We start from the raw sequence: 57,671 nt of genomic DNA, 5'->3' as shown, positions 1-57,671 counted from the left end.
ATAATACGGAGGTTTCCTCAAAATTATTTTTATTAAATATTTTTATTTTAAATTCTGAATAAAAATATTTTTTTAATGTAATAAAATTTAGAACGAACAGCAAAACAAAATTTGCACCAAATGCAATAACTACAGCATCAAGCCCAAAAAATTTTGCTGCAATTACTAAAGCTATTGACGATAAAATTCCAGCAATTGCGTTATTGATTGACAATTCTTTAAATTTTTCTATCCCTGCTAATATTCCATTTTGAATTCCATTCAAAGAGGAAAAAAATAATATAAAAGAACTTATCCTTATCTCAGTAAATAATTTTGGAGCATTAATTTGTGTGGCTATTTCTTTAGCATAAATAAAAACTAAAACTGATACCAATACACTAATAAGTATTGCAAAGAGGTTTGATACTCCTACTATTTTTTCTACTTTTCTTTTGTCTGATAATCGATATTGAGATATATACTTTGTGGCAGTCATCCCTAATTCTAGACCTGCAAACATGGCAAACATTAATATTGTGGATTTTATTATTCCAAACTGACCATATTCTTCCTTACCAAGAAATCTTGTCATTAATATCGTTGCAATTAATAAAATAAATTTAGAAATTACATTTCCTAATAAAATCCAAAAACTTTGACTAAAAATTTTTTTATTAATATCAGAAGATAATAAATGATTTATCTTATGTCTAATATTCATTTTATGCCTTATAATGATTGAATAAAAGTTACGATTCTTTCGCATGCTTTTCCATCACCATAAGGATTATGAAGAGCACTCATTGAATTATATCTTTCGTTATCATTCAACAAATTATTTGCTTCATTCACTATTTTTTCTTTATCTGTACCTACTAATATCACCGTACCAGCTTCTACTGCTTCAGGTCGTTCTGTTGAATCTCGCATAACTAAAACAGGTTTTCCTAAACTTGGTGCTTCTTCTTGTACTCCCCCAGAATCTGTAATGATTAAATAAGACTGAGTCATCAGCCATACAAATGCAGGATAAGCTAATGGATCAATAAGTTTTATATTATCTATTCCAGATAAAATATCTCGTACGGGCTTCTGAACATGTGGATTCAGATGTACTGGATAAATTATTTGAACATCAGTATGTGAAAGTGCGATATCTTTTAAAGCTTCACAAATATTAATAAAACCTTGACCATGATTTTCTCTACGATGACCCGTAACAAGGATAATTTTTTTTGATGAATCGATGATTTTTTTTAGATTACTAATTTCTGTGTTATCAATATTTTTCACGATCTCAGAACTACTCAATAAAGCATCAATTACTGTATTTCCTGTAACCAAAATATCATCGTTAGCAATATTTTCATTTAATAAATTCTCTTTTGATTGAATAGTAGGAGCAAAATGATAATCCGCGATACGACCTGTAACTTGTCTATTGATCTCTTCTGGAAATGGAGATCTTTTATTGTGAGTTCTCAATCCTGCTTCTACATGACAAATTTTAGCACCAGAATAGAACCCAGCAATACTTGCAGACATTGTTGTTGAAGTATCACCATGCACATATATATAATCAGGTTTAAAATCTTCTAATACTGGTTTTAATTGTGTAATAATATCTGCTGTCAAACTATACAGATTTTGATTGGGCTTCATTAAGTCTAAATCAAAATCAGGTACTATTTCAAAAAATTCTAAAACCTGGTCTAACATTTCACGATGTTGTGCCGTTACACAAACTTTAGTTTCAAATACTGAATTATTTTTTTGAAATTCTTTAACCAAAGGAGCCATTTTAATTGCTTCTGGTCGAGTTCCAAATATTATAAGATTTCTTTTTTTATCCATTTTATATTATTGACAAACTTTCATTAAATACTCTCCATAACCACTTTTAATCAATGGTTTGGCAATTTCTATTAATTGCTCTTTCTTAATGTAGCCCATGCGGTATGCTACTTCTTCAATTGCTCCGATTTTCATTCCTTGACGTTCTTCAATAACTTGTACAAACTGTCCAGCTTGCATCAACGAATTGATTGTACCTGTATCTAACCAAGCAGTACCTCTATCGAAAACTCCAACTTTTAACGTTCCTTTTTTTAGATATTCGGCATTAATGTCTGTAATTTCAAGTTCTCCTCGAGATGAAGGTTTGATATTTTTCGCTATTTCCACCACCTTATTGTCATAAAAATATAAACCAGGTACTGCAAAATTTGATTTTGGTTCTTTCGGTTTTTCTTCAATGGAAACTACATTATTGTCTTTGTCAAACTCCACAACTCCATAACGCTCTGGATCACTTACTTGATAGGCGAAAACTACTCCTCCATCAGGATTTGACGAATCTTGTAATAATTGAGACATTCCACTTGCATAGAAGATATTATCTCCTAAAATTAATGCTACCTTATCATCACCAATAAATTCTTCTCCTAAAATAAAAGCTTGCGCAAGACCATCTGGACTTGGTTGTTCTTTATAAGAAAATTTACATCCAATTTGAGAACCATCCCCTAATAATTTCTCAAAATGAGGTAAATCATGTGGGGTTGAAATAATTAATATTTCATTAATACCTGCTAACATTAGTGTAGAAAGGGGATAATAAATCATGGGTTTATCATACACTGGCATTAATTGTTTACTTACTGCTAACGTCAATGGATGAATTCTTGTACCTGATCCTCCTGCCAAAATAATTCCTTTCATAATATCGTTTTAAACACTAATTATTTATTTCTAAAAGTCTCAAAAGATTGTGCTTCTAGATCTTTATCCGAAATAATCATTTTATCAGCTGGAATACCCCAATCAATCCCTATTTCTTGATCTAATGGATGTACACCATCCTCAGATGCTTTATTATAACCGTTGTCACATTTATAAAAGAAGGTTGCTTTATCAGAAATCACAGAAAATCCGTGTAAAAAACCTCTGGGGATAAATAATTGTCTTTTATTATCTGCTGATAATTCTACTGCAACCGATTGACCATAAGTTTCTGAACCTGGACGTACATCTACAGCAACATCAATAACAGCTCCTTCTACTACACGTACCAATTTTGCTTGTGCATGTTCTCCTGCTTGCATATGTAAACCTCTCACAACTCCATAAGAAGAATTGGATTGATTATCTTGCACAAATGTAGGTTTGTAACCTAAAATTTCCTGCATTTTATCTTCATGATACGCTTCAAAAAAATATCCTCTCGAATCTTCAAAAACAGTAGGTTCAAGTATAAAACATCCTTTCAGTTTAGTTTCTGTTGCCTTCATTTAATTGTAAATATTGTTCAAAAAGTTAATATTGTTCATAAGGTTTATACTTTGATCAAAATAAGATTTTGGTTAATCACTTCAATGATTTTATTAATTTTGAGAGCATGGTTTTAATAAAATTTAACTTCTGTTGAAACACTAATAAATCTTTTATAAATCCTAATCGGAAAGCCATTTCTAATTGTGTTTCTAACTCACTTGCTGAACCCAAAGATATATAAAGAAAACGAATAAATTCAACTTGACTTTGGCGACCTGCTCCTTCTGCGATATTTGAAGGAATTGAAACAGCAGCACGCTTTATTTGACTTGTTAATCCATACATTTCCTCCTTGGGAAAAGATTTTACAGTTTCATAAATCAAAACAACCAAATTCATAGACTCTTGCCAAACTTTCAATTCTTTATGACTAGCCATATTACGTTTATTATCCTTATTAACTTTATCTAACCTTATTAACTTTATCTAACCTTATTAACCGTTAATTATATTGATTTTTGTAATAATTTTGATAATCCCCAGAGGTTACATTCTCTAGCCATTCTTTGTTTTCTAAAAACCAATCAATTGTTTTTGATAAACCTTGTTCGAATGTAACAGAAGGTTTCCATCCCAATTCTTGGTTAATTTTTGTGGCATCAATGGCATAACGCAAATCGTGTCCTGGACGATCTTTCACAAATGTGATTAATTGTTCTGAAGTTCCTGCTTCACGACCCAATTTTTCATCCATTTGTCTGCATAATTCTTTTACCAAATCAATGTTTTTCCATTCATTGAAACCGCCTACATTATAAGAACCTCCATTCTTTCCTTCATGAAAAACTAAGTCAATTGCCTTAGCGTGATCGATTACAAATAACCAATCGCGGGTGTATTTTCCATCTCCATAAATTGGAAGTGGGTTATTATTCAAAATATTGTGAATACATAACGGAATCAATTTCTCAGGAAAATGATTGGGACCATAATTATTCGAACAGTTGGTTAAAACTATTGGTAAACCGTATGTATCGTGATAGGCTCTTACAAAATGATCTGAAGATGCTTTTGACGCCGAATAGGGTGAATGCGGATCGTAAGAAGTGTGTTCTGTAAAAAATCCTTCATCGCCCAAAGCTCCAAATACCTCATCTGTGGAAACATGATGAAAACGTTTCCCTTCAAAATGGTCTTTCCAGATTGTTTTCGCTGCATTTAATAAGTTCACAGTTCCAATCACATTGGTCATTACAAATTCTAACGGATTTGTAATGGAGCGGTCAACATGAGATTCTGCTGCTAAATGAATAACACCATCGGGTTGGTGCTTTTCAAAAACATCAAAGATTTGTCTAGCGTCTGTAATATCTGCCTTTACAAATTCGTAATTTGAATAATGCTCAATATCTTTTAAGTTCTCCAAATTTCCTGCATACGTCAACGCATCAAGGTTGATGATTTTTGTATCGGGATACTTTAGTACAAATTCTCGAACCACGTGTGAGCCTATAAATCCGGCACCTCCAGTAATTATTATGGTTTTCATCTTCTATCTATTTTTATAGTCTTTTATCAACATTAGCTTTAGGTAAACTCCCTTTCACGTCGTAGATAATACCATTTTTCTTTAGGCTACCAGTAAAGTTAAAATCCAGGAATTCTTTATGTGCCACCGTTAGGATAATAGCGTCGAATTTCTGAGATTCCTCGGCAAGTTCGGAATGACAAAATATCCCATACTCCTTTTCTACTTCCGCAGGATTCGCCCATGGATCGTAAGTAATAACCTCTGTCCCATACTCTTGCAAATTGGTGATTACATCAATCGCTTTAGAATTTCTAATATCCGGACAATTTTCTTTAAAGGTAATACCTAAATTTAAAATTTTAGCGCCTTTGATATTAATATCTTTCTTGATCATTAATTTTATAACCTCAGAAGCTATAAACGCACCCATAGAATCATTTAGTCTTCTACCTGCCAAAATAATTTCGGGGTGATATCCATGCTCTTTAGCCTTTTGAGCCAAGTAATAAGGATCTACACCAATACAATGCCCACCCACCAAACCGGGTTTGAAAGGTAAAAAATTCCATTTTGTACCTGCTGCCTTTAATACATCATGGGTATCAATATTCATTAATGAGAATATTTTTGCTAATTCATTGACGAAGGCAATATTAATGTCTCGTTGCGAATTCTCTATTACCTTTGCGGCTTCTGCTACCTTGATGGTAGGAGCCAAATGAGTACCTGCTACTATTATACTATTGTATAAATTGTCTACAATCTTACCCACTTCCGGTGTAGAACCTGAGGTTATTTTAAGAATTTTTTCTACTGTATGTTCTTTATCTCCTGGGTTAATACGTTCTGGTGAATATCCCACATAAAAGTCCACATTAAAGGTAAGCCCTGAAATTTTCTCCAAAACAGGTACACATTCTTCTTCTGTCACTCCTGGATATACAGTAGACTCGTAGATAACGATATCGTTCTTTTTTAGAACCTTACCTACCGTCTCACTTGATTTGTACAAAGGAGTAAGATCTGGATGATTATGCTTATCCACTGGCGTAGGAACAGTAACAATATAGATGTTTGCCGCATCCAATTCTTCTAATTGATCCGTACAAAACAACCCACTCTTATTATAACCGAATGGATTTTCATTGAGTAGAACAGATTTTAGCAATTCTGTAGTAATCTCTTGAGTAGCATCTTTGCCTACAATCAGTTCTTCTATTCTTTTCTTATTGATATCAAAACCTACTACTGGATATTGTGTTGCAAAAAGTCTTGCAAGCGGTAAACCTACATATCCAAGACCAATAATTGCTATTTTGTAATTTGTGTTCATCAGAAAATCAGCTATGAGGGAGCTGTTTTATTTTTTAAATAGTTTTTGGAAGAAAGATTTTTTGGTATCAGCAGCATATCCATAACCATAACTTCCATATCCACTATGCATTTTGCTGACATCATTAAGTACTAAACCAACGTTCTTAATCTTTTTATCCTTTATCTGCTTATTGATAAATTGTACCAATTCTTTTTCTGTATAACCAGATCTTGTTACATATACCGTAACATCTGCTACATCAGCAATCAGGAATGAATCTGTTACCAACATTAGTGGTGCAGTATCTAGTATAATATAGTCGTAATGAGGCTTTAAACTCTCTACCAGTTCCTGATATCTACCATTAGCTAAAAGTTCAGTCGGATTGGGAGTAATTGCTCCAGAATAAATGACATCACAATACGGATTAAAAGTGGTTTGATATGTTATTTCTTCTGCAGTCATTGTATTATCATACATAAACTCTGACAAACCTATAAGACCTTTGCGCTTCTCGTTATACCTTTGTAACTGTGGATTTCTAATATCCGATCCGATAATGATTACTTTCTTTCTAGGAGTTGCAAGGGTAAGCGCCAAGTTAACAGAAGTAAATGTTTTTCCTTCTCCCTTTACGGATGAAGTAACAAAAACTACATTGCCTTTTTTATTTTTAGGCAGCATAAAATTAATGTTGGTAATTAAAATTCTAAATGCTTCTGCCAATGGAGAAAGATCATTTAATTCAACTAGCTCTGCACCTCCTTTTTCTAATGATGGCAATTCTCCCACCACGGTTGCTCCTTGAGAAAGTTTCTCCAGGTCTGTTTTAGATTGAATTTTATTATTAAATAATTCAATCAAATAAATTATAAGAAAAGGAATTAAAAAACCAACTACCAAAGCTGCTAGATAAATAATCTGCTTTTTTGGTGATACCGGATTAGTATCCGTTAATGCATCATCTACTATTCTAGCTTTTGGTGCTGCAATAGCTAAAGAAATAGCTGCCTCCTCTCTTTTTTGTAACAGTAAAAGATAAAGTTGTTCTTTAATATTTTGTTGTCTCTCAATACTTCTGAACATTTTCTCTTGAACAGGTATTTTTGAAATCCTGCCAGACAATCTATTTTGTTCAGCATCAATAGCATTTTTATTTATTTCTAATGCGGACCTACTTTTTTGTAAACTCTGCATAACAGCGCTTCTCATACTATTGATCTGCCTAGTTGCATCTATAACTAGTGGATTGGCGTTGGTAGAGTTCTCTAATAGACGGTCTCTCTCTGCTACCAATTGGTTGTAAGCAGCTATATCTGAAGTAAGATTAGAATCAGACAGTCCAACATTTAAAGGCAAAACTTGGTTGCTTCCCTTTTTGTTTAAATACCCAATCAGACTTCCTACAAGTTCAAGTTGAGATGCATTCTCCAACTGCTTTTGTCTGGTTGCCATTGATGTTTCCAATGATAACTCGGCTTCAGTTTGAATATCTGCAATATTATTTCGAACTTTAAAATCTTCTTTCTGGCTCTCTACTTGTCCTAGTTCTTTAGCAATTAAATTAATACGATCATCTATGAAAGTAGCCGTTTTTTGAGACTCAGAGTTTTTATCTAATACTGCTTCTCTATTATAATTTACAGCAAGCCTATTTAAGATAGTCTCCGCCTTATCAGAATTGGGATAAGTCATTTCCAACTTGAGTACAGTTGCTTCCTTCTGAACTAAATTTATATTGAGCTTATCTAAATAAAAACGGGCTCTATCCATACCCGACATAAACTGGAGTTTATACTCTAACTCTCCATTAATTTTACCTGAAAAGTTAGGGTTTTTTTGAAACATTACTACTCCAAAGGGCATCGTAAATGCCTTATTGAAATACGCTGTAATATCGCCTGTAAAACTTTCTGAAGATATAATAATTTTATCTCCATTTATCCTTGCAATCACTTGCTTATCAGGATAATTCGCTTTTTTATTTTCACTAAGTATTCTAACAACAAATGGTGAAGTATCTTTGAATAATTCTTTATCCTTTAAATTTCCTTTTGCATATATATTCGTTTCTAGTCCAAGTTCTCTTACTACTGAGAGCATAAGCTTTTTGGATTTGAAAATTTCTATTTCATTATCTACAGAATTTGTTCCCATACCACCAATTCCTCCTAGCTCAGAAATTACTGACATTTCTGGCTGCGATGAAGCAGATTTTTTTACTTCTTTTATTAATAAAGTTGATTCTGTGCTATAGGTAGGAACAGAATATCGTAAAAAGAACCATGCCAATATGGTTGTAATAATTACACCAATCACAAACCAATACCATTTGTACAAATAGGGTTTAATGAGTTCTCTAATATTTAGAGATTCTTCTTGAATCTCTTCTTGATTATAATTGCTATCCACTATAAATTTGGTTATGGTGTACTATTAATTTTTTGTTAACGCTAATACTCCAATGACTAATGAAGCAATTACGGATGCTACAGAGATATACAATCCAGTATTAGGATCTACTCTAGCCCCTTTTTCTCTATTGGCATTCGGTTGTACATACACCATATCATTTTGTTTAAGATAATAATATGGAGAATTGATGAAATTGGCGCTCGTAAGATCTACTCTTTCCTTGGTAATTTGTCCATCACTATTTCTTACCACCAAAACATTAGTTCTAATTCCAAAAGCGGTAAGATCACCAGCTAATCCTAATGCACTAAGTAAAGTTGTATTACCATCAGGAATTACGTATGTACCCGGTTTCGCAACTTCCCCTAAAACAGATACTTTAAAATTAGTTAACTTTGTATCAATCACCGGACTTTTTACGTATTCAGAAACAAGACTTATTAATTTTGTATTTAATGTTTCAATTGTTTCATTCTTCACACTTACTTTTCCAATTTGTGGGAAAGTGATATTCCAGTCAGTGTCCACGATATACATGGGTCCAGAAACTGGTACTTGTTGTTGTAAATTATTGGAACTCGGAACTGTATATTGTGTTATGGTATTACCGGAAGAATAGACCTGATTGAAAGGCTTTACTACATCCATATCCTTTGCAGATACGGAAATAATCAAATTATCACCAGGTTGCAATGTGCTTCTACTATTTTTAATTGAATTATCAAGAACTATGTTCTCAATATCAGTCATATAATTTAACTGTTGCTTTGGTGCACAAGATAAGGTAGATAGTGCAATAGCACTGTATATAAAGTATTTTTTCTTAATCATTTTAATAAATTTTTAACAAAACTAGTTTATTAATTATAATTATTTATATTTTTAGTGAGTATTATGCTTGTTAACAAAAAACAAACCAATATTTCAAAAACGAAATATATTAAATATTAATAGGTTCTATATTTCATTTTTAGCATTTGTATTTTCATTATCTAGAGCTTCAAACTCTGAATTATTGCTTTTAAATTCTGGGACAATGGTCTTAAGAATTCTAACCACTTGAACTTTGTCGCGTCTAACTGCAGATTTTATTATTTTTTTGCAAAGTAATTCTACTTCTGCAAAGTCTATAGTTGGATCTTTTGAGATCATTATCTTTTCATGGTGAGTTGGTACTGTGGTTGCATCATCACTCAATAGCTCTTCATATAATTTCTCACCTGGCCTTAATCCAATAAATTTGATCTTGATATCCTCATCGGGTTTAAAACCTGATAATTTAATCATTCGCCTTGCTAGATCCAAAATCTTTACAGGCTCTCCCATATCAAATACATATATTTCACCTCCCGCACCCATTGTACCCGCTTGCAATACCAGCTCACAAGCTTCAGGGATCGTCATAAAGTAACGTATTATATCTGGATGAGTAATAGTTACAGGACCTCCTTTCTCAATTTGCTTTCTAAAGTGGGGAATCACAGATCCGTTAGAGCCCAATACATTTCCAAAACGCGTCGTTATAAATTTAGTCTTATTTCCTTCTAGTTTTTGCAACGATTGTACGAATAATTCAGCAACTCTTTTGGATGCACCCATTACATTGGTAGGGTTTACCGCCTTATCGGTAGAAACCATTACAAAACGGTTCACGTTATATTTTTTTGCAAGTGTTGCTAGATTTCTTGTACCCAAAATATTCACAAAGATGGCTTCATGAGGATTTTCTTCAATCAGGGGTACATGCTTGTAGGCAGCTGCGTGATAGACCATAGAAAACTCATAGCTTTCAAAAATTTTTTCTAGTCGGTAACTATTTGAGATGTCTGCTAATACAAATTTGAATTTTTGATCTGGAAATCTTTCTAGCAATTCTAACTCTAGCTCATAAAGTGGGGATTCTGCTTGGTCCAATACAACAATTAATGAAGGGCTGAACTGAGCTACCTGCCTTACAATTTCACTGCCAATAGAACCTGCACCACCCGTAACCAAAATATTTTTTTCCGAATGTCTTTTGATAACATCCAAATTTTCTATCTTAATAGGTCGACGATTTAGCAAATCCTCAATTTGTAATTGTCTAATTCCTCCTACAAGATCAGCGTCTCTCATTTTTGAAACTGTAGGCGCTTTTAATACTTTCAATCCATTGTCTAGTGCTAAAGTCATCCACTCTTCCACCTCTTGTTTGGACATGATTTCTTTAATAATCAATACAGCATCTATTTTTTCTAAAAGGTTGATGTGGGCAAACAAACGATCGCTGTTATAAATATTTCTACCCAATAATGTTGCTTTATTAGAATCTGATCGCTTTGTAATAAAACATTCTAGCATATAAGGATAGTTTGGGTTGTGCATAATGGCTCTTGCCAAGGAGACCGATGCATCACCTACTCCTACTACCGCTACTCTAATTTTTTTGGCTCCTCCCTTTAGGTCTAAAAGAAGATTAAAAAACTGCTTGGTAATCATCCTGAAAAAAAACATGGACGATACAGAGATTAAGAAAAATAAAAATAAACTAGGGTAAAGGTACAATGGTCTTTGTAAAAATGATTCTATGCCATAATTACAGATCAATGCAACTATTAGTGTTGAGCCCGAAGATAAGATAATTTTGAAAAAATCGAAAAATGTCGAATGTCGAATAATACCTGCATAGGTCTTGAAGACAAACATAAACACGATATTAATTACAATTAGCAGAACACTTCCTTGTATACCAAAATCCGGAAAATTAGATCTTACATGTAGTTTCTCTATGAATAGATTTGAGAATAAAATAGAAGCTACGATAATCAATAAGTCTAATATGATGACCGCCCATCTAGGAATATATCTCAGCTCAGTGATTTTCACAATATTATCTCCACCGTAAAGCGTAGCAAAAGCGTCATTCAGCTTTTTCATTCAACATTTGTTATTTGTATTATGCCACAAATATACTCATATTATTGAAATATTCTATATCTTTCATACAAATCCAATGCAACGTCATTTTGTATTTATATTCAAAATATTTAATTTTAAAAAATATTTAAAAACACATTCCTGATGAAATATAGTGAAGTTTTTTAGATACTTTTTTACTCGTACAAGATCAAATCAAAAGCAATTTGTATCCAATGAATTAAGAATTAAATAAAATAATTTTCACACAATAGTAAAAAATCATCTCGTTAAAGTCCACTAAATAATAGGTAAAAATATTTCTTTTTAGAATTGGAAACATAATCTTATTATTACAAATATAATCACTTCCTTAAAATTAATTATGTACCATACATTTCTACTGAATTACATTTGAAACATCATCATATGAAAAACCTTTACCTAATAGATGTTTTATTGTATTTGCCTTTTTTTGATAGTCTTTTAGTCCTACTAATTTTTCATAATAATTGTCATATAATTTCTTAAGGGTTTTGTAATAATCATCATTATCAATTTCGTCCATGCACTTGGAAATTAGCTTTTCGCTGATGTTTTTTTGCTTTAGATTGAGCTTAATTTTTATCTTACCCCAATTTTTCATATAAAACTTTCCTCGAATATAACTTCTCGTGAAACGCTCTTCATTAAGGAAATTTTCTCGCAGAAGAAAAAGCATAATTTCTTCTTTAGCTTCTGGGATAAGAACAAATTCTCTCATTTTTTGCTCTACCTCAGCATGACAACGATCTTGGTATACACAATAGTTCACTACTTTTTGTCTGATTTCTTCGTAGGTGTAAAGCTTTTTTTCGCGCTGCATTTTGATTATTTTATTTGTGAAAAGTTCTTTAAATAAAAAGAAGCGCAAATACAATTTGCGCTCCTTCCTAGTATGTATTAAATTTTAGTAATTGAAGAGCGCTTTGCCTTCCATCAATTCATTTACTTTCTTTCTTACAGAAGAAATTACTTCTTCATTTTTAATATTGTCTACTACTTCAGCGATCAACTCAGCAATAGTTTCCATATCATTTTCTTTAAGACCTCTTGTTGTAATCGCTGCAGTTCCTAATCTGATACCAGAAGTAGTAAATGGAGATTTATCATCAAAAGGAACCATATTCTTATTACAAGTAATATCAGCTTTCACAAGGGCTTTTTCAGTTTCTTTACCGTTCACCCCTTTGTTTCTAAGATCTACCAACATCAGGTGGTTATCTGTACCACCACTTACGATATCGAATCCTTTACTCATCATTGCAGAAGCTAATGCTTGTGCATTTGCTCTTACTTGTTTTGCGTAGATTTCAAATTTAATGTCCAAAGCTTCTCCAAAAGCAATTGCTTTCCCACCAATAACGTGCTCTAGTGGTCCACCCTGAATTCCTGGGAAAACAGCGCTATCTAGCACTTGGCTCATTAATTTGGTTTCCCCTTTTGGAGTTTTATGACCGTACGTATTTTCAAAATCTTTACCCATCATAATCATTCCACCTCTTGGACCTCTTAATGTTTTATGAGTGGTAGTAGTTACTACATGACAGTGCTCGAATGGAGAGTTTAATAATCCTTTCGCTACTAAACCTGCAGGGTGTGCAATATCAGCCCAAAGTGTAGCTCCTACCTCATCTGCAATTTCTCTAAATTTTGTATAATCCAAATCTCTAGAATATGCAGAGAAACCTGCAATAAGCATTTTTGGTTTTTCTCTAAGTGCAGTCTCTCTCATTTGGTCATAATCTATCAATCCAGTTTCTCTTTGTACACCGTAAGAAACAACATTATAGTGCATACCAGAAAAATTAACAGCAGAACCATGAGTAAGATGTCCTCCCATAGAAAGATCCATCCCCATAATTTTGTCTCCTGGTTTTAGCACGGCTAAATAAATGGCAGCATTAGCTTGAGAACCAGAGTGTGGCTGTACGTTTACATAATCTACCCCAAACAATTCTTTCGCTCTATCGATAGCCAAAGTTTCCACTTCATCTACTACTTCACAACCTCCGTAATATCTTTTACCAGGGTATCCTTCTGCATACTTGTTCGTCAGCACACTACCCATAGCTTTCATTACGTTTTCAGAAACAAAGTTTTCTGAAGCAATTAATTCTAATCCATGAGATTGCCTTTGTCTTTCTTTTTCAATTAGGTCGAAAATGATGTCCATTTATTTTTAGTTTTTGAAATTTTCCTTCCAAATATACGTAAATTGACCACAAAAGACTTCATTTAACTATAATTTTTGAATTTTATCTTTCTTAAATTAATTTGAATTAAAGCAAATTTATCATCCTAATAGAAGGCTACCTTCTCTTTATTCTCTGAAAATTAGCAAGCTGAATAAAATAATTTTTTAGCAACATCCACCATCAGGCGTGCAAGAATTTTGCTTTTTTATAACTGCAAGTTTTATATTCTTCTTCTCTGCTGGAATTCCGCAAGCGTCTTCAGCGAGACAAGCCGTAGTTTTATTTTTTAGAATAAAATGTTTTCCATTAAACTCCAAGTCGTATTTGCCAATAGTTGTATCTTGGTACTCCACTTCAATGTCATGATCTTCTATTCCCAATTTTTCTTCTGATAGTTTAATAATCTGCAACAATTTATGGGGCTTTAATCTATGTTCGAAGTCATTGGCATTCCACAATTGAAAGTTGACTATTTTTTCGGATCTAATGACGCCACCACAGTCTATAAAGTTTTTGGTAACGCTTCCTACTTCAGTTACATGAAAGTGTTCTGGAACCCACTTTCCGTTTTCCAATTGAAATTGTACATTTTCTAAGGTGGGTAAAATGTTTTTAATCTCTGATAATTTCATTTTAATAATTTTTAAAATTTATAACGTAATATTACGATAGAATTTTATACAAAAAAAGCTTAACAACAGCTTTTACTTTTTAACTTTTCAGGAATTTCGGAGAAGTAATTATTTAAGATTGAAAATGCTTTTTCATCGATACAGTAACAAATTGTATTGCCTTCTATACTTCCTTTTATGAGTCCTGCATTTTTCAACTCCCTCAAATGCTGAGAAACGGTAGGCTGAGCCAATGGCAATTCGTTAACAATATCTCCACAAATGCAAGTGTTTACTTTTAATAAATATTCTATAATCGCTATTCTCGCTGGATGTCCCAATGCCTTGGCAATAGTGGCTATTTCATTTTGTTTTTCTGTGAAAAATTCTGCTTTGGAGCTTCCCATAATAACTTTAATTCTATATCGCAATATTACGATTTAATTCGCAATCTAAATTTATTTTTAGTTTATATTTTTTAAATTTAAAACAAAAAATAGCTTGAAAATAATTTCAGGCTATTATATTCAATAAAACTAATGGGTTTATTTTTTCGCTTTTTCTTTTAGTTCTTCTTTATCTTTATCCGAAGGATTCCAAACTTTTACTTCTGCATTTTTATCAATACCAGATAGGATCTGTACATTGATACCATCGCTAGCGCCCAATTTTACAAATACTTTCTTGAACTTTCCGTCTTTCTGTTTTACCTCCACAAAGGACACATCTTTTCCACTTCTTTTTTCATACTGCACCAAAGATTCATCCAGAAGTAAAGCATTTTTTTGAGAACTCATTACAATTTCTCCGTTTGCGGAGAAACCTGCACGGATATATTCGTTATTAGGATTGAATACATCGCCTTCTACTGGAAACTTTATCGTCCCATTGTTGTCTTTTCCCTTTGGAGCAATCATCGTTAGTCTCCCCGGGAAAGATTTGTTTTGGAGTGCACCAATTACAATGCTCATATCCATTCCTTGTTTTAGTTTCCCAGCTTGTGCTTCATCTATTTCACCTTGGAAGATAAGAGAACTAAGATCTGCAATGGAGCAAATGGTAGTTCCTGCATTGAAAGAGTTAGCTTCTATCACCTGACTTCCTACTTTTACCGGAACTTCTAATACGGTACCAGATGCTTTAGAACGTATCTGCGTAGTTGCCAGCCCTTGCAACTCTGGTGTAGCTCCTGTTTTTACAATTAGCAATCTTTTTTGGGCAGTCTGCAATTGCTGATTGGCGTTCCTTAAGTTTTGCTGCTGAGAGAAGAGTTGCTGTTGAGAATTTAGATATTCTTGCTTTGATATGACACCTTGTTTGAAGAGTTTTTCTTGCATGGCATATTGCTTTTGCATATTATCCACATTCATCTTGGCATTGCTTATTTGCAGAGATGCATTTTGCACTTCCTGTTGGGCGTTATTTACCTCAGCGATATTGGGTATAATTTTCACCGTAGCAATCAGTTGCCCTGCAACTACCTTATCACCTTCATCTACTAATATTTTTTCTATTATCCCCGCAATATTGGGTTTTATTTCAATTTCTTCTTTTGGAACAATCTTTCCAGTTGCCATCACTTTATCATCCATATTTTGTACGGTAGGTTTTCTTGTAAGAAAAGCCTCACTCTCTTTGGAGTTGGATGTTACGAGATATCGTATTCCTGAAAATAATGCGGCAAACAATAAAAGCCCCAACACAATATAGATGGCTTTTTTCCAGGTAAACTTCTTTTTCATATGTATTGTTTATTATATATAAATTAAAAAATAATTATAGAGCATCTCGTTCTTATTATTCGCTCCTAAGAGCCTCAATGGGTCTTATTTTCACAGCTCTCTGCGCAGGTATCATCCCAATGATTAAGCCTAATATCACCATTACAGACATTGCAGCAAATACATTACCGTAGTTAACCGTTGGATTGTAGAATGGAAACTGATCTTGATTTTGGGTTAAAGCATTGAAAATCATTAAGACAAAAATTCCGAGAATAAATCCGAGAATACCAGAACTCAGCGTAATAACAACACTTTCTAGCAAAATTTGGTTTCTCACTTCAGACGGTTTTGCACCGAGGGCACGTCTTATTCCTATTTCTTTGGTTCGTTCTTTTACAGTGATCAATAGAATATTGGAGATCGCGATAACCCCAGCCAAGATGGTAAGAGTACCTACAATAATAGTTAAAAGTTGCATCCCTGTAAGGAAACCTGTAAGCTTTTTGAATTCTTTACCCAAGTTGAAACTACCGAATGCACTGGAATCTTCTGGTGAAACATGATTTTTGGATTTCAATTCAGTTTTTACAAGTTCCTCTACATCGCTTACGTCTACATTGGGCTTGCTTACAATAGCAAACATATCTATTTGGTCTCCAGCATTGTACATTTTGGTGTAGGTAGAAAGTGGAATGAAAGCTGTACGATCATTCTCGAAACCCCCTCCTTTTCTTACTCTGAAAACGCCGATTACATTGAAGAATATTCCTTTTATATTGATAGATTGCCCTAGAGGATTTTCTTTCTTTTTAGAATTGAAAAAATTATCATAAATCTCTTCACCAATTACAACCACGTTTTTATTACCCGAAACATCAGCATCATTAATATAACGCCCGAATATCAATTTTTTTTCTGAAATTTTATTACCAATAGGAAAATCGCCTGTCAGAGAATAAGTTGCATTTTTACCATTTTTGGACATCGTTTCTCCGGGAGTGCCTGTAAAACTACCACGAGAATTTTGGGGAGATATATAATCGATCTGTGATATTTTTCTTTTTAATAGTTCAACATCTGATAATTTTAGGTTCACAGATCGTCCTTTTGGAAAGCCATCGTAAGGGATGGAAGTATTTTGTGCCCAAAGAAAAATTGAGTTGGTTGCAAAACCAGAAAATAGCTTGTCAAAACCATTTTCCATCCCTTTTGCCGATCCTAGTAAAACTACATAAAGAAACATACCCCAACCTACTCCTATCATTGTTAGAAAAGTACGGAGCTTATTATTTTTCAGGGAATAATAAATCTCTTGCCAAGTATCTTTTTTAAATAAAATATTCACGTTTGGATTGACTTAAGGGTTGATTATAATAATATTTTTTTGATTTTTATTCGAAAAACACCTACATTATTCTGTTCTCAATGCTTCAATCGGTCGTATTTTTGATGCTCTATAAGCAGGTACAAATCCCGCAATGAGTCCAGAAAAAATCAATGCTACAAAAGCCATCAAAATAGTGCCCCATCCAACGTTTGGATTTTTTATGAAATATTCTTCCAAACTATCTCCAATAAGATTCAGTGCAAAAACTCCTAATCCCACTCCTACAAATCCAGATATAACAGTAATCACAACACTTTCCTGTACAATGAGTGCTACAATACTAGCCGGTTTAGCTCCAATGGCTTTTCTAACTCCAATTTCTTTGGTACGTTCTTTCACAATGTACACCATGATATTACTGATGCCGATAATACCCGCCAGCAAAGTACCGAGCCCAATAAAGGTAACAATCCCGGTGAGTACTGCAATAAACATGAAGGTGTCATTCATATTCTTGGCGTTATTTCTCACGCGTACGGCATTCTCATCATCAGGAGATACATTTTTTTTGGCTTTTAGTTTTTTTTGCAGATCCTCCCCATATTTTATTGCGTCTGCGGGTTTCATATTTTCGTCATACGCTATAAAAACCGTACTTATGGTGTCAGAACCTTTCTTCATCTGCTGAAGTGTGCTAATAGGAATGGTTATCACTCGTTCGTCCCAATCTCCACCATCATCAGAAAAAACACCAATGATCTTGAACATGGTCCCATTAATATCCAAGTCCTTACCTACAGGGCTACCATTTTTCACCAAGTCTCTTTGTACCATTCTTCCAATAACGGCCACGTTTTGTTTTCTATCTAGATCTCCTGGGGAAATATATCTCCCATCTAGCATTTTCCTGTTTTCTATAAATTGTTCTTCACTATTAGAACCGTTTATCTGATAATTGCCACTTTCTTTACCATACTTCACCAGCAAATTGGCTTGATATCTTGGTGCAGCCTGACCTACTTTTTCTTGGTCGGTATTGACCAAAAAATCATAGTCGTCATTATTCATCGTTACAGTTCTATCAGATTGTAAGCCATTGTAGGCAACTGTAGTTTTACCTGTAAAAATAGTAATTAAGTTTTGTGCATCTCTAGCAAACCCATCAGTAAATGCATTTTGAAGACCTTTACCAATCCCGAAGAGGACAATGAATATAAATAATCCCAATGCTACCGTAAAGCCAGATAAAACCGTACGCAATATATTACTGCGAATAGAACTGAATATTTCTTCCCAACGATCTAGATCAAACATAGGATAAAAACTTTAAAAAAATCAAAAATGAGTAAAAGACGATTCATAATTTAATAATAAATAAAAAATTACAAAACAATCTGTTTGATGTAAGAATCACTTTCTATCACACCATCTCTTAGCACCACATTACGCTTGGTCTGCGCTGCAACATCGTTTTCGTGAGTAACTACGATAATAGTTTTACCTTCCTTATTGATGTCTTGCAACAGTTTCATAATATCATGCGTAGTTTTGGAATCTAGCGCTCCTGTAGGTTCATCCGCTAAGATTACCTTAGGATCTGTTATTAGTGCTCTAGCAATAGCTACTCTTTGTTTTTGTCCACCAGAAAGCTCATTGGGCATATGATCTGCCCATTGTGCAAGACCCACTTTCTCTAGATATTCTAGCGCTTTTCTGTTTCTCTCTTTTCTTGGAACATTTTGATAATACAAAGGCAAAGCAACATTATCCAAAGCAGTTTTATATCCGATCAAATTAAATGATTGAAAAACAAATCCCAAAAATTTCGAACGATACTCTGCGGCTTTCACTTCATTCAGATGTTCTATTGGGATACCATCTAGTTCGTAGACCCCAGAATCTTTCTCATCCAAAATCCCTATAATATTCAGCAAGGTAGATTTCCCAGAGCCCGAACTTCCCATAATGGAAACAAATTCGCCCTCGGAGATGGTAAGATCAATCCCTTTAAGAACGTGAAGCTTACTCTTTCCTGTATCGTATGATTTATTTAAATTTTGAATAACTAACATGAAGTGATTGATGTTTTTATGATTAATAAGTAGAATAATATTTCAATTTGTTACAAGATATAAAAAATCTTAACAAAGTGCTCTGTTTAGTCACTAAGCAATTAAAATACAGCGTAATACATATTTATGTTTAATTAAAATTACTTATCAATACACAAATTTGCAAGATAAGTATCTATAAACCAATAGCAGAGCCACTTGTCTGTAAATGTGGAAAACTTTTGAGGTTAGAAGTCAAGCAATTACTGATTTACCCTTTCAATATCAGTCTTAGTTTTTTAACTTTGTGCTCTGCGCGTTACAGGAGATGGATGATTATAAGGTATTGGGAAACTATAACACCAAGCCCAATCTACAAGGTAGTTTTTTCCACTCATGAGAATAGTACACAATGATCAATTTTATAATTTTTTTTTAAGACATTACAATTTAATATGGGAATTTTTGATAAGAGAATAAGCTACAAACCGTTTGAATATCCAGAGATTATTCAGTTCGTAGAGGCTATCAACAAATCATTTTGGGTACACTCTGAGGTAGACTTTACGGCGGACGTTCAAGATTTTCAGTCTCAGCTAGAACCTCACGAAAAAAATGCGGTGAAGAACGCTCTTCTTGCTATTGCACAGATAGAAGTTTCTGTAAAAACGTTTTGGGGAAACTTATACAATCACATGCCAAAACCTGAGCTTAATGGTTTGGGATCTACCTTTGCAGAGTGCGAATTTCGTCATTCTGAAGCGTATTCTCGTTTGCTAGAAGTTTTAGGCTATAATGAAGAATTTTCTAGTGTAGTAGAAATTCCGGCTATAAAAAAGAGAATAGATTTTTTATCTAATGTTCTGAAACACGCCAATTCTACCACTCAGAAAGAATATGTTTCTTCTCTTCTACTTTTCAGTATTTTGATAGAGAACGTTTCTTTATTCTCCCAATTTGCTATTATTTTATCTTTTACAAGATTTAAAGGATACATGAAAAATGTATCTAATATTATTGCATGGACTTCTATTGATGAACAAATACACGCTAATGCAGGGATTTACCTTATCAATAAAATTCGTGAAGAGCAACCCGATTTGCTTACAGATTCTGACATTGAAGATATCTATACATTGGTAGACCAATCTATCGAATTGGAAGGTGAAATCATCGATTGGATTTTCGAAATGGGAGAATTTAGTTTCTTTACCAAAGAAGATCTTTTAAACTTTATGAAATACCGTGTAGACGATAGTTTGAAGAAAATAAACATGGATACTCGTTACAATATTACAGCAGAACAATATCGCCCAATGGTTTGGTTTGAGGAAGAGGTATTCGCTAACTCTATGGACGATTTCTTCGCAAAAAGACCTGTAGATTATACAAAACACGATAAGAGTATTACAGCAAACGATTTGTTTTAACCTCATTTATATTAAATTAATCAATACTAAAAATCTCAGCTTTCAATTTGGAAGCTGAGGTTTTTATTTTAAACGAAATTTTAAAATTTAAACCAAAAAAAAAGAGCTCCGAAGAAGTCTTTGTATATTGAGATTTATATTTTAATCGACAGAATGAACAATTGTTCCCACTGGAAATAGCTTTCTAAACACAAAACCAATGAAAGGTCCTGCCAACACTACTTGTAAAGGAAATGCCAATGCAAAATTCTTTGGTATCGCTTGAATCCACAACATAAAGAAATCACTCGTAAACCCATTAAAAATGGCTGTACCGAAGAAAGACATCAAGATCACCATCCCAGAAACAAATAGAAATGCAGTGATAAGGATTTTTTTCATCAAGGGATCATTCTCTTTTAGTACTTTATAAGAAATCCCCATCGCAATATTGGCCACGATAAACCACTCGCAAAGGAAAGCGACACAGAACATTAGTGGAAAAGCGAGCCAAGCATTTTTTAAACTTTCTACAGAGAAGCCCTCTGCAATTACCACATAATAAGTAGTCATTATAATCGCCATAAAAGTGACCATCAAAAAGGTATACACTAATTTTTCCTTTTTATTAATCGGCATTTTATTCATTAATCTAATTTTTTTTATTGTTTTTATTTGAATTAAATTTCCATCCAAAACTCAAACGAGCTCAAACTCATTTTTTTTTGAAGTACAATGGGGGAAAACATTGGTAAGAAGTAGTTTCATAAAGCTGTATGCTATAAAACAGAAAAACTCCACCTTATAAAAAAGTGAAGTTTTTGCGATCCGGACGGGACTCGAACCCGCGACCTCCGCCGTGACAGGGCGGCATTCTAACCAGCTGAACTACCGGATCTTTTACAATAACTCAGAAAGCTCTTCGTTTATTGTGGTGCAAAATTACACTTTTATTTCTTAATAGCAAGTATTTCTATAAAAAAAGTGCTCTCTGTTACAGAAAGCACTCATTATCAGGGTGATTATTTTATAAGTGCGCGCTTAATTTCTCAGCGATTACTTCTTTAGGAGAAACTCCTACTAATTTATCTACTACTTCACCATTCTTAAAAATAAGAACTGTAGGGATGTTTCTAATACCATATTTCATAGAAACTTCTTGATTATTATCTACATCTACTTTTCCTACAACAGCTTTCCCTTCAAAATCTGTCGCTACATCTTCGATGATTGGTCCTAATGTTCTACAAGGGCCACACCATACTGCCCAAAAATCTACTAAAACTGGTTTATCCGAATTCAAAACCATTTCTTGAAAAGAGCTATCTGTTATTTCTAATGCCATATTATTATTTTTAAATTATTACAATTATATTCTAAAGCAAAATTACAAAATTTATGTAATATGCCTATCTATGTTCTACATTACTATTTTCTATCATTGCACTATGGGAAATCTCTATCAAAGCTTTCACGAAAGCATCAATCTCCGCCTTGGTTGTTAGGTGACTGAAAGACACTCTCAGAGGCGTACAATTTTCCATTTCTTCCTCAGATAATAGCATCATCATTACCATAGAGGGCTTGGATGCTCCTGAAGAACATGCGCTCCCTTGAGAGATGGCAATACCTTTCATATCTAGCTGCAAACCAATTAATGGGTTTTTGAATGGCAACAAAATACTTACAACAGTGTACAAACTATTTTCTATCTCCGCACTTCTACCATTGAATTTTACCCCAGGAATTGCTGCCGAAACTTGATCAATAGTATATTGCTTGATATCTTGCATATAGGAAGTATATTCATCCATATGAGTTATAGCAAGCTCCAATGCTTTTCCAAGACCTGCAATACCACTCACGTTTTCGGTACCCGCTCTCAAACTTCTTTCTTGCGGGCCTCCGGTGATAATTCCTTTCAACCCAGAAGATTTTCTTATGAAGGCAAAACCGACTCCTTTTGGACCGTGAAATTTGTGAGCACTGCATGATGCGAAATCCAGAGTAATCTCTGAAAAATCTAATGGCATATGAGACATTGTTTGCACTGTATCCGAATGGAAAAGAGCATTATACTGCTTGCATAGTTCTGCCATTTTTTTTAGATCTACTAGATTACCAATTTCGTTATTGGCATGCATCAAACTTACCAATGTTTTTTTATCAGAAGATTTCAATAATTCTTCCAATTTAGACAATTCAATATCTCCTTTTTCATTCGGGCGAATATAGTTTACCTCCACACCTTTTCTATTCTTCATCTCTAGAATACTCTCAGAAACACATTTGTGTTCTAAGGGCGAGCTGATAATGCGTTCTAATCCAAGATGTTCTACAGAAGATTTTATGATCATATTATTAGATTCTGTACCACAAGAAGTAAAGATAATCTCTGCTGGTGTTACATGTAGATAATCTGCAATCTGCCTTCTTACATTTTCTATGATAATTTTTGCATCCTGTCCAAAACTATGTGTAGAAGAAGGATTCCCAAAAGTAATTTTCATGGTATCTACCATTGCATCTATAACTTCTGCAGAAAGTGGCGTTGTAGCAGCGTTATCTAAATATATTTTATCCATTTTTATTTTGAATATTGTAATTCTACAGTGTTAAATTTTAAATTTGAGGGTACAGCAATAATGCTCCAAGGGTTTGATGTCATTTGAATTTCCATTCCACCAGATTGATATTCAGGAACTTCAATAAACAAAGTATTTTCTTTTACGTAAATATTTTTTATCTCACTAATTCTATGATCACCAGAATTGAAATTTCCCAAATTGTATAAAATTACTTTTTTATCTATAGGAAACGCTGGATATTTTTCCACAGCTTCTTCGCCTTCAGCCTTTAGTTCAGAATCATTTTTTTCAAAAATTTTAGCATATTCCTGCACATTATTAATGATCTTAAATTCTACTTTTCCCGTTCCACCTTGCGATTCTGAAACCAAAATTTCTCCTTTTTGTTGCCCATTTGTAGTCTTTTGAGATACAGAATTTGTACAACTCAAAATAATGGCAAAACATAAAACTAATAGTTTATTCATAATAATAATTTAAGATGATTCAAAATTAGTGAAAAAATTGATAATGTCCCTCATTCGCCCAATTCAACATTACTCTATCACCTGAAGTATCTCCAAAAGCTATCGTTTTATCAAATTTATAATTTTTAATTTCTTTTTTTATGCGCAGTAATTTTTCTTCTCCGTTACAGTTTTTACCCACGAAATTACCAGTAAAAATTCCATTATCAAATTCGGCTTCCGTGGCAATAAGTTCCATCTTAAGCGCATCTGCAAAGGGTTTTGTCCAAATATCCAAAGAGGCAGTTACTATGAAACTTTGGGTATTTTCGCGATCCATATTTTTGATGAAATCTAATGCATTCTCACGAACCACTTTCGGATAATATTCTTCAAAAAATAATTGAGATTTGGTTTCGATTTTAGATTGTAATTGTCCTTTCAAGATTGATCCAATGAAACTTTTTTTTACTTTTTCTGCGTCTGCTAATTTCAGTTTAAGCAAAATAAACAAAGGAATATGCCTGGCGAACTGAATTCTAAATTTAGATGGATTATAGAATTTCAAATACAAAAACATGGTGTCTTTGTAGGTAAGTGTGCCATCAAAATCAAAACAATACAACTTTTTCATTCTATTCACAATTTCAATTTTTTAAAGATAAATTCCGGTATATTTCTAATGATCATCATAATAATTCCCCAAATAGGAAGTACATAGACCACATTTTTCTTCTTTGTATAAGCTTTATAGATGCAAGCTGCAGCTTGTTTTGGCGTTGCCGTAAGTTTCGGATTTAGAGGTAAACCTTCAGTCATTCTTGTCGCCATAAAACCTGGTTTAACGGTCATGACGTGAACTTTCTTAGGAAACAAATAATTTCTAAGCCCACTAAGATACGCTGTAAAAGCGGCTTTAGAACTTCCATAGATAAAATTACTTTGTCTTCCTCTATCGCCTGCAACAGAAGAAAGTGCAATGATAGTTCCTGATCTTCTATTTTCAAATTTATGCGCGAAATAATTGATCACAGGTACCAATTTGGCAAAATTGATATCGATGATTCTTTCGGTATTTTTATTATCATACAAACCTTCTTCTGTGCCATCGCCAAGATAACCTGTAGCACAAAATAAAAGTGGAGATTTGATTTGATCAAAATCAAAATAATTAATTTCGTTCGTAAGATCTAGCTCTATAATTTCAGATTGTTGCAAATATTTCACATCAATATGCTGTGCAAACCTCTTTGTAGTCTCTTTATTTGAAGTAAAAAGATATATTTTCTCAAATTTTTCACCTTCTTGTAATGCTTTTTCTACAAAAGCTTGAGCTACTTCAGAAGTACTTCCTAAAACTATCATTTTCTACTTATTATTTTTGATTCTTTTGTGCTGTAAAGACACAAATTTCGAGCTATTCACATTTTTCAAATAATTGGTAAGCGAAGATTTACTCATACTATCTTTGGTAAGGTAAATTCTACCTCCGAATTCTTCCACTATTTGATCTAATTGGTCTACTAATTTTTTTAATTTTTTATTGACTTTAAAATCCAGAGCCAAGGTATATCCTTCAGTCGGGAAAGAGTTGTAAGCTTCTGGATTATTTTTACCAAAAAGTTTAAGAACCGCCAAGAAAGATCCATTACCGCTATTGGCAATAGTGTCCAAAATTTTGCGCATTCCTTCCTTACCTTTTTCTTTTGGGATGACCATTTGGTATTGAATAAAACCAGATTTTCCGTAGATTTTATTCCAATCGCTGATGGCATCCAATGGGTAGAAAAACGTTTCGTAATCTATTAAAGAATTTACCTCCTTTTTAGACTGCTTTTTATAATATAAATAATTAAAAATCTTTACTGTAAGATTATTCAATGCAAAATTCGGAAAATAAAAAGGAACTGTGGGCTGAAATTTCTTCTTTAATGTAAGCGGATCTTTAGCTTTTTCACCAAACAATTCATGTCTAAAAGCGTGCTCGCCACGCATTAAAATGCTTCTCCCAATATCTTTTCCTTTTTGTAGACAATCTATCCAAGCTACTGTATAAGTCCAACTCTCGCTTTCATCGAATAGTTGAAAAATCTCATCCAAACTATCCGCTTTTATACTTTCTTGTCTAATATAAGATGTTTCTATATTTTTAAGTTTAAATTTAGCTGAAAGGATAATTCCTGTAAGTCCCATTCCACCAATGGTAGCCCAAAATTTATCAGAATTATCATTTCGAGAACACAAGATTACATCTCCGTTCTCAACCATTAATTTAAATTCTAAAATATATTCCGAAAAACATCCTTCCGCATGGTGGTTTTTACCATGTACATCAGATGCGATAGCGCCTCCTACAGAAACATATTTGGTTCCTGGCGTTACATAAAGAAAATATCCTTGTGGTACAGATACCTCCAAAACCTCAGATAACAACATACCAGATTCGCACTCTATTATGCCATTAAGGCGATCAAAACTTATAAATTTGTCTAATTTTTTGGTAGAAAATATACTGTCGCCCAAAGATGCATCTCCATAGCAACGTCCGTTACCTCTAGCAATAACCTCATTATGATTGATTACGAAATCTTTAATACTTTTTAAAGTATCTTCAGATCGCATTTCTTTTTCTACGATAGGGTAATTTCCCCAATTCGTAACCTTTTGGATAAAATTTGGTTTCATTTTTTAAAGTAGATTAAAATTAGGAATGCAGCAACCCAAAGCACAAGGATTACTTGTATATATCGATCTCTATAGACAATTTTTGTAGGTGATTCTGTTCTGTTGTAAACTAATGTTTGCTGTAGATATCTTAAAAATGCAAAAACTACGAAAACCACTGTAAAGAAAACTCCTTTGTGCAGTTTTGCTTGTATTTCTGGTGACAAGGTAAACATAATATAACAAACAATAGCCAATGTTACAGAGATGGATAGTGCGATATCAGCAAATTGTACATTATATCCATCTAAAGCTTTTCTAGTTTTACCAGAAACTTGAGCATTTATAAGCTCTCCACGTCTTTTTCCTATTGCTAATACTAAAGCCAAAACAAAGGTAAGCAAGGTTGCCCACTGCGAAATATAGATACCTGTGATGTATCCACCAGCTTGTACACGAAGTACAAATCCTGTAGCAATAATGAAAATATCAATAATGGGAACGTGCTTTAGCTTAAAGGTGTACGCTATATTCATCAAGAAATAAAAGCCAATAATCGCTGCAAATTTCCAAAGATCTTGATTAAAAATATATTGAGCGACAAATATTAAAGCAATATCAATTGCTAATAAAGCAGACAGTATAATAAGCGCATTGGGCTTTGAAATGGCTCCACTAGCCAGTGGACGTTTACGTTTTTCTGGGTGTTTTCTATCGGCTTCAATATCATTATAATCGTTCAAGATATACACTACACTTGCTATAAGGGAAAATATAACAAAAGCAAATATACTTTTGGAAAGAAGGTTGGTATCAGTAAATAACCCTGAGAAAAATAGAGGAACGAAAACAAAGAGGTTTTTTACCCATTGCTCAACCCTTAGGAGTTTAAAATATTTCTTCATTTATGATGTTTCGAGCGTAAAAATATGAACTTTTTTCAGTAAAAAAAAATGTGTTTTGCAAAATAAAAAAAACCGCCGAAGCGGTCTATATTATATCTTTATATGAATTGAAAATAACTATTGTCCTTGTTGAGCGTCGTTGATCATTTTTTCGTTTGCGGTAATTGCAAACTCTACTCTTCTATTCTTAGCTCTACCTTCGTCAGTATCATTAGTAGCTACTGGCATAGATTCTCCTTCACCCTTAGCAAACATTCTGCTAGAAGTAATTCCTTTAGAAATTAAATATGATCTTACAGAATTTGCTCTTCTTTCGGATAAAGATTGATTGTAATCATCTGAACCTTTGCTATCCGTATGACCATAGATGTTGATGTTCGTATCTGGGTTATTCACCAACACTTCTACCAATTTATCAAGATTAGTTTTAGCCAAACTTGTAAGATCAGAAGAATCAAATGCAAATGTAACAATACTCTCGTTCATTGTAATTTTGATACCATCCCCTACTCTTTCTACCTCGGCTCCTGGTAAAGTTTCTTTGATCTCCTTAGCTTGCTTATCCATTTTATTACCGATAACATTTCCTGCAACACCTCCGATCACACCTCCTAATACAGCTCCTAATGCAGAATTTTTACCTTTACCTACATTATTACCAAGAATTCCTCCTAATACAGCTCCCGATGCGACTCCTACTGCAGTACCTCTTTGCTGGTGATTAGAATTTTGAACTGCCTCACAACTTGTCAATAACAAAGCTGAAGATAAGAAAAGTGCTGCTATATATGTTTTGTTGAATTTCATAATTTCTATTTTTATGCTAATATTTGATAATTTTTTATTTCATACCTGATCTTTCAAAGTTGTATACAACTCTGATCGTAGTTCCATCGAATGGAACATTTTGCTCTAACGAAAATTGATCTGTACTTTGATTAATTACACTAAGCGTATATCCTACTGTATTTTGTTTTGCTTTTGTACCATCCATTACTTTTTTAAATAAGAAAGTGTTTCCATCTTTTACTTCAAATTTTATAGGTTGAGTAACTGATGGGCAATTTCCTCCTCCGGTAATGGTATATGCTCCGGTAAAGTTATTAGGAATCATTCTCCAATGACTCCCTACAAAGCACTGTGCATCTGCACCCTCGTCAAAAGGTTTTATTTTATATTGCTTATCATAATCTATGCTTACAATTTCCCAATCACCTTTCAATTTTAAAAATTCAGATTTTTGAGTTTGAGCAGTCTTTGCTTTGTCCACTGCAGAACAAGATACAGCGAAAATTGAAGTTCCTAAGATTCCAGCAAGTAGTAGCTTTTTCATAAAATATTATTTTTATTGTATTATACACAAAACCGTGCCAAAATTAAAAGTTTTAAAACAAAAAAAGCCCGCACTTGCGGACTTTAATTTTGATAACATACCATAAACAGTTGGTTTTCAAACTATTTTACATCATTTTTAGGAGTTGATTTTTTTTTCGCTTTCACTGCTTTTTTCACAGTTATCTTACTTTCTTTATAGAAATTGTTGTAAGCATATTCCGCAGCTTTTGCTACATCTATCACACCTCCAGCTTGAGACTGTGTATTGAAACTATTATTATCATTCGTATTACTTGTTTTCACAAAAGATTCTATAATCTCATTTGGCTTCAAACTTGGCATATAAGCTAATAATACCGCAGCTGCACCTGCAACTACCGGCGATGCCATAGACGTACCTTGTTGGTAGCTATAGTCATTTTTAGGAACTGTAGAATAGATTTTTTCTCCTGGTGCGAAAACATTTACCATTTTACCATTATAGTTTGAGAAACTTGCTCTTAGATCATTACTACGATTCGTGCTTGCTCCTACTACCATAACATTGTTTACAAATGGAGTTTCATCAGTAACGTTTTTGAAGTTGGTAGGATAAGCCAAATGCTCGGCCACATCTTCATTTTCGTTTCCTGCAGCTTTTACCAAAAGTACCCCTTTATCTTGTGCGTATTTGAAAGCATCCCAAACCACATTTTTACCGGGAGAAACAGGCTTACCGAAACTCATATTCAGTACTTTTGCCCCATTGTCTACAGCATACCTTATAGCATTAGCAACATCTTTATCTCTCTCGTCACCATTAGGCACCGTTCTTACTGCCATTATTTTTGCCACTTTTGAAGCAACACCATACTGTACTTCTTTACCTTGTGGCAATCCTGCGATTATACCCGAAACGTGAGTTCCATGCTCAGCATCTGGACCCTCATAATGGTTATTACCATATATTTTCTCAGCATAGTCGTCATAGTTATCGCCTACAATATCTTTTCTAGGATCAAACTTCAAATCGTACTGCTGAGCGGCTGGACCATAATGATCTATCGCCTCTTTCATATCTTTTTTAACTGCTGTTTCAAATTCTGCTGCGGTCTTACCTTGATAATCTGGATTATTGGATATCTGACGTAATATTTGTAATGCCATGGCTGATTTTTGATCTGTTGGCTCCTTTATTTCAGACAATGTTTTTGGTGATACTGGTTTCCCATTAAGCAACATTACCATATTAGGAATAAGTTCAGAAATCATTGTATACAATTTCAAATTTTGAGAAGCATCACCACTCTTTTTATTATAAAGTTCTTTAGATTTCATGTACATAGCAAATTCTTCCGGCATTTTTGCCTGATTTGCTTTATTAGTTGTAGAATTTTCTCCCTCGAAAATAGGTTTATACTTAGCAACAACTCTAGTTACTTCCATATTATCTACACTGATATCTGCATTTTTGCCACCAATGAAGTTCCATCCATGTACATCATCGATATAACCATTATTATCATCATCTTTACCATTATTTGGGATTTCATTAGGATTTTTCCACATGTTTTTCACCAAGCCTGGATGATCTACTTGTACACCACTATCCAAAACACCTACAACTATAGTTTTTGGCTTTAATCCTTTAGATTCTAAATATTTATAAGCATTTGCCGTATTCACTCCGTACACTTTAGAAGTAGTATAATCGTTGTGGTACCACGTCTTTAAATCTTGATCATTCTTCGGGTCTATTTTCGGTGTTGCTGCTTCTTGAGCGGAAGCAAAATTAAAGCCTGCTAAAAAAACAGCTGCTAATAATACTTTTTTCATAAGATTAGAATTATTTAATATTTTTAATATAGGTAGTAGATTCTGGTCCTTTGTTACAAATAAGATCAAGAATCGACAAATCTTTCAAAAATCCAAATTTATCTTCAAAGATTTGATAATATTGTTCCATTTCAAATTCTGAAGGTTTTTTTGGAGAAAAATTCTCTCTATAGTTTATTTCTTTTGGAAACTTGATGTATTCGTCATTCAAAGAGTATGCCTTTTCTGTTTTAAGGATTTTTTGAACGATATCTATACTTTTTAAATTAAAATCTAAAAGATATTTTTCCTTAGTATCATACAACCCTTTCAACTTATCTTCATAATATTCAAAATAAGGAGAACTTTGGTACATATTTTTGATAGACTTCCAATGGATATCCATCCAATCTTCTCGATACGAGATCTCTGTACTTTTAAATTCTCTATTTCCGTTGTGAATAATTGGGATGATCAGCGATAATTTTCCATTCGCTCCATAAATATTGGTTCTATTACGATAGGTTTGCTTTGGGAAACTTTCAAATTGCTCGAATAAAATTTCGTTTTCAGAGTCCAAAAAAATAGAAAACCATGAAATAGGTGGTAAGTAAAATGCGGGTAATAGTACGTTTTTCATATACTTTATATTAAAAATGAAGTACTTTTTCAAATACTTCATTTAGTTTTATGTTGATTAATTAATAATTATTCGTCTTCTTTTTTCTTTTTGTTTACTAGCTTCATGATAGATTCCCATCCAAAGAAAAGCCCCAAAATAATAGCTGCTATCCACCAGTAAGAAGTTTTGTTGGCTTCACCAGTGTTAGTTGCTTTAAACATTCTTTCCCAACGTACTTTCCAAGGTGCTTGGTAAGAAGATCCAGAATCTGCAAACGCTCCTTGAATACTCATCCAAGTGAACATTGGTTTTCCAACGATATTTTCTTCAGGTACAAAACCAAAGAATCTTGCATCGAGAGAAGCATCTCTGTTATCTCCAACCATCATATAATAATCTTGCTGAATAGTATACTGATTGGTTTCTTGCCCATTGATGAAGATTTTACCATTTTTATTTTCTAAAGTATTATACTCATAATTCTTAATGATCCACTGGTACTCTGGTAAAGTTTCAGCATTAATGGTTACTACATCACCTTTCTTAGGAATTTTTAGTGGTCCATATTGATCTTGATTCCATTTTTTATTGATGGGGAAAATCGTATTTGTAGTATCAATCTTACTGGAGAATAGTACATTACCTAGTTCATCACCCAAAATTCTACCCTGATTGTCTTTTTTAGGAAAATAAGCAATGTCAGATACTCCAGCTTCGATGATGTCTTCTTTTGCTTCAATTACTTGAGGTAATTTTTTAATATCTGCTGCTACTTTATCTGTAAGCCCTTGGAATGCATATAAATATTTCCCTCCATCGAGTTCCTTTTCTTGCACAGGCAAGAATCCATATACATTATACAAAGAAGGAATGTCCAATTGGCTTCCTGTAGTCACCAAATATCTGTGCTGAACTTCCTGATCTCCCAATACAGTTTCTGGTTTTCCATTGACAAATAATCTTCCGTTTCTCATTTCGAAAGTATCACCTGCAACAGCAACCAATCTTTTCACATAAGGATCTGCTCTATCCAAAGATGTATGCACAGAATCTCTAGGATAATTGAAAACTACAATATCATTTCTTTGAGGTTTACTGAATTGGAAAATCCTTTGATATGGAAGTTTAACAGCATCCACATAAGATTTCATATCGTCTTTAGGATTTCCTTTCTCACCAGTATCCAAAGTTGTACCTTGTAAGAAAGGGATTGCTACAGGACGCATTGGCATTCTGTAACCGTAGCTCCATTTATTTACGAATAAGAAATCTCCTACCAACAATGTTCTTTCCATAGATCCTGTCGGGATCCCAAAAGGTTGGGTAAAGAACACGTGAATAATGGTTGCAAAAACTACTGCAAAAGTGATAGATCCCATGAAGGTATCTTTCTTTTTCTCTATTTTTTCTTCGTCAGTAAGATACAAATCGTTTTCATCTTCTACCTCTGCATCTTTAGAATAATTGACAGTTGCCATGTAGATAAATGGCAAGAAAACCGTTAGTAATTGATGCTGAACCAAACCTTTCCCGAATTTTTTCATTAAATAAATGTGAAAGACAGACATCATAATAGGTCCAACTATCGGTAAGTAAGATAAAAGTGCCCACCATTTCGGGTGTTTTGTCTCCTTTAGAATAATAAAATAATTGTAAAATGGGACAAACGCAAAAAGCGGATTATACCCTAGTTTTTTGAACAGCTTCCAAGTAGAAAGTCCCATCAACACAGAGATGATGAGAACATAAACTGTATACGTTAAAAAATAATTCATAATTTATTTTGTGCCTAATCTATTCGTTTTTTCTTAGCAACTTTACAATTAGTTTATTATTTTGGAGATTTGTTACAAGAACTATAGTCCCAAAACATCTTTCATCGTAAAATTGCCTTTTTTATCTTTTATCCATTCTGCAGCAACCACGGCGCCTAGGGCAAAACCATTTCTGTTGTAAGCAGTGTGTTTTATCTCTATCTCGTCTACCTCGCTTCTGTAATAGACACTGTGAGTTCCTGGAACCTCGTTTTCTCTAATTGCAGTTATTCCTAATTCTGCACCTTGAGTTTCATCTAATTTCCAAGTACTAAATGTAGGATTATTATTTATAATACCTTCAGCCAAAGAAATTGCTGTACCACTAGGCGCATCTAGCTTATGAATATGATGAATCTCTTCCAATTGGCAAGAATATTCATTTACATCCTTCATTAGAGTGGCTAATTTTTCGTTTAAAGCAAAAAATAAATTAACGCCCAAACTAAAGTTAGAACCATATAAAAATGCAGTATCGTTAGATATTGCCAAATTTTCTATTTCAGATTTTTTATCCAACCATCCTGTAGTTCCACAGATCACTGGGATTTTATTTTCCAAACACGCTTTTATGTTTTCATAAGCCACTTCTGGCAAAGAAAACTCTATCACTACGTCTGGGTTATTCAAGTTTTCAGCAGTTGGGGTTTCTTTTAGTCGGGCAACAACATCATGACCTCTTTTGGATGCTATTTCGTCTATTATCTTCCCCATTTTCCCGTATCCCACTAATGCTAATCTCATCTTTTTTCTATTTGAATTGTAATTACCAACAAAGGCAATTATTTTATTTGTTTAAATTTAAAATCTATAACTAAGGCTTAGGCCTGTTTTTGGAGGTTGGTTCCCCATTTCTTCATAAATCACTGCTGGGTTAAATGTTAAATCAGGATCTTTTCGTCCTTCATAAAGATGGGCATCTACCACTGCATCTACAATATTCAGAATGTAGATAAGACCTGTAATGGCAATGGCATAATCTCTTTGCCTTTTACTCCTATCTTGTGCATTTCCTAAAGCTACTTTATCTAAATAAGGTTTTGAATCCACAAATTCATTCGGTATTCCGTTGAGTTTTGCGATATAATATTCTCTATTTTTTTTATATTGATTTTGATTCCAGATGGCAATTCCCACTCCCGTACCTACTGCTCCCCATACAATGGGTACTTTCCAGTATTTCTTATTGTAAACTTGTCCTAATCCTGGTAATACTGCTGAGTATAAACCCGCTTTTGTAGGATTCAGCTTTGTTGGTTTTAGCTTGATGGGAGCATTTACTTTTTCTATCGTTTCCTCAACAGTAGTCAATGGCTTATTTTTAAGCGATAAGCTATCCAAAACTTGAGTTTTCGACAACAAACTATCGGTTGTAACTACCTGAGAATAGGAAGTTACAAATAAGGTGACGAAAAAGGTAAAAAGTATTTTTTTCATTTATTTGATGTGAGACAAGATATACTCTAGTTCGTCTTCATTTTTAAAATCCAAAACAATTTTTCCTTTCTTTCCGTTGCCTGTAGTTTTGATCTCTACTTTTGTTTCCAAAATATCAGAAATTGTTTTTTGGTATCGCTTGTAATGATTAGAAAGTTCTGCTTTAGCTTTTTTCTCGGTAGGAGCTTTTGGTGCCTTCAGAGAAAGTGATGCTTGCTCTGTTTGGCGAACATTCAGTTTTTCTTTAATAATTAAATCAAATAAAACTTTCTGCAGTTCTTCATTTTCCAAACTTATGATTGCTCTACCATGTCCTGCAGTAATTTCTCCACTACGGATTGCATTTTGCACATCCGGACTAAGTCTTAGTAATCTTATAGAATTGGTAATGGTACTTCTGTCTTTACCTACTCTTTGACTAAGATTTTCTTGGGTCATCCCTATTTCATCCAATAACCTTTGGTAGGTAAGTGCAACTTCTATCGCGTCTAGATCTTCTCTTTGGATATTTTCTACCAAAGCCATTTCTAGCAATTCTTGGTCGTTTACCAATCTAATGTAAGCTGGAATTGTAGCAAGACCCGCAATTTTACTTGCTCTAAAACGTCTTTCACCGGAGATTATTTCAAACTTATCACCATCTTTCCTTAGTGTAATGGGTTGTATAATTCCTAGATTTTCTATCGATTTAGCAAGCTCGTTGAGAGATTTTTCGTCAAAATAAGTTCGTGGCTGTGTGGCATTTGGAATAATATCCTCCAATGCAACTTCTACAATATTCCCTACAAAAGTATCAGCACCTTCATCTGTTGCAGAATTTACCGAAGCTTTAGATTCAGCGCTTAATATAGCACCCAAGCCTCGTCCCATTACTCTTTTTTTGTCTTTCATATAGTGTGGTTGTTGGTTGTCGGTCAAATGTTTATCTAATTCCATTTTATCAATAGTTTTAGTGATTAACCTAAAATCATTATCCTTAGTTTTTAACTAAATTTTCATTTCTTAATAAAACTTCTTCTGCCAACTGGATGTATTGTATGGCTCCTTTGCTCTCTGCATCGTAGTTGAGGATACTTTCTCCAAAACTTGGTGCTTCACTAAGGCGTACATTTCTACTGATGATAGTATCAAAAACCATTTCGGGGAAGTGAGAGTTCACCTCTTCTACCACTTGGTTTGATAATCTTAATCTGCTATCATACATGGTAAGCAGTAACCCTTCTATATCCAAATCCTTATTGTGGATTTTTTGTACATTTTTTATCGTATTTAGCAATTTTCCTAAACCTTCTAATGCGAAATATTCACATTGAATCGGGATAATTACAGAATCAGCAGCTGTAAGCGCGTTCACAGTGATAAGACCTAAACTTGGTGCACAGTCTATAATGATATAATCGTAGTCATCTTTTACCGTCTCTAGTGCCTTTTTTAGCATATACTCACGGTTTTCCTTGTCTACTAGTTCTATCTCTGAAGCCACTAAGTCTATATGGGAAGGAATAATATCCAAATTGGGAGTTGTAGTCTGTTTGATACATTTACTTGTATCTACACTATGTTCCAGCAAATTGTAGGTAGAATATCGTACATCTTCAACACCTAATCCTGAGGTGGCATTAGCCTGCGGATCGGCATCTATCAATAAGATTTTTTTTTCTAATACTCCTAATGCTGCAGCTAAGTTAACGGCGGTAGTAGTTTTTCCTACTCCCCCTTTTTGATTAGCGATACCTATGATTTTTGCCATTACTTGAACTTTAAGTTTCAAAAATACACATTTTTCTGTTCTTCCAATATAAGAACAAAACACGATGTACGTTAAAACACTGTTAATAAACATTTTAACCCTAAAAAAAATTATCCACAAAAAACAATTTTTTGTGGATAAGTACTAAGATAGTGAAAAAATCTTAATTATTGAAATTCATAGAGATAGGAAACTTAAAATAACTTCTTACAAATTCTCCGTCTTTATTTTTCCCTGGAACCCATTTTCCTCGGATAGATTTTATGGTTCTAATTGCCTCATCATTAAAATTAGCATCCTTACCATCAGCTTTGATACCCGAAATAGAACCATCTCTTTCTACAATAAACGTAACCATAGTTTTCATGGTTCCTTCTTCAAACCCTGAGTTGTCAAAATTGCTTGCCACTTTATTTCTAAATGCATCGATCCCTCCCTCATATTTTGCTTCCACGCTTAATGCATTCTCAATTTTTGTAAAATCTGTTTTTATAATTATTGGTTGAGTAACAATTTGTGGTGAACCATTATTTATTTGGGGTGTAGTCGGAACATAGGTATTCGTTTTTGCAGGCACCGCGGTAAAATCATCTGTAGTTCCCGCAATAGCATCTTTTGGTATAATCTTTTTTGCAGGTTCTACAGCATCTCTTGTAGGCTCTGGCACTGTACGATCATATTGTTTTACGGATTGTGCTGGTGCTACAGGTTGAGTGGGTTGTACAGCAGGTGGTTGATACACTCGCTCATCTACATCTTTCATTGGAGGTAGCGTATGGGGCGCCATATCTGTAATTGTTACTGAATTTCTAAATGAAGAGATGACAATAGGTGTAATGGATGCGGCTGCTAAAATCCCCAAACCTATAAATAGAGCCTTGGTAAGCATACGATCGGCATCATTTCTAAGAGCATAAGCGCCATATTCTTTGTTTCGATGCTCGAATACAATTTCGTTTAAGCTAAATTCTTGATTGTGAAGAAAGTTTTTCATTGTTTACAAAATTAAAGGGTTAAATATGACTACCATTATTAGTTTTACACTTAAATACAATTAACTATTAAAATGTAATCAAAAATTTTGCCAAATTTTTAATAAACAATGATGTGTTTTATGAATTCTTTATTAAATATATAATTTTAACTATGTGTAAAATAACAAATTTTCATGTAAAAGATTATTGATACAAAAAAATCCCGCCGAAGCAGGATTTTAAGATATGATAATTCTATTTGTTGACTAGAATAATTCTTTTCTGATAATGTTTTGGCTTCTTTCTGGTCCAACTGATACCAAGTAAACATTGATGCCTAAATAATTTTCTATAAACTCTATATATTTTTGTGCATTATCAGGCAATTCGTCATAGCTTCTTACCGTAGTAATATCTTCTCCCCAACCTGGTAAATCTTTATAGATAGGTTCGTAATTGTATAATTTTTCAGTAGAAGAAGTGAAATAATCGATGATTTTTCCATCTTCAGTCTTATAATGAGTAACGATTTTTAGATTTTCGATACCAGTAAGTACATCAAGTTTTGTAATTACCAAATTATTAATTCCGTTAATCATACAAGCGTGTTTTAGAGAAACTAGATCTAACCATCCTGTTCTTCTAGGTCTACCTGTAGTAGCACCGAATTCTCCACCAATTTGTCTGATGCTTTCTCCCAATTCATTGTCTAGTTCAGAAGGGAAAGGTCCGTTTCCAACTCTAGTACAATAGGCTTTGGCCACACCAATAAGGTTTTTCAATGATGTTGGAGGTACACCAGCGCCTGTACAAACTCCACCTGTAGAAGGCGAAGAAGAAGTAACGTATGGATAGGTACCGAAGTCGATATCTAGCATTAAAGCTTGTGCTCCTTCGAATAATACATTTTTACCGTCTCTTATGGCTTCGTTTAGTTCTAGTTCTGTATCTACAATTCTATCTTTCAATAATTGTCCGAATTCTAAGAATTCGTTATAGATTGCCTCAACATCCAAAACTGGTTTTCCATAATATTTTTCAAAAAGAGAATTTTTAACTTTCAAGTTTTTCTCTATTTTATCTCTAAGGATTTCAGGATTTAGTAGATCTACCATTCGGATTCCTACTCTAGCAATCTTATCCTCATAACATGGGCCAATTCCCTTTTTGGTAGTACCAATCTGCGTACCACCTTGCTCTTCTTCACGGTAAGTATCCAATAGGATATGGTATGGCATGATAACGTGAGCTCTTCTGCTGATAAAGATATGATCTGTTCTCAAACCTTTACTTTCAATCTGCCCAATCTCCTTCATGAAGGCTCTTGGGTTTACCACTACTCCATTAGCAATGATACATTTTCCTTTGCACTGCAAAACTCCTGATGGTAGAAGGTGCAAAACAAATTTTTCTTCACCTACATATACAGTATGACCTGCATTGTCTCCGCCCTGAAAGCGAACTACATAATCTGACTTTGCAGATAATACATCGGTGATTTTTCCTTTTCCTTCATCTCCATATTGAAGACCTACAACTACGTAAGTTGACATATTTTACTTTTATTTTTAGATTCGCACAAAATTACTCTGAAAAAATAGGCTGAGCAAATAATGATGCTATTTTATTTGAATGGATTCACTAATTTTTAGTCATTACAGCATAAATATATATTTTGCTAATAGCTCCATTATTATCGATAATTAAAACTAGAAACATTATTAATATAACTCCACCATCGTTCTTACATGCGATACTGAACGGCAATTAAAATTATACAAAATATAATTTTAGATCAACTTTAGACAATTAAAAATAAATTTAGAACCCATAAAAGGCATTTAATTGCAGAAATTTTAATTTTTAAGTATATAAATTGATATAAAGCGCAAAAAGATTTTAATCAAAAATCTAAATTACGTAACTTTGCAAACTACTAAAAATTTTATGGAAAGCATTAAAGTTCACGACAAAACTTTTGTTCCTTATTTAAAGGACGAAGAAATTCAGGAAATTGTAAAAGCTACGGCTCTTAAAATATATGAAGACTATAAGGATGAGGTTCCTGTTTTCATAGGCGTGCTAAACGGAGTGATCATGTTTTTCTCTGATCTTCTGAAACATTACCCAGGACCATGCGAGATTGCATTTATACAAATGAGTTCTTATGCAGGTACAGAATCTACAGGGATTGTATACCAAAAGATGGAACTTACGAAAGACATCAAAGATCGTCACATCATTTTGGTAGAAGACATTGTAGACACAGGAAATACGGTAGAAAGTTTGTTTAAGTACTTCCAAGAAACCCAAAGACCTAAATCTGTAAAATTGGCTTCTTTCCTATTGAAACCTGAAATTTATAAGAAAGATTTTAAGCTTGATTATATCGGAAAAGAGATTCCAAACAAGTTTGTATTAGGATACGGGCTAGACTATGACGAATTGGGAAGAAACCTTTCGGATCTTTATCAATTAGAAGATGGGCAAATCAACCATTAATCTTAGGAAGTAAATTTTAATAATATTATTTAATTAAAGTAAAAATGATAAACATTGTTCTTTTTGGCCCTCCAGGAAGTGGGAAAGGTACTCAAGCTCAAAATTTGATTGAGAAATTTAATCTAAAGCAAATTTCTACTGGTGATCTTTTCAGATACAACATGAAAAATGATACTGAGCTTGGAAAATTGGCAAAATCTTACATTGACAAAGGAGAATTAGTTCCGGATCAAGTAACGATAGATATGCTAATTGACGAGTTGAGAAAACCCACCAATGCAGCAGGATTTATTTTTGATGGCTACCCAAGAACAGCGGTACAAACTGAAGCGTTAGAGAAAATTGTAAAAGACGAGCTGAATGATAACATTGATGTGTGCCTTTCTCTTATCGTAGAAGACCAAACTCTTGTAGAACGTCTGCTAAAAAGAGGCGAAACAAGCGGGAGAACAGATGATAGTAACGAGACTATTATCCAAAACAGAATAAAAGAATATTATACCAAAACTGCAGAAGTTGCAGAATTATATAAACAACAAGGCAAATACGTTGAAATAAACGGTGTGGGAGAAATCAACCAGATCTCTGAAAAACTATTTGCTGAGGTAGAAAAAATAAAATAGTTGGCGGTTATGAGTAATGGGTTATTAGCTTCTCCAATTCATAACTCATAATTCATAACTCATAACTTATAACTCATAACATTTATTGAATGTCAAATTTTGTAGATTACGTAAAAATTCATTGTAAAAGTGGTCATGGTGGCGCAGGTTCTGCGCATCTTCGCCGAGAAAAATATATACCCAAAGGTGGACCCGATGGTGGTGATGGAGGGCGAGGCGGCCATGTTATCATGAAAGGTAATGCAAATGAATGGACGTTGCTACCTTTGCGTTACACGCGTCACATCAAAGCGGAGCGTGGACAAAACGGAGCTAAAAATCAGTTAACAGGTGCATACGGAGAAGACGTATACATTGAGGTGCCTATTGGTACTATTGCTAAGAATGAAGATGGCGAGATCATGGGTGAAATCATGGAAGATGGCCAAGAGATTATCCTTATGGAAGGTGGTAAAGGTGGAATGGGTAACGAGCATTTCAAATCTTCTACTAACCAAACACCTAGATATGCACAACCAGGTATGGATGGGCAAGAAGGATTTGTAGTATTCGAGCTAAAAATATTAGCAGACGTAGGTTTGGTAGGTTTCCCAAATGCTGGAAAATCTACATTATTGGGAGCAGTATCTGCTGCAAAACCAAAAATTGCCAACTACGCATTTACAACCCTTACTCCCAACCTTGGCATTGTGGATTATAGAAATTACAAATCATTTGTAATGGCTGATATCCCAGGTATCATAGAAGGTGCAGCGGAAGGTAAAGGTCTAGGACACCGTTTCCTGAGACATATTGAAAGAAACTCTATCTTATTATTTTTAATCCCCGCAGATTCAGAAAATCATTTCCAAGAATTTAAAATATTAGAAAACGAATTGAAGGAGTACAATCCAGAATTGTTGGATAAAGATTTTATTATCTCGGTATCCAAATGTGATTTATTGGATGAAGAATTGAGAACTGAAATTGCTGCAGAGTTCCCTGAAAACAAGAAACCATTATTCTTTTCAGGCGTTACGGGTGAAGGTTTAGTAGAATTGAAAGATGCTATCTGGAAACAACTTCATGGATAATTATTTTCTTGAAAATTTAAAATAAAAAAAGGGAGAAACGGAACTGTTTCTCCTTTTTCATGCTCCATAATTTATGCACTTTCCTCAGTAGAAATATTCTTTAAAACTAAAAATGATGTATAATAATTGAGTCTAATTAGAGTAAGATGATTGATGTTAGCAAAATTAGTCTATATTTGCACCATATTTCGCGGCATTCTCAGCCATTATAGTAATTTATTTACTTAAAATTCTGTTAATTTTTTTTAGCAGATTTGCTAAAAATGATGAAGTATACTGCTTCACCCGCACTATTTTAATACACAATACTATTTTGTTATTTACAGATTTAAACATTATTAAGCCCATTTTAGATGCGCTTCAAAAGGAAGGTTATGAAAAACCAACACCTATCCAAGAAAAAGCAATACCATCTATCTTACAACATAGAGATCTTTTGGGAACTGCACAAACCGGAACAGGAAAAACTGCAGCATTTGCAATCCCTATTTTACAAAATCTTGCCGAAAGAAAAGGACCAAAGAATAATCATATAAAAGCGTTAATCCTTACTCCAACAAGAGAATTAGCGATCCAAATTGAAGAAAGCTTCAATGCTTACGGTGGTAATTTACCATTAAGAAAATTGGTAGTTTTCGGAGGAGTAAAACAAGGAAACCAAGAAAAAGCATTAAGAAGAGGTGTAGATATTTTGGTAGCTACTCCTGGTAGATTGTTAGACTTTATCGCACAAGGAATTATTAGCCTAAAACATCTTGAAATTTTTGTTCTAGATGAAGCAGATAGAATGCTAGATATGGGATTTGTACATGATGTAAAAAGAATTATCAAACTTTTACCTCAGAGAAGACAAACTTTATTTTTCTCGGCTACAATGCCTACAGAAATCTCAAAATTAGCAGATTCTATCCTTAATAATCCTGTAAAAGTAGAGGTTGCAGCTATATCCTCTACCGCAGAAACCATAAAGCAATCTGTATATTACGTAGATAAAGATAACAAGCTAGATTTGCTAACGCACGTACTTCAAAATACCATCAAAGATTCTGTTTTGGTATTTTCTAGAACCAAGCATGGAGCAGATAAAATTGCAAGAAAGCTACAATCTCACAATATTTCTGCAGAAGCTATCCATGGTAACAAGTCTCAGAATGCAAGACAAAACGCATTAACCAATTTCAAATCTGGTAAAACGCGTATTTTAGTTGCTACGGATATTGCTGCAAGAGGAATTGATATTGATGAGTTGAAATATGTAGTTAACTTTGAATTATCAGACGTTCCAGAAACTTATGTTCACCGTATTGGTAGAACAGGACGTGCTGGTGCAGAAGGTAGCTCTATTTCTTTTGTAGATGGTTTAGATTTATTAAACTTAAAAGGTACAGAAAAATTAATTGGAATGAAAATTCCTATTGAGAAAGATCACCCTTACCACACCGATAATCTAGTTGCACAAAAAAGAGAAGTGAATAAGCCATTCTTGCAACAAAGAAAAAAACCTGCTCAGCCTAGAACTGACAGTACCAAGAAACCAAACAATAAGAATAATTTCGCTAGAAAGAAATAATCATAAAAAAGCCTTCCAAATATGGAAGGCTTTTGTTTTATAATGCAGAGGCAGCAAACATTCGGTTTGCATTTTCTGTAGTCATTCTATCAATTTCTGCAAAATCTAGTCCATAGATATCTACCAATTTCCCAACTACCAAATCTAGATAAGAACTTTCGTTTCTTTTTCCTCTAACTGGAACTGGCGCCAAATAAGGAGAATCTGTTTCTAATACGATTTTATCCAACGGAATTTCGCCTAAAAATTGATCAATCTTTCCGTTTTTAAAGGTAACTACTCCACCAATTCCCAAAATAAAATTAAGATCTATCGCACGTTGTGCTTGTTGTAGGTCTCCAGAAAAACAATGGAAAATTCCGCGTAATTTTGGATGTTTCTTTCTTTCTAAAACTTCAAAAGTTTCATCAAAGCTAGATCTAGTGTGGATAACAATTGGTAAGTCTTTTTCTATTGCCCAATCTATCTGTTGTTCGAAAGCTTTCACTTGGATATCCAAAGTAGTTTTGTCCCAATACAAATCGATCCCAATTTCTCCAATTGCCGGAAAACTTCTTTCGTCAAGGTATTTTTTAACCAAATTCAATTCATTTTCCCAAGATTCTGGTTTTACATAGCAAGGATGAAGTCCCATCATAGAGAAAATATACTCAGGATATTCAGATTCTAACTGAAGCATTTTTTCATGAGATTCGGAGTCTATCGCAGGCAAATAAAATGCGGTAATTCCTTTATCAATCCCTCTTTGTATTGCTTCTTTTCTGTCTTCATCAAATTCTTCAGAATACAAGTGAGTATGAGTATCTATCATTTTATTTTAAAATATTTTATGTTTAGTTTTTAGCTGTTGTTGGGCAATCCTTTGGTTTAGTTTTTCTCTAAATTCTATATATTTCGGATCTTTATCATCATCAGAGCGATGTTGTAAAGCTTTGTTTATTTTAAAATTTTCTTTTATAAAAGCTTTCGTTTCCTCAGAAAAATAAGAATCCCCGAATTTCTCGAAAATATAATTTACCGCTTGAGAATTGGGATGAATCATATCTTCTTTATAAAATCTATAATCCCGAAGATCGTCTACCATGATTTCGTAGATAGGCAAATAATGACAATCGCTCATCGTTCCTATTACTTCATGGATCGCGTTGATAAGCCTAGATTTACTCAACTGGTTTTCTACCATTCCATCTTTGGTATGACGCACTGGCGATACACTGAAAAGTATCTGTACATCCTCATTGCAAATATCTTTTAAATTTAAAATCGTATTAAAAATAGAATCTGCAATCTCTTGGTTGGTAAGAATTTTCTTTTGGAAAAACTTCTGAGGTATCTTATGACAGTTTGCCACCAATTTGTTTTTCGGCTCAAAATTATAAATGAACGAGCTTCCATAGGTAATAATTACCCATTTGGTATCTTGTAGAAAATGATTGGCATCGGTAATCTCATCGTTGATCTTCTTTAAAGTTTGATGGATAAATCTTGTATCAAAACTAGAATGATGATCCAAAGAAATATATTCTTCATCATAAGCAATCAGCTCATCTTCTACATACAACTCAGAATCGTGAAGTCTTTTTACAGCATTGCTGATGGAATATGGATTAAAAATGGTTCCGAAAGGATTGTTTACTGTCTGCAACTGACCTTGAGAAAAAAGATCTGCCATCTCTGAGGCAAAACAAGAACCTATTGAAAATATTTTATCTTCAATATCAATTTTTATTTCAGATTCTTGAATATTAACTTCAGTTCTAAATTTCATAATGTTAAATAAATTGAGGCTAGAAATTAGGCATTCTACCCTTTCTCTAACCTCTATTTTGTATTAGCTATCTCTTCTAAGCAAATAGTTCGCCAGCTCTTTGAAAGGTTTTTTCTTTTCTTCGCTTACGTCTATTTTGTCTAAGAAACTTTGTCCTATTTCGTTGTGTTTTTCGATTAATCTTAAAGCTTTTTCATCTACTTTTACACGTCTGAAAATCTTTTCGATACCGTATACTTTATCAATATTATCGGTCTTTTTAGAATACCAATAATCTAATTCTTTTACTTCTTCTTCTGTTCCATGTTCTTTTGCTAATAGATAAAGAATAGTTTTTTTGTTCTCGTAGATATCACCTGCATGTTTCTTACCAAATTGAGCTTGGTCACCGAATACATCCAGATAATCATCCATGATCTGGAAAGCAATACCGATATGTTTACCAAAGTTGAAAATAGCTTTAGCATCAGAGAAATTGGCTTTAGCAATCATCGCTCCAATCTCGAATGAACAAGCACTCAACACACCAGTTTTATAAGTAATCATTCGGATATAATCGTCATACGTTACATTTTCCTGAGTTTCAAAATTGATATCATATTGTTGTCCTTCGCAAAGTAACAAACCTGTATGAGTAAATATTCTGATACAAGCTTTGAAAATTTCTGGCTCCAAATCTTCGAAAAACTTATACGCTTTCAGCATCAATCCGTCTCCCGAAAGAATTCCTACATTGATGCCATGCAAAGTATGGATAGTAGGCTTATTTCTCCTTAGTGGAGCTTCGTCCATAATATCATCATGTATCAAAGTAAAATTATGGAAAAACTCAATCGCCAATGCGGGCTTTATCGCCGCCTTCATATCACCTCCGAATAAATCACAAGCCATCAGCACCATGATAGGACGCAAACGCTTCCCTCCGTGCGAGATAATATAATTCATTGGATCATACAATTCTGCTGGCTTATCTTTGAAGGTATACTTGGCAATAGCATCAGCAACAATCTGTTGGTAGGTGTCTAAAAATTCCATAAAATTTTATAATTTAAACAAAAATACGATTTTCTAAGGGGTTGCAAAACAAAAAACTTTGCCAATACTGACAAAGTTTATAAGTTTTATTATGGATAATATTTTATGTGAAATAAGTCACCAAAAGATAAGTAATTCCTGCAACTAAAGCTGAAATAGGTATTGTAAGTACCCAAGCCCAAAGTAAGCTTACGGTAATCCCCCAACGTACCGCTGAGATTCTCTTGGTAAGTCCTACCCCAATGATAGAACCTGTAATGGTATGCGTAGTAGAAACCGGAATACCGAAGTGATCTGTAATGAATAAAGTGATCGCTCCTGCCGTTTCAGCACTTACCCCTTCTAGCGGAGTTACTTTCGTAATTTTGGTTCCCATGGTTTTGATAATTTTCCAACCACCACTCATAGTTCCCAAAGCGATTGCTACGAACGATACTAACGGCACCCAGACGTAATGCTGAGAGAAATAATTGAAACGTTCTGCAGTCGCAATGTTTAAATAAACAGGATCTTGTAACATATCCACATGATAGTAGATCAACGCTGCACCAATAATACCCATTACTTTTTGTGCATCATTAAGACCATGTCCTAAGCTAAATAAAGCAGAAGATGCTAGCTGTAATCTTTTAAATGCCTTGTCTGCTTTGTGCGGATTTGAATTTTTGTATAGATGTACAATAATTAGAGTAATAATAATTGAAATTATCATCCCAATTACAGGGGCCAAAAATATAAATATGAATATTGGGATCACCTTGCTGAATTTTACAACATCTTGGGTTGTTAGTTTAGCTAGTGCATGCTTTATAGTATCAAATATGCCAAGATCAGCTTGTGTGGCTACAATTTCACGATAATCAACCATGAATGCGTGTGTAAGTGCTGCTCCAAGAAATCCACCAATAAGAGTATGAGATGATGAAGATGGGATACCAAACCACCACGTCAAAAGATTCCAAGCAATTGCTGCAATTAACCCAGAAAAAATAACTTCTAAAGTAATGAAATTTTCGTTGACGGTTTTTGCTATTGTATTCCCGATTTTAAATTCTCCGATAACATAAACCGCAATAAAAAATGCTGCGAAATTCCAAACAGCAGCCCATAGTACTGCTTGAAAAGGAGTTAAAACTTTGGTAGATACAATAGTTGCAATAGAGTTTGCAGCGTCATGAAAACCATTGATATAATCGAAAATTAAAGCTAAAGCAATAATAACGGTAAGTAAAATAGGAAATTCCATTTTTGTTATTCTGTTTAAGCGTATTTAATCATGATGTTTTCAATCGTATTGGCTACATCTTCTGCTTTGTCTGTAACTACCTCTAGATAATTAAGTACTGATGAAATTTTAATGATATTAATAGCATCATTAGTTTCAAAAAGTTCTACCATAGAATTAGAAAGAAGATCATCTGCAATATTTTCAATTGAATTTACTTTGATACAAGCTTCTTTCACTTGTTCCATATTTTTGAATCCTTTCAAATTTTGCATTGCATTTTGAATTTCTAAACAAGCTTTATAGATTAATAAAGAAAAATCCGCATATGCCTTCATCATAGGAGATTTGTATAAGAAAATATATTTTGCTGATGCATATATATAATCTGCAATATCATCTAATCCTGTTGCAAGTGTGTGGATATCTTCACGATCGAAAGGAGTAATGAAATTTTTTCCCAGTTCTACAAATATTTCATGAGTGATCTCATCGTTTTTATGTTCATAGTCGCTCATCAGTTTCAACATCGAATCGTCATTTAGATCAAAATCTTTCATTCCGTTGTCGAAATCTTTAGACATTGCCACTAAGTTTTCGGTTACTTTCTCGAAAAGCACAAAAAAGATTTTATCTTTAGGCTGAAATGCGTGGAAAATGTTACCAATTGCCATTTGTAAGTATATTTATTTATTTGAGTGCAAATTTCCTAAAAAACCTTGTGAACAAAAAGCTTCCGGCATTAACTTTTGTTAATATTGGCGTAATAAATTGGCTATAAGGCACAAAAAAAATAGCCAGCATATGCTGGCTATTCCTATAATGTATGAGAAAATCAATTAGCTTCTTCAGCTCTCATGTCTTTCCCTTTAAATTTCATTGAAGAAAGATTTCCTAAAAGTTCATTTTTGTAAGATTTTTCAATCTCGAAGAATGAGAATTTATCAAGAATTTCGATATTTCCTATCTCTGCTCTTTTGCTTCCTTTGCTAGAAGTTGCTTTGTTTAGGATTTCTAATACGTCCAATTTTTTCAACTGATCTTTTTTACCAAGATTGAAGAAAAAACGAGTCATATTTTCATCACTTTTTCTAGGTCTAGAGCTTCTTTCACGATCTCCGCTTCTTCTGTCGCCTCTATCGTTTCTGTCGCCTCTATCACGATCTCTTCCTCTATCGCGATCTCTACCTCTATCACGATCTCTACCTCCTCTAGAATCGTCATCTCTATTGCTGAATTTCTGATCTGCCAAATCATGCTTGTCTTTGTAGTACAATGCAAGATCTTTCAGTTGGAATTGCAATAACTGGTGAACCAATTGTTCTTTGGTAAAGTTGCTAAGATCTGGAACTAAACTATCATCAAATTGGAAGATATCTTCATGCTCCGTTAATAATTTTTCGAAAACTCCAGCTACTTGTGCAGAAATAACTTCGTCACCTGTAGGGATTTTTTTCTCTTGGATATCAATCTTAGTTACAGATTTGATCTGCTTCAATTTTCTGCTTTCTTCTGGCTTTATCAATGCCATAGAAATACCGTCTTTTCCTGCTCTACCTGTTCTTCCACTTCTGTGAACGAATACTTCAGGATCATCTGGTAATGAGAAGTGAATAACGTGTGTTAGAGAGTTTACATCCAAACCTCTAGCTGCAACGTCTGTTGCTACCAAGATATCGATGTTTTTCAGTCTGAATTTCTTCATTACTGTATCTCGTTGTGCCTGAGACAAATCACCATGAAGTGCATCCGCTGCAAAACCATTCTGCATCAAGAAATCTGCTAATTCTTGAGTTTCCATTCTCGTTCTACAGAAGATAATAGAATATTGGTTTGGGTTTGCATCAATAAGTCTCTTAAGAGCCTCTTTCTTATTACGGTATCCTACAACATAGTATTCGTGCTTGATATTCTTCTTAACTTCGTTAATAGAACCTACAGAAATACGGTGAGGTGCTGTAAGGTAACTTTTAGAAATTCTCTCTACTTCTTTGCTCATCGTTGCCGAGAACAAGAAAGTTTGTTTTGTTTCTGGAGTTTCGCTCAAAATTGTTTCCAATTCGTCTTTGAAACCCATAGAAAGCATTTCATCTGCTTCATCCAATACCAACCAACGAATCTCTGAAAAATCTAGAGCTTTTCTGTTGATGAGGTCGATTACCCTTCCTGGAGTACCTACAATAATTTGAGGCTTATCTCTCAAAGAGCGCATTTGATCTGTAATACTGCTACCACCATAAACTGCTGTAGTTTTGATGTTTTGCATGTATTTTGAATAATTGGCTATGTCTTTAGAAATCTGTAGACATAATTCTCGTGTCGGGCAAAGCACCAAAAATTGGATTTTGCGACTCGTATCGTCAATCATATCCAAAATCGGAAGCGTAAACGCTGCTGTTTTGCCTGTCCCTGTCTGCGCAAGTGCGATTAGATCGCGTGTATCTGATAGAATAAAAGGGATAGTCTGTTTTTGGATCTCTGTCGGGCTTTCGTAACCCAGTTCGCCAATAGCCTTAAGGATATCAGGTCTTAAATTGGTCTCCGTAAATAAATTCATTAATTATTTTAAACTTTTTGCAAATGTACAACAAATATTTGAATTTTGGATTATCTAATATTAAAGAATTGATAATTTTATTTTAGAAATACCCAAACATTTTTTAATTTCCACAAAAAAAACCCAAAAATTTTATTTAAAATTTAATAATTTTTCAAAAATACAGATGATAATGATTTCCATATCATATTTTATGACTTTCCCACTATTGCGAAAAATTTTCTATTTAAATTTTCTAATTTTATTTATTTAAATTTGAATAAAACAATAGAGTATGTCTACAATTATATCTCCCAATGTATTCGATTTTCTTCGCGCTTTAGACCGTAATAACAACCGAGAATGGTTCAATCTCAATAAAAACCTTTACCAAGATTCTCAAGAAAACATCATCTCCTTTCTAGATTATTTGATAGACGAGATGGGAAATTTTGATGTTAATATTTTAAAAATAGACGCAAAAAAGGCTTTATTTAGGATTTATAGAGATACGAGATTCTCAAAAGATAAAAACCCCTATAAAACAAATTTCGGAGCTTCCTTAGGCATGGGAAAAGGCAGTAAAAAAGCGGGATATTACATTCACATAGAACCGGGGAAATCCTTTTTGGCAGGCGGAATCTACATGCCCGATTCTCCTACATTAAAAGAGATAAGAAAAGAAATTTCCATGAATGGTGACGAATTTCTAAAAATAATCAACAATAAAAATTTTAAAAAATACTTTCCAGAGCTATCTCAAGAACAAAAATTAGTAAAAATCCCTCAAGGATTCGAAAAAGAAGATGTAATGGGAGATTATTTAAAATTAAAAAGCTTCATTGTGGTTTACAATTTAAAAGATAGCGAAGTTCTAGATCCTAATGCTGCAAAAAACTTTAGCAAAATCTTCGAAATTATAAAACCCTTCAATGATTTTATTAATTCATCATTGATACAAAAGTGAGCACTCGCTGATAATTTTAATTTATCTTGAATTGACAATCATACTAGACATTTTATCATACCTATCGAGTATTTTGCAAAAAATATATTGGCAACCTGTTTTACATTTTCATTACCTTTGCGGTCGTTTTCAAACTCTACATTATGTCGCTATACCAACAGCTTGCAGAAAATCTACAATATATAAGTCCGAATTTTTATAAGAAAAGATACTTTAAAAGTTTGCACCATCTTACTAAAGATAATTTTTCTGCTAGAAATGTAGAGCCAGAATTGGTTTGGATAAAAGAGTATTTATCTACCAACTCTACGATTTTGGATATTGGCGCCAATGTAGGTACATTTTTATACCAACTAGAAGACAAACTTTCTCATCACAATATCTATGGTTTTGAACCTAATAAAAAGCTAAATAAAAGACTGAAAAGGCTTTTTCCTACCATGCACATTTTATCTTGGGCATTATCCAACGAAAATACAACAGCCGAATTTAAAGTTCCAATTATTAATGGTAAAATGGTAGCTTCTAGAGGAACCCTAAATACTGAATACAAAGAGAAAGGCGAAGAAAAAAGCTATACCGAAAAAGTAAAAGTAATAAAACTTGATGATTGGGCAGCAAAAGAAAACCTAACAAGACTGGATTTTGTGAAAATTGATGTGGAAGGCAACGAAATGAAAACACTGCACGGCGGAAAAAACATCATCAAAAAATTCAAACCGACATTAATGGTTGAGATGGAACAAAGACACCACAACCAACCGATTTGGAATGAAATATCAGAAATCGAAAGCTGGGGGTTTGAAGCACATTATCTTAACAGAAAAAGTTTTGAGCTAGAGATTCTTACCGAAGAAATCTTGATAAAAAACACATCAGACGAAAAAAATAAGACCGAATACATTAACAACATAATTTTTATCCCAAAATCTCAATAGAACTTATATGAGTGTAGTAGCAAGGCAAGGGATAAAATATTCTATTATCGGATACATTGGTTTTTTGATAGGAACTGTATCTGCTATATTTATTTTCCCGAATGATTTTGAATTCTATGGAACACTAAGGTATATTTTGCCCGCTGCAGAAATGCTAGTTCCCTTCGTAGTTTTGGGGATTTCATACTCCAATGTAAAGTTTTTCCGTAAGGCAGAACAAGATGGCAAAAAGCAAAATATGCTATCACTTTCCTTAGCAGCCATTTCTATCAACTTTGTTGTATTTTCACTTGTATTTTTTATCATTCCTATCCTATTCCCGAATTTCAAGAACACTGAAGCTTGGAAGATGAAGGAAATTGTGCTTCCACTTATTCTTCTACTCTCTTTTTGTGCAATCTTTAATAAGTATATTTCCAACTATAAAAGAATTGTTGTCCCGAATTTATTAGACAATTTACTTCCGAAGATTGCCAATCTAGGCGCTTTTATTTTGGCTTCGTATTTTGCATTATCCAATAATATTGCATTTGCTTTTTTCTTTGCCATGTTTGCTTTAATGCTTACTGGATATATTTATTACACCAACAAATTAGAAAAAATAAACTTAGATTTCAGTACAGTTTATTTCAAGAAAAATGATTTCTGGAAAGAATTTGCCAACTATAGTTTCTTCGGATTTTTAGGAACTTTTGGAAATTATCTTGCCATCAACAGTTTTATGATTGGCGAATATTTGGGTATGGAAGAAAACGGAATTTATTCTGTGCTTTATGCATTGATTTCTGTTATTTCTGTTCCGCAATTGGGATTATTCAATATATCTGCACCAATTATCAGTAAAAATCTTGCTGAAGGTGATATGGAAGAATTGGATCGGTTTCACAAAAAAACCTCATTATCACTCTACTTTTTGGGCGCAGTGTTGTTCTCTTGCATTATGGTAGGATTTCCTTATTTGGCGCATTTTATGCCTAAAAACGGATTGCTTTTAAGAGAATATCAACCTGTAATTTGGATTTGGGGATCAGCAGTTTTACTGGATCTAGCAACAGGATTTAACGGAAATATTATTTCACTTTCAAAATATTATAGATTTAATATTATTGTGATGATGCTTATGGCAGGACTCACGATAAGTCTAAACCTTTATTTCATTAAAAATACAGACCTAAAACTGATTGGTATTGCACTTTCCACCGCTATTTCACTTACAATTTATAACGTGATAAAAGTGATATTTAATTATATTAAATTTAAAGTTTCCCCTCTGAGTATAGAAATGATTTTTGTCTCTATCATTTGTACTTTAGCCATTACTGTTTCACTTATCTTACCATCGTTTGACAACAACTTCCTGAATCTAATTTACAAACCCGCAGTTGTATTGATATTGATTTTCATTGGTAATTATTTTACAAAAATATTTCCTATTGAAAACTATCTGAATTTGAAGTTTGTAAAAAGTATTTTTAAATTTAAATAGAAATCATTTTTGAAATAACACCTTCTATATCTTTTTGTATTTTTTGCTTTCCAAAATCATTTTGAAAGTTGAATTCTTTATTTTTTAAACTTAAAAATAATTCTAAAAGATTTTCTTTTTCCTTAATGATAAATGGTTGTTTTGTAGAATACTGCGAAGGAAAAACTGCCATTTTTCCAAATTTAATAGCGTCACCCAAATTGCCTGTCATCTTGGTTTTTCCGTAGATTTCTTTTTGACTAAAAAACTCGGTTTCTCTTTGTATTGGACACCAAAGTACATCTGCATTTTGCATATATTTATCAAAAATAGAAGCCGAAATTCTTTCTTTAAAATATGTGATATTAATATACTCTAAAGATCTCTCCAGATGGATAATTTCTTTTAACTCCTCGCCTTGCGCTTTGCCTAAAAATATAAATTCTAATAATTTTCCACCATTAGATTTCTTACAATTGGCTTCAAATTTTTGAAGGGTAGAAATTATGTGTTTATAATCTCTTCTTGCCTGAGAAACGCCTCCAGGAATAACAATCTTAACAACTTCTGAATTGTGTTTTTGAAATTTTTTAGTAAAAAACAAAGGCAAAAACTGGTATTTAGTAGAGTTCATTTCCTCATCTAAAACCAATAATTGATGGGCATTTTCATAAACTTTTGGTGCATTAATTAAGCCTTCTTTCCACCATAATTTTAAACGATAAACGACGTCTTTTTTAATGATATTTTGAATTAATTTTCCTTTAGAAATTTTAGAAAAATTCAAATTATGTACAATTACAGCCGATTTGTATTGCATGGTAATTGCCAAAAAAGTATTGAAATAACGATGAACAGTACCAATAATAACCAAATCGTAAGAATGCATAGCCAACTGATCTAGAATCCTAGAACTATCAGAAGAATACACAACCTCATCTTTTGTGACAATCTGTTTTTTAATTTTTTCGGATAAGAAATAATTAACAGAAAACTGAGTAGATCCCGACATTACATTGATAAAATCTTGTACAATTTCTGCGTGAGTATCTAGCTCTATATAAGCGATTTTTTTCAAAATAATTGAATCTAAAAATTATATTTTAAGCCACTTTTTCTTCAATATTGCCCATCTTTGGTTATTGATAATTTTCTGCTCAGCTTTGGAAATCTTTAACTCTAAATTTTGAGAACGACATTTTTCGTAAGATGAAATAATTTTAAAGAAAAACGAAATAGATTTACTTTTCATCGCTTCTTTAGACGAAGAAATATATGCCAAGAATCTATTTAAACCAAGAAAATAAAAATAACGTCCGTAATAATCTGATGGTTTAACAGTATAATCTGCGCCTTTTACTTTAATCAATTTTACTTGAAGTTCTGGCAAAACTACTTCTTTCCAACCCAAATTATCCAACAAAATAGAATCTATATTATCCCAACCTAAAGTTTCCCGAAGTCCGCCAATCGCCTGAAAACACTCTTTTCTATACGATTTCATTGGTCCGCGAACGTGGTGTCTATTTGAATTTCCTTCGTAAACCCAAGTATCATTTTTTTCTACAAACAACAATCCTCCCACCAATCCATAAGTTGGATTTTCTACAAAAGCTTTGTTGATTGTTGATAGATAAGCATCGCCTAGAATAATATCAGCATCAAATTTACAAATGATATCAAAATCATTGCTGTTCTTATAATTTAAACCTTGATTAAAAGCATTCACGACCTTCGACCCTGGTTGATGGGCTGATTTATCAAGATTGATGGTTTCAAAGCGAGAATCCTCTGTTGTGTACTTTTGTATTACCTCAGCAGTTTGGTCTGTAGATCCGTCATTCACCACTACAACTGTAAAATCTGTATGACGCTGATTTTTTAGAGAATCTAACGTAAATGGGAGATTATCTTGTTCGTTGTGAGCAGGAATGATAATTAAAAATTTCAAAGTATTTTTTAAATTTAAATATAAAAAACAGCGAATAGATTTTGATGCCTATTCGCTGATGATATGTGATTATTTATTATGAGGCTTTAGCATATTTTTCGGGTCTAGAATCTCATCCAATTTCTCTTGAGAAAGAATGCCTTTTTCTAAAACCAAATTGTATACACTTTTGCCACTTTCTAGCGCTTCTTTTGCAATTTCTGTAGATTGTTTGTATCCAATATAAGGATTTAGTGCCGTTACAATCCCAATACTGTGTTTTACCATTGCCAAACAAACTTCCTTGTTAGCCGTGATGCCTACAACACATTTGGTGCGCAAAGTATCTAACGCATTGCAAAGAAACTGAATATTTTCCATAATTGCGTGCGACAATACTGGCTCCATTACATTCAACTGTAATTGTCCTGCCTCAGCTGCGAAAGTTACGGTAAGATCGTTCCCAATTACCTTATAGCAAACTTGGTTTACAACTTCTGGTATCACAGGATTTACTTTTCCTGGCATAATAGAAGATCCTGGCTGCATGGGTGGAAGATTGATCTCGAACAAACCTGCTCTTGGACCTGAAGAAAGCAATCTCAAATCATTACAAATTTTAGACAATTTCACTGCCAAACGCTTCATAGCGGAAGAGTAAATAACGTAAGAACCTGTGTCTGGAGTAGCTTCTACCAAGTTAGGTGCTGAGATTACAGGGTAACCTGTAATTTCAGCGAGATTTTTTGCACAAAGTGTATTGTAGCCTATAGGAGCATTGATTCCTGTACCAATAGCAGTTGCACCCATATTTACTTCTACAAAAAGGTTGGCATTATTATTCAATTTTGAAATATCTTCTTCCAAAGTAGCTGCAAACGCTTCAAACTCTTGTCCCAGTGTCATTGGCACGGCGTCTTGAAGTTGGGTACGTCCCATCTTTATCACATCATGGAACTCCTCTCCTTTTGCTCTGAAAGCTTGTACAATTTGTTCTAATTTCTCCACCAATGTTTGGTTCATCTGCAACAATCCCATCTTTATGGCAGATGGGTAAGCATCGTTGGTAGATTGAGAAAGATTGATATGATCATTTGGAGAACAAAACTCGTACTCACCTTTATTCTTGCCTAATTTTTCTAAGACAATATTCGCAATTACTTCGTTGGCATTCATATTTACAGAAGTTCCTGCACCACCTTGTATCATATCTATAGGGAATTCTTTATGGTATTTACCTTCAATCAATTCATCGCAAGTTTCTGATATTTTTTGGTATAAAGCTTCATCTAATAATCCTAATTCAAAATTAGTTTTAGCCGCCGCTTTTTTCACAAAAGCTAATCCTTTTATAAATTCTGGATAGGATGATAATAATTGTCCTGATATTTTGAAGTTATTGATCGCTCTCTGAGTCTGTACACCGTAGTATGCATCCTTAGGCACATCTAGTTTACCTAGTAAATCGCTTTCTTGTCTGAAGTTTTCCATTAATGTAATAATTAATATTTATAAAGATTTTGTGTTGTCAGAATTTTCACTACTTAGTAGGGTATTTTTGAACTAATGCTTGTAAAATTGCCCATGTTTCAGCATCCATTACCCCATTATAAACTTGTGGTCTGAAATGGTATTGTAGAGCTTCTATAGTTTTTTTTGTAGCATCATCCCACTTTCCACTAGGATCTATACCATATCCAAATTTTTGTAAGGCAGTTTGTACCAAGAAGATGAATGAAGGCTCATTATATCTAGTTTCTATATCGCTAATAGCAGTCACCATAAAACTTTGTTTAGCCGCCTCATCATACCACATCCCTATCTGATACTCTTCATACAATTTTTTCCACGGAAATTGAGGTCCTGGATCTTGTTTTCTAAAAGGTGCGATATCTGCGTGTGCTAATACATTGGTTGCCGGAATATTGTATCTCTTTACTATATCTTGAGACAGAGCAGCAATTTTCTTTACTTGAATATCACTGAATGGTTCAAAAACTTTATTCCCCATAGCATCAGCTTTATAGCCCATATTTACTATTTCAATTCCAATAGAAGTGTCGTTCAGGTTTTTATCTGCGCGCCAACTAGAGACTCCTGCGTGGTAAGCTCTTTTGTTTTCATCTACCAGTTGATAGATCTCATTGTCTGGCAGATTGTTTACCAAATAGTGAGAACTTACTGCCTGTTGCGTAAGAACCGTTATAGACTTATCATCTGGCAATACAGTATAGTGAAGTATCAAATAACGTTGTCTAAAATTCTGACCTACAGAAGGGAAATAAGTTTTCACCACTTTATACCCATTAGGCTTTGCAGAAACTATAGATCCATAACTTATGGTGTTATCATTTTTACTGGCATCACCAATATTGGTGGTAAAAAACTCTGCTCCTCGTTCATTCGTAATTTGTGGTTTGGCAACTGTTGTATTGGGTTGTGTAGAAGCTACTTTTTGCTGATAAGTTGTTTTTTTAACCTGGTAAGTATTTTTTTTGATATTTTTTTGAGAAGTACAAGAAAAAACCAAAGTACTTAAACTTATGATATATAATGTCTTACGCATTCGTTTGTTTTTTTAATCATTTATTACCTCAAAAATACACATTTTTTTTCTGACATTAATTTGGAAAATAAAGAAATCTATTCTATATTTGCACTCGCAATAACGGATCAGCAATCTTTACAGAAACGTTATTCTAGGAGAGTTGCCTGAGTGGCCGAAAGGACTTGTTTGCTAAACAAGCGAACTGGAAACGGTTCCAAGGGTTCGAATCCCTTACTCTCCGCGACCCTTATTCGGGGCGTAGCGTAGTCCGGTCATCGCGCCTGGTTTGGGACCAGGAGGTCGCAGGTTCGAATCCTGCCGCCCCGACTGTTTTATTAGTTTTCTCAAAACTAATCAATGGGTGCGTAGCTCAGCTGGATAGAGCATCTGCC

At 33.6% G+C, this 57,671-nt stretch carries 55 protein-coding genes and 3 tRNA genes (1 of these 58 running past the window's edge); 10 read left to right on the top strand and 48 right to left on the bottom strand.

Annotation, left to right across the window (positions count from 1 at the left end; genetic code table 11):
- The 18 genes from ACKI42_RS01820 to ACKI42_RS01735 form a co-directional block, all read right to left on the bottom strand.
- Positions 1–703, bottom strand: partial view of an oligosaccharide flippase family protein gene (locus ACKI42_RS01820; protein ID WP_407401844.1) — the 5' portion only. Its footprint begins 596 nt before the window's first position; only the first 703 of its 1,299 coding nucleotides appear in the window; the start codon lies at positions 701–703; its stop codon lies off the left edge, out of view.
- A gap of 8 nt (positions 704–711) precedes the next feature.
- On the bottom strand, positions 712–1,836 hold the full coding sequence (gene wecB, locus ACKI42_RS01815) for a non-hydrolyzing UDP-N-acetylglucosamine 2-epimerase (protein ID WP_407401842.1): 1,125 nt from the start codon (positions 1,834–1,836) through the stop codon (positions 712–714).
- A 6-nt stretch (positions 1,837–1,842) separates the two neighbouring features.
- Positions 1,843–2,703 carry a glucose-1-phosphate thymidylyltransferase RfbA gene (rfbA, locus tag ACKI42_RS01810; RefSeq protein ID WP_407401840.1) on the bottom strand — a complete coding sequence of 287 codons (861 nt, stop codon included), beginning with the start codon at positions 2,701–2,703 and terminating at the stop codon, positions 1,843–1,845.
- 20 nt (positions 2,704–2,723) lie between these two features.
- Positions 2,724–3,272 carry a dTDP-4-dehydrorhamnose 3,5-epimerase gene (gene rfbC / locus ACKI42_RS01805; RefSeq protein WP_407401838.1) on the bottom strand — a complete coding sequence of 183 codons (549 nt, stop codon included), beginning with the start codon at positions 3,270–3,272 and terminating at the stop codon, positions 2,724–2,726.
- 76 nt (positions 3,273–3,348) lie between these two features.
- Positions 3,349–3,693 carry a four helix bundle protein gene (locus tag ACKI42_RS01800; protein ID WP_407401836.1) on the bottom strand — a complete coding sequence of 115 codons (345 nt, stop codon included), beginning with the start codon at positions 3,691–3,693 and terminating at the stop codon, positions 3,349–3,351.
- Between the two features lie 64 nt (positions 3,694–3,757).
- A complete protein-coding gene (gene rfbB, locus ACKI42_RS01795) occupies positions 3,758–4,804 on the bottom strand; it encodes a dTDP-glucose 4,6-dehydratase (protein WP_407401834.1) in 1,047 nt (348 codons plus the stop codon).
- Positions 4,805–4,817: 13 nt separating this feature from the next.
- Complete coding sequence (locus ACKI42_RS01790) at positions 4,818–6,119, bottom strand: nucleotide sugar dehydrogenase (protein ID WP_407401832.1); 1,302 nt, start codon at positions 6,117–6,119, stop codon at positions 4,818–4,820.
- Positions 6,120–6,146: 27 nt separating this feature from the next.
- A complete protein-coding gene (locus ACKI42_RS01785) occupies positions 6,147–8,513 on the bottom strand; it encodes a GumC family protein (RefSeq protein WP_407401830.1) in 2,367 nt (788 codons plus the stop codon).
- Positions 8,514–8,537: 24 nt separating this feature from the next.
- Complete coding sequence (locus tag ACKI42_RS01780; protein WP_407401828.1) at positions 8,538–9,347, bottom strand: polysaccharide biosynthesis/export family protein; 810 nt, start codon at positions 9,345–9,347, stop codon at positions 8,538–8,540.
- Positions 9,348–9,473: 126 nt separating this feature from the next.
- Entirely contained in the window at positions 9,474–11,432 is a 1,959-nt protein-coding gene (locus tag ACKI42_RS01775; protein ID WP_407401826.1) for a polysaccharide biosynthesis protein, read from the bottom strand.
- Between the two features lie 379 nt (positions 11,433–11,811).
- Positions 11,812–12,276 (bottom strand): regulatory protein RecX, encoded by a 465-nt coding sequence (locus ACKI42_RS01770; RefSeq protein WP_407401824.1) that lies wholly within the window; start codon positions 12,274–12,276, stop codon positions 11,812–11,814.
- A gap of 84 nt (positions 12,277–12,360) precedes the next feature.
- On the bottom strand, positions 12,361–13,626 hold the full coding sequence (glyA, locus tag ACKI42_RS01765; protein ID WP_407401822.1) for a serine hydroxymethyltransferase: 1,266 nt from the start codon (positions 13,624–13,626) through the stop codon (positions 12,361–12,363).
- 186 nt (positions 13,627–13,812) lie between these two features.
- A complete protein-coding gene (locus ACKI42_RS01760) occupies positions 13,813–14,280 on the bottom strand; it encodes a DUF6428 family protein (RefSeq protein WP_407401820.1) in 468 nt (155 codons plus the stop codon).
- A 59-nt stretch (positions 14,281–14,339) separates the two neighbouring features.
- Entirely contained in the window at positions 14,340–14,666 is a 327-nt protein-coding gene (locus ACKI42_RS01755; RefSeq protein ID WP_407401818.1) for an ArsR/SmtB family transcription factor, read from the bottom strand.
- A 138-nt stretch (positions 14,667–14,804) separates the two neighbouring features.
- Positions 14,805–16,001, bottom strand: coding sequence for an efflux RND transporter periplasmic adaptor subunit (locus tag ACKI42_RS01750; protein ID WP_407401816.1), 1,197 nt, complete (start codon positions 15,999–16,001; stop codon positions 14,805–14,807).
- A gap of 55 nt (positions 16,002–16,056) precedes the next feature.
- Entirely contained in the window at positions 16,057–17,247 is a 1,191-nt protein-coding gene (locus ACKI42_RS01745) for an ABC transporter permease (protein WP_407401814.1), read from the bottom strand.
- Between the two features lie 147 nt (positions 17,248–17,394).
- A complete protein-coding gene (locus tag ACKI42_RS01740) occupies positions 17,395–18,624 on the bottom strand; it encodes an ABC transporter permease (protein ID WP_407401812.1) in 1,230 nt (409 codons plus the stop codon).
- 68 nt (positions 18,625–18,692) lie between these two features.
- Positions 18,693–19,382: an ABC transporter ATP-binding protein gene (locus ACKI42_RS01735; RefSeq protein ID WP_407401810.1), complete on the bottom strand. Its 690-nt coding sequence runs from the start codon at positions 19,380–19,382 to the stop codon at positions 18,693–18,695.
- Positions 19,383–19,816: 434 nt separating this feature from the next.
- Here ACKI42_RS01735 and ACKI42_RS01730 point away from each other — a divergent pair, with 434 nt between their 5' ends.
- The gene (locus tag ACKI42_RS01730; RefSeq protein ID WP_407401808.1) at positions 19,817–20,791 is read left to right on the top strand and encodes a ribonucleotide-diphosphate reductase subunit beta; all 975 of its coding nucleotides are present in this window, start codon (positions 19,817–19,819) and stop codon (positions 20,789–20,791) included.
- 141 nt (positions 20,792–20,932) lie between these two features.
- Here the strand turns inward: ACKI42_RS01730 and ACKI42_RS01725 are convergent, their stop codons facing one another.
- The 20 genes from ACKI42_RS01725 to ACKI42_RS01630 all read right to left on the bottom strand — a co-directional run bounded on the left by ACKI42_RS01725 (position 20,933) and on the right by ACKI42_RS01630 (position 38,652).
- Positions 20,933–21,409 (bottom strand): DUF2798 domain-containing protein, encoded by a 477-nt coding sequence (locus tag ACKI42_RS01725; RefSeq protein ID WP_407401806.1) that lies wholly within the window; start codon positions 21,407–21,409, stop codon positions 20,933–20,935.
- Between the two features lie 185 nt (positions 21,410–21,594).
- Positions 21,595–21,668 (bottom strand) — tRNA-Asp (locus ACKI42_RS01720).
- Between the two features lie 129 nt (positions 21,669–21,797).
- Complete coding sequence (gene trxA / locus ACKI42_RS01715; RefSeq protein ID WP_407401804.1) at positions 21,798–22,115, bottom strand: thioredoxin; 318 nt, start codon at positions 22,113–22,115, stop codon at positions 21,798–21,800.
- Between the two features lie 64 nt (positions 22,116–22,179).
- The gene (locus ACKI42_RS01710; RefSeq protein ID WP_407401802.1) at positions 22,180–23,355 is read right to left on the bottom strand and encodes a cysteine desulfurase family protein; all 1,176 of its coding nucleotides are present in this window, start codon (positions 23,353–23,355) and stop codon (positions 22,180–22,182) included.
- 2 nt (positions 23,356–23,357) lie between these two features.
- Positions 23,358–23,825 (bottom strand): hypothetical protein, encoded by a 468-nt coding sequence (locus ACKI42_RS01705; protein WP_407401800.1) that lies wholly within the window; start codon positions 23,823–23,825, stop codon positions 23,358–23,360.
- 25 nt (positions 23,826–23,850) lie between these two features.
- A complete protein-coding gene (locus tag ACKI42_RS01700; RefSeq protein ID WP_407401798.1) occupies positions 23,851–24,438 on the bottom strand; it encodes an HAD family hydrolase in 588 nt (195 codons plus the stop codon).
- A 5-nt stretch (positions 24,439–24,443) separates the two neighbouring features.
- Positions 24,444–25,169 (bottom strand): SDR family NAD(P)-dependent oxidoreductase, encoded by a 726-nt coding sequence (locus ACKI42_RS01695; RefSeq protein WP_407401796.1) that lies wholly within the window; start codon positions 25,167–25,169, stop codon positions 24,444–24,446.
- 3 nt (positions 25,170–25,172) lie between these two features.
- On the bottom strand, positions 25,173–26,489 hold the full coding sequence (locus ACKI42_RS01690) for an FAD-binding protein (protein ID WP_407401794.1): 1,317 nt from the start codon (positions 26,487–26,489) through the stop codon (positions 25,173–25,175).
- On the bottom strand, positions 26,486–27,373 hold the full coding sequence (locus tag ACKI42_RS01685) for a decaprenyl-phosphate phosphoribosyltransferase (protein ID WP_407401792.1): 888 nt from the start codon (positions 27,371–27,373) through the stop codon (positions 26,486–26,488). The genes ACKI42_RS01690 and ACKI42_RS01685 overlap by 4 nt, the downstream gene beginning before the upstream one ends.
- Positions 27,374–27,490: 117 nt before the next feature.
- Entirely contained in the window at positions 27,491–28,180 is a 690-nt protein-coding gene (locus ACKI42_RS01680; protein ID WP_407401790.1) for an OmpA family protein, read from the bottom strand.
- A 34-nt stretch (positions 28,181–28,214) separates the two neighbouring features.
- Positions 28,215–28,706 (bottom strand): lipocalin family protein, encoded by a 492-nt coding sequence (locus ACKI42_RS01675; RefSeq protein ID WP_407401788.1) that lies wholly within the window; start codon positions 28,704–28,706, stop codon positions 28,215–28,217.
- Positions 28,707–28,828: 122 nt separating this feature from the next.
- Positions 28,829–30,523, bottom strand: a complete 1,695-nt coding sequence (locus ACKI42_RS01670; RefSeq protein ID WP_407401786.1) for a S8 family serine peptidase — start codon at positions 30,521–30,523, stop codon at positions 28,829–28,831.
- A gap of 10 nt (positions 30,524–30,533) precedes the next feature.
- Positions 30,534–31,142, bottom strand: a complete 609-nt coding sequence (locus ACKI42_RS01665; protein WP_407401784.1) for a WbqC family protein — start codon at positions 31,140–31,142, stop codon at positions 30,534–30,536.
- Between the two features lie 68 nt (positions 31,143–31,210).
- Positions 31,211–32,899, bottom strand: a complete 1,689-nt coding sequence (lepB, locus tag ACKI42_RS01660) for a signal peptidase I (RefSeq protein ID WP_407401782.1) — start codon at positions 32,897–32,899, stop codon at positions 31,211–31,213.
- A gap of 81 nt (positions 32,900–32,980) precedes the next feature.
- A complete protein-coding gene (dapB, locus tag ACKI42_RS01655) occupies positions 32,981–33,682 on the bottom strand; it encodes a 4-hydroxy-tetrahydrodipicolinate reductase (RefSeq protein WP_407401780.1) in 702 nt (233 codons plus the stop codon).
- A gap of 57 nt (positions 33,683–33,739) precedes the next feature.
- Positions 33,740–34,375, bottom strand: coding sequence for a DUF5683 domain-containing protein (locus tag ACKI42_RS01650; protein WP_407401778.1), 636 nt, complete (start codon positions 34,373–34,375; stop codon positions 33,740–33,742).
- A complete protein-coding gene (locus tag ACKI42_RS01645) occupies positions 34,376–35,266 on the bottom strand; it encodes a ParB/RepB/Spo0J family partition protein (protein ID WP_407401870.1) in 891 nt (296 codons plus the stop codon).
- 85 nt (positions 35,267–35,351) lie between these two features.
- Positions 35,352–36,125 (bottom strand): ParA family protein, encoded by a 774-nt coding sequence (locus ACKI42_RS01640; RefSeq protein WP_407401776.1) that lies wholly within the window; start codon positions 36,123–36,125, stop codon positions 35,352–35,354.
- Between the two features lie 163 nt (positions 36,126–36,288).
- Positions 36,289–37,119, bottom strand: a complete 831-nt coding sequence (locus tag ACKI42_RS01635; protein ID WP_407401774.1) for an energy transducer TonB — start codon at positions 37,117–37,119, stop codon at positions 36,289–36,291.
- Positions 37,120–37,365: 246 nt separating this feature from the next.
- Positions 37,366–38,652, bottom strand: a complete 1,287-nt coding sequence (locus ACKI42_RS01630; RefSeq protein WP_407401772.1) for an adenylosuccinate synthase — start codon at positions 38,650–38,652, stop codon at positions 37,366–37,368.
- Between the two features lie 394 nt (positions 38,653–39,046).
- Here ACKI42_RS01630 and hpt point away from each other — a divergent pair, with 394 nt between their 5' ends.
- The 4 genes from hpt (at position 39,047) to ACKI42_RS01610 (ending at position 42,867) form a co-directional block, all read left to right on the top strand.
- Positions 39,047–39,601: a hypoxanthine phosphoribosyltransferase gene (hpt, locus tag ACKI42_RS01625; protein ID WP_407401770.1), complete on the top strand. Its 555-nt coding sequence runs from the start codon at positions 39,047–39,049 to the stop codon at positions 39,599–39,601.
- Positions 39,602–39,645: 44 nt separating this feature from the next.
- A complete protein-coding gene (locus ACKI42_RS01620) occupies positions 39,646–40,224 on the top strand; it encodes an adenylate kinase (RefSeq protein ID WP_407401768.1) in 579 nt (192 codons plus the stop codon).
- 89 nt (positions 40,225–40,313) lie between these two features.
- Complete coding sequence (gene obgE / locus ACKI42_RS01615) at positions 40,314–41,297, top strand: GTPase ObgE (RefSeq protein WP_407401766.1); 984 nt, start codon at positions 40,314–40,316, stop codon at positions 41,295–41,297.
- Positions 41,298–41,610: 313 nt separating this feature from the next.
- Positions 41,611–42,867 (top strand): DEAD/DEAH box helicase, encoded by a 1,257-nt coding sequence (locus ACKI42_RS01610; protein WP_407401764.1) that lies wholly within the window; start codon positions 41,611–41,613, stop codon positions 42,865–42,867.
- A gap of 37 nt (positions 42,868–42,904) precedes the next feature.
- Here ACKI42_RS01610 and ACKI42_RS01605 read toward each other — a convergent pair whose 3' ends face one another.
- From ACKI42_RS01605 to ACKI42_RS01580, 6 genes are all read right to left on the bottom strand, one after another.
- A complete protein-coding gene (locus tag ACKI42_RS01605) occupies positions 42,905–43,678 on the bottom strand; it encodes a TatD family hydrolase (RefSeq protein ID WP_407401762.1) in 774 nt (257 codons plus the stop codon).
- A gap of 6 nt (positions 43,679–43,684) precedes the next feature.
- Entirely contained in the window at positions 43,685–44,635 is a 951-nt protein-coding gene (locus ACKI42_RS01600; protein ID WP_407401760.1) for a GSCFA domain-containing protein, read from the bottom strand.
- Between the two features lie 63 nt (positions 44,636–44,698).
- Positions 44,699–45,670, bottom strand: coding sequence for a polyprenyl synthetase family protein (locus tag ACKI42_RS01595; RefSeq protein ID WP_407401758.1), 972 nt, complete (start codon positions 45,668–45,670; stop codon positions 44,699–44,701).
- 103 nt (positions 45,671–45,773) lie between these two features.
- Positions 45,774–46,916, bottom strand: a complete 1,143-nt coding sequence (locus ACKI42_RS01590; RefSeq protein WP_407401756.1) for an inorganic phosphate transporter — start codon at positions 46,914–46,916, stop codon at positions 45,774–45,776.
- A gap of 14 nt (positions 46,917–46,930) precedes the next feature.
- Positions 46,931–47,569 (bottom strand): DUF47 domain-containing protein, encoded by a 639-nt coding sequence (locus ACKI42_RS01585; RefSeq protein WP_407401754.1) that lies wholly within the window; start codon positions 47,567–47,569, stop codon positions 46,931–46,933.
- Positions 47,570–47,730: 161 nt separating this feature from the next.
- Entirely contained in the window at positions 47,731–49,452 is a 1,722-nt protein-coding gene (locus ACKI42_RS01580) for a DEAD/DEAH box helicase (RefSeq protein WP_407401752.1), read from the bottom strand.
- 274 nt (positions 49,453–49,726) lie between these two features.
- Between ACKI42_RS01580 and ACKI42_RS01575 the strand changes: the two genes are divergently transcribed.
- The 3 genes from ACKI42_RS01575 (at position 49,727) to ACKI42_RS01565 (ending at position 52,822) form a co-directional block, all read left to right on the top strand.
- Positions 49,727–50,398 carry a DUF2461 domain-containing protein gene (locus ACKI42_RS01575; RefSeq protein WP_407401750.1) on the top strand — a complete coding sequence of 224 codons (672 nt, stop codon included), beginning with the start codon at positions 49,727–49,729 and terminating at the stop codon, positions 50,396–50,398.
- 143 nt (positions 50,399–50,541) lie between these two features.
- A complete protein-coding gene (locus ACKI42_RS01570) occupies positions 50,542–51,336 on the top strand; it encodes an FkbM family methyltransferase (protein ID WP_407401748.1) in 795 nt (264 codons plus the stop codon).
- 7 nt (positions 51,337–51,343) lie between these two features.
- Complete coding sequence (locus ACKI42_RS01565; protein WP_407401746.1) at positions 51,344–52,822, top strand: lipopolysaccharide biosynthesis protein; 1,479 nt, start codon at positions 51,344–51,346, stop codon at positions 52,820–52,822.
- Here ACKI42_RS01565 and ACKI42_RS01560 read toward each other — a convergent pair.
- The 4 genes from ACKI42_RS01560 to ACKI42_RS01545 form a co-directional block, all read right to left on the bottom strand.
- Positions 52,815–53,879: a hypothetical protein gene (locus ACKI42_RS01560; protein ID WP_407401744.1), complete on the bottom strand. Its 1,065-nt coding sequence runs from the start codon at positions 53,877–53,879 to the stop codon at positions 52,815–52,817. The two genes, ACKI42_RS01565 and ACKI42_RS01560, sit on opposite strands and share 8 nt — an antisense overlap.
- Before the next feature lie 18 nt (positions 53,880–53,897).
- Positions 53,898–54,752: a glycosyltransferase gene (locus tag ACKI42_RS01555; protein ID WP_407401742.1), complete on the bottom strand. Its 855-nt coding sequence runs from the start codon at positions 54,750–54,752 to the stop codon at positions 53,898–53,900.
- 69 nt (positions 54,753–54,821) lie between these two features.
- A complete protein-coding gene (gene aspA, locus ACKI42_RS01550) occupies positions 54,822–56,222 on the bottom strand; it encodes an aspartate ammonia-lyase (protein WP_407401740.1) in 1,401 nt (466 codons plus the stop codon).
- A 49-nt stretch (positions 56,223–56,271) separates the two neighbouring features.
- Complete coding sequence (locus ACKI42_RS01545) at positions 56,272–57,297, bottom strand: N-acetylmuramoyl-L-alanine amidase (protein ID WP_407401738.1); 1,026 nt, start codon at positions 57,295–57,297, stop codon at positions 56,272–56,274.
- 136 nt (positions 57,298–57,433) lie between these two features.
- Here ACKI42_RS01545 and ACKI42_RS01540 point away from each other — a divergent pair.
- Both ACKI42_RS01540 and ACKI42_RS01535 read left to right on the top strand, forming a co-directional pair.
- Positions 57,434–57,520 (top strand) — tRNA-Ser (locus ACKI42_RS01540).
- 11 nt (positions 57,521–57,531) lie between these two features.
- Positions 57,532–57,606, top strand: a tRNA-Pro gene (locus tag ACKI42_RS01535).
- The last annotated feature ends 65 nt before the right edge of the window (positions 57,607–57,671 follow it).

Origin of the sequence: Chryseobacterium sp. (assembly GCF_045629545.1) — a bacterium.
In the GTDB taxonomy this organism is placed as follows: Bacteria; Bacteroidota; Bacteroidia; order Flavobacteriales; family Weeksellaceae; genus Chryseobacterium.
Note: the sequence above shows the minus strand (reverse complement) of the source record. Positions and strands in the feature narration are given on the sequence as shown.

Bases quoted from the DNA above. Each gene is read 5' to 3' on its own strand.
- wecB (WP_407401842.1), bottom strand. From the start codon at position 1,836: ATGGATAAAAAAAGAAATCTTATAATATTTGGAACTCGACCAGAAGCA.
- rfbA (WP_407401840.1), bottom strand. From the start codon at position 2,703: ATGAAAGGAATTATTTTGGCAGGAGGATCAGGTACAAGAATTCATCCA.
- rfbC (WP_407401838.1), bottom strand. From the start codon at position 3,272: ATGAAGGCAACAGAAACTAAACTGAAAGGATGTTTTATACTTGAACCT.
- ACKI42_RS01800 (WP_407401836.1), bottom strand. From the start codon at position 3,693: ATGGCTAGTCATAAAGAATTGAAAGTTTGGCAAGAGTCTATGAATTTG.
- rfbB (WP_407401834.1), bottom strand. From the start codon at position 4,804: ATGAAAACCATAATAATTACTGGAGGTGCCGGATTTATAGGCTCACAC.
- ACKI42_RS01790 (WP_407401832.1), bottom strand. From the start codon at position 6,119: ATGAACACAAATTACAAAATAGCAATTATTGGTCTTGGATATGTAGGT.
- ACKI42_RS01780 (WP_407401828.1), bottom strand. From the start codon at position 9,347: ATGATTAAGAAAAAATACTTTATATACAGTGCTATTGCACTATCTACC.
- ACKI42_RS01775 (WP_407401826.1), bottom strand. From the start codon at position 11,432: ATGAAAAAGCTGAATGACGCTTTTGCTACGCTTTACGGTGGAGATAAT.
- ACKI42_RS01770 (WP_407401824.1), bottom strand. From the start codon at position 12,276: ATGCAGCGCGAAAAAAAGCTTTACACCTACGAAGAAATCAGACAAAAA.
- glyA (WP_407401822.1), bottom strand. From the start codon at position 13,626: ATGGACATCATTTTCGACCTAATTGAAAAAGAAAGACAAAGGCAATCT.
- ACKI42_RS01760 (WP_407401820.1), bottom strand. From the start codon at position 14,280: ATGAAATTATCAGAGATTAAAAACATTTTACCCACCTTAGAAAATGTA.
- ACKI42_RS01755 (WP_407401818.1), bottom strand. From the start codon at position 14,666: ATGGGAAGCTCCAAAGCAGAATTTTTCACAGAAAAACAAAATGAAATA.
- ACKI42_RS01750 (WP_407401816.1), bottom strand. From the start codon at position 16,001: ATGAAAAAGAAGTTTACCTGGAAAAAAGCCATCTATATTGTGTTGGGG.
- ACKI42_RS01745 (WP_407401814.1), bottom strand. From the start codon at position 17,247: ATGATAGGAGTAGGTTGGGGTATGTTTCTTTATGTAGTTTTACTAGGA.
- ACKI42_RS01740 (WP_407401812.1), bottom strand. From the start codon at position 18,624: ATGTTTGATCTAGATCGTTGGGAAGAAATATTCAGTTCTATTCGCAGT.
- ACKI42_RS01735 (WP_407401810.1), bottom strand. From the start codon at position 19,382: ATGTTAGTTATTCAAAATTTAAATAAATCATACGATACAGGAAAGAGT.
- ACKI42_RS01730 (WP_407401808.1), top strand. From the start codon at position 19,817: ATGGGAATTTTTGATAAGAGAATAAGCTACAAACCGTTTGAATATCCA.
- ACKI42_RS01725 (WP_407401806.1), bottom strand. From the start codon at position 21,409: ATGCCGATTAATAAAAAGGAAAAATTAGTGTATACCTTTTTGATGGTC.
- trxA (WP_407401804.1), bottom strand. From the start codon at position 22,115: ATGGCATTAGAAATAACAGATAGCTCTTTTCAAGAAATGGTTTTGAAT.
- ACKI42_RS01710 (WP_407401802.1), bottom strand. From the start codon at position 23,355: ATGGATAAAATATATTTAGATAACGCTGCTACAACGCCACTTTCTGCA.
- ACKI42_RS01705 (WP_407401800.1), bottom strand. From the start codon at position 23,825: ATGAATAAACTATTAGTTTTATGTTTTGCCATTATTTTGAGTTGTACA.
- ACKI42_RS01700 (WP_407401798.1), bottom strand. From the start codon at position 24,438: ATGAAAAAGTTGTATTGTTTTGATTTTGATGGCACACTTACCTACAAA.
- ACKI42_RS01695 (WP_407401796.1), bottom strand. From the start codon at position 25,169: ATGATAGTTTTAGGAAGTACTTCTGAAGTAGCTCAAGCTTTTGTAGAA.
- ACKI42_RS01690 (WP_407401794.1), bottom strand. From the start codon at position 26,489: ATGAAACCAAATTTTATCCAAAAGGTTACGAATTGGGGAAATTACCCT.
- ACKI42_RS01685 (WP_407401792.1), bottom strand. From the start codon at position 27,373: ATGAAGAAATATTTTAAACTCCTAAGGGTTGAGCAATGGGTAAAAAAC.
- ACKI42_RS01680 (WP_407401790.1), bottom strand. From the start codon at position 28,180: ATGAAATTCAACAAAACATATATAGCAGCACTTTTCTTATCTTCAGCT.
- ACKI42_RS01675 (WP_407401788.1), bottom strand. From the start codon at position 28,706: ATGAAAAAGCTACTACTTGCTGGAATCTTAGGAACTTCAATTTTCGCT.
- ACKI42_RS01670 (WP_407401786.1), bottom strand. From the start codon at position 30,523: ATGAAAAAAGTATTATTAGCAGCTGTTTTTTTAGCAGGCTTTAATTTT.
- ACKI42_RS01665 (WP_407401784.1), bottom strand. From the start codon at position 31,142: ATGAAAAACGTACTATTACCCGCATTTTACTTACCACCTATTTCATGG.
- lepB (WP_407401782.1), bottom strand. From the start codon at position 32,899: ATGAATTATTTTTTAACGTATACAGTTTATGTTCTCATCATCTCTGTG.
- dapB (WP_407401780.1), bottom strand. From the start codon at position 33,682: ATGAGATTAGCATTAGTGGGATACGGGAAAATGGGGAAGATAATAGAC.
- ACKI42_RS01650 (WP_407401778.1), bottom strand. From the start codon at position 34,375: ATGAAAAAAATACTTTTTACCTTTTTCGTCACCTTATTTGTAACTTCC.
- ACKI42_RS01645 (WP_407401870.1), bottom strand. From the start codon at position 35,266: ATGAAAGACAAAAAAAGAGTAATGGGACGAGGCTTGGGTGCTATATTA.
- ACKI42_RS01640 (WP_407401776.1), bottom strand. From the start codon at position 36,125: ATGGCAAAAATCATAGGTATCGCTAATCAAAAAGGGGGAGTAGGAAAA.
- ACKI42_RS01635 (WP_407401774.1), bottom strand. From the start codon at position 37,119: ATGAAAAACTTTCTTCACAATCAAGAATTTAGCTTAAACGAAATTGTA.
- ACKI42_RS01630 (WP_407401772.1), bottom strand. From the start codon at position 38,652: ATGTCAACTTACGTAGTTGTAGGTCTTCAATATGGAGATGAAGGAAAA.
- hpt (WP_407401770.1), top strand. From the start codon at position 39,047: ATGGAAAGCATTAAAGTTCACGACAAAACTTTTGTTCCTTATTTAAAG.
- ACKI42_RS01620 (WP_407401768.1), top strand. From the start codon at position 39,646: ATGATAAACATTGTTCTTTTTGGCCCTCCAGGAAGTGGGAAAGGTACT.
- obgE (WP_407401766.1), top strand. From the start codon at position 40,314: ATGTCAAATTTTGTAGATTACGTAAAAATTCATTGTAAAAGTGGTCAT.
- ACKI42_RS01605 (WP_407401762.1), bottom strand. From the start codon at position 43,678: ATGATAGATACTCATACTCACTTGTATTCTGAAGAATTTGATGAAGAC.
- ACKI42_RS01600 (WP_407401760.1), bottom strand. From the start codon at position 44,635: ATGAAATTTAGAACTGAAGTTAATATTCAAGAATCTGAAATAAAAATT.
- ACKI42_RS01595 (WP_407401758.1), bottom strand. From the start codon at position 45,670: ATGGAATTTTTAGACACCTACCAACAGATTGTTGCTGATGCTATTGCC.
- ACKI42_RS01590 (WP_407401756.1), bottom strand. From the start codon at position 46,916: ATGGAATTTCCTATTTTACTTACCGTTATTATTGCTTTAGCTTTAATT.
- ACKI42_RS01585 (WP_407401754.1), bottom strand. From the start codon at position 47,569: ATGGCAATTGGTAACATTTTCCACGCATTTCAGCCTAAAGATAAAATC.
- ACKI42_RS01580 (WP_407401752.1), bottom strand. From the start codon at position 49,452: ATGAATTTATTTACGGAGACCAATTTAAGACCTGATATCCTTAAGGCT.
- ACKI42_RS01575 (WP_407401750.1), top strand. From the start codon at position 49,727: ATGTCTACAATTATATCTCCCAATGTATTCGATTTTCTTCGCGCTTTA.
- ACKI42_RS01570 (WP_407401748.1), top strand. From the start codon at position 50,542: ATGTCGCTATACCAACAGCTTGCAGAAAATCTACAATATATAAGTCCG.
- ACKI42_RS01565 (WP_407401746.1), top strand. From the start codon at position 51,344: ATGAGTGTAGTAGCAAGGCAAGGGATAAAATATTCTATTATCGGATAC.
- aspA (WP_407401740.1), bottom strand. From the start codon at position 56,222: ATGGAAAACTTCAGACAAGAAAGCGATTTACTAGGTAAACTAGATGTG.
- ACKI42_RS01545 (WP_407401738.1), bottom strand. From the start codon at position 57,297: ATGCGTAAGACATTATATATCATAAGTTTAAGTACTTTGGTTTTTTCT.